The following is a 47,402-nucleotide window of genomic DNA, read 5'->3' on the forward strand; positions in this document are numbered from 1 at the left end:
CCTGGGCACCGCGCAGCTGCGCCTGGGCTACCCGGAGCGCGCCCAGCCGCTGCTGGAAAGTGCCGCCCGGCAATTGCCCAACGATGCCCAGGCCTTTGCTCGCCTGGGCGCCGCCGAGGCGCAGCTGGGCAATGTCACGGCCATGCAGAACGCCTTCGCCACGGCACGCCGGCTGGCCCCCGATGACCTCGATGCGCGCAGCAACCTGGCCCTGGCCTATGCGCTCAACGGCGACACGGGCAATGCCCTGCGCGAGATCGCCGGCATCGACCGTGCGCCCACCGCGCAGTTGCGCCATCAACGCAACGCGCTGTTGGTTCAGGTATTGGCGGGCGCGCAGGGCAAACCGGCCAGCGTGCAGCTCGACGACACCAGCGCCACCCAGCGCCAGGCGCTGATCGCCGAGGCGCAGCGTATCGCCGCCATCCGCGACCCCGCCGAACGCGCCAGGGCCCTGGGGCTCAGCGCGGGGCAGTAGAACCTGCTGCCGGGTGATGGCGAGGCTCATTGCCCGCCTCCGGTATCGCTCTGCGCGGCCTGCTCCTGACGACGGCGGCGCTTCTCGTCGGCCTCGAAACCTTCCAGGTACGACTGCGCCGCGCGGCCCACCGGCGCGGCCAGGGTCGGCCCGGTCTGCCGGCCACGCAGCAGATCACCACGGCGCTCGACCATCTGCAGCAGATTGGCGTTGTTGGCGCAGCCAGGCGGCAGAGGTAGCAGCTCACGCTCGTCGACTGGCTGGCCCTCATCCGTGACGCGACGGCAGGCATCCGGCACCAGCAACGTCTGGCCATTACCGTCGACGATGGTCTGGTAACCAGGGGAATAGTCTGGCGCCCGCAACTCGGTCTGGCAGGCGCCCAGCAGCAGGCAGGTGGACAGCAGGCCCAGACGAGTCATCACGGCACTCCCGTTCATTGCAGGTGGAACCCGAAGGAGCTGCTACGCGCCGGGCCATCGGCACGGGCGCCCAGGCTTTTGTCGAGCGGCGTGAGCATGGCCTGGGTCTGCACCGGCTCGACCAGATAGGGGGTGATGAGGATCACCAGCTCGGTCTCGTTCTGCTGAAAGCGCTTGGAGCGGAACAGGTTGCCGAGCACCGGCATGTCGCCCAGCAGCGGGACCTTTTCCAGATCCCGTGAATTCTCTCGCTGGAACAGGCCGGCAATTGCAAAGGTCTGCCCACTACCAACCTCGACGCGGGTGTCGGCGCGGCGCACGCGGAACGACGGCACGCGGAACCCGGAGACTTCCAGGGTGCTGCCGCCCATCAGGCTGCTGACTTCCGGGCGCACCTGCAGGCCGATGCGGTCGCCCGGCAACACGGTCGGGCTGAACAGCAGCGACACCCCGTAGGATTTGTATTCGACGCCCACCAGGTCGCTGTTCACCGGTACCGGTACCGGCACTTCGCCGCCCGCCAGGAAGCTCGCCGTCTCACCGGTCATGGCAGTGATGTTCGGCTCAGCGAGGATCTCCAGCACGCCATTGCTCTGCAGCGCCTCGAGCACGCTGTCGATATTGAAGTTGCCACTGTCCAGGCCCACGCCGATCAGGTTGGAGCCGCCGGCAGCGGCCTCCGCCGCCAGGTTGCCGCCGGTGAGCAGGCCGAACGAGAAGGTGCCGTTGTTGAACAGCGCATTCCAGCTGACGCCGTAGCGCAGCAGCTCCTCGCGAGACACCTCGGCGAAGCGCACGCGGATGTTCACCTGGGCAGAGCCGGCGTACGTCGCGGTGTTCACCGCCCCCTGCCAGTCCTGCCCGGTGGGATCGAGCAGGGCATTGAGGTCCAGCGCCTCGGCGACGTTACTGACCTGGCCACGGGCCGCCAGGCGGTTGCCGACGCCCTGAACCTCGGTGCCGCTCTGCGGGTGGCGGCTGCGCAGCGCACTGGTGATCGGCCGGCCGTTGCTGCCGACGCTGATCTGCAGAGAGGCGATTTCTCGCTCGTCACTGCCCAGGGCCACCAGGGTGGTGTGCCCCGGGCGCTTGCCAAACAGGTAGATGACCCCGGGCGACACCACCTGCAGGTCGGCCACACCGGGCTCGGCGATCATCACCGCATCCACCGGGTCGCTGAAGCGCATGATCCGCCCCTCGCCGGTGCCCAGGCTGATATCGCCCCCCAGCGGGGACTGGGCCATGGCCAGCAACGGCAGGCAGCACAGCGTCAATGCGAGCAGGCGGATCATGTCGCACCTGCCAGTGCGGGAGCAGGTTGGCTCTTTTCCGCCCGCGCAGTGCTCGGCGCGCCGATCACCTTGATCGCCTGCAGGCTGTATTCCGGGGCCAGTTCGGTAAAGGACAGCACGGCCATCTCCAGTTCGTCACGAATGCACAGGCGCAGGATCCGGCGGCGTAGCTCCGGGTGCACCACCAGGGTCGGTTTGACCTGTTCGGGTAATTGCGCGCATTCCTGGCGCAGCGCCTTGAGCAGGCCACGGGTGGCTTCCCGGGCGCGGATCTCACCGCGCCCGGTATCCTGCTGACGCGCCGCTTCCAGCAGCTGCGCCTCCAGGGCCGAGCCCAGCACGAAGGCCGCGATCACCCGCTGCGCATCGGCATGCTGGTGGCTGATCTGCCGCGCCAGGGCGCTACGCAGGTGGTCGCTGAAGCGCCCGACATCACCCTCGCGGCCGCCCCACTCGACCATCGCCTCGAGCAGCGCCCGCCGGTTGCGGATCGACACGCCCTCGGCGACCAGACGCCGCAGGGCGTCGGCGATGCGCTGCAGGGGCACGGCCCGCAGCGCTTCCTTTACCAGTTCGCCATGGCTTTCCTCCAGGTGCGCCAGCAACTGGCGGGTTTCCTGGATACCGAGAAAGTCGCCGGCATAACGACGCAGCACCCGCGCCAGCACATCGCGCAGGATTTCATCGGGGCGCAGGTAGACGATCCCCGCATCGCTCAGCTCGGCCTGGTGTTCGCTGGCGATCCACAGGCCGGGGCGGCTGCCCAGGGGTGATGCGCGTTCCTCGCCGGTGATGTCGAGCAGTTGCAGGTGCACGGGGTCGTCCTTGAGCAGCACCTGAGCAGGGTTCAGTTCGCCCTGATCGACCGGCACGCCTTCCAGCTCGACACGGTAGCCAGCGGTCGAGCCGGCCATGTCGACGACCACCGAAGGCATCGGAAACTCGATACCCAGCTCGTTGTGGAGGTCGTGGCAGAGCACCTCGAGGCGTTGCTTGAAGGGTTGCAGCGGCACCGCTTCGGCCAGCCCCGGGCCGATCGACAGCAGTACCCGGGTGTCCGCGGCAGCGGCCGGGGCGTCCTCCTGCTGCTGGGGCTCGGCGTCGACGGCCGCCTCCTCGACCACCTCGGCAGTCGCGACCTCGGCTTGCGCCTCGCGCTGCTGGCGGCGGCGCAGCATCCAGGCGCACAACCCCAGCACAGCCGACAGGCCGAGAAACACCGGCGCCGGGAAACCGGGAATTAACGCCACGGCGGCGAGAATCAGCGCGGTCAGCGTCAGGGCACGCTGGCTGTTGCCCATCTGGCGAATGATCTCGGTGCCCAGGTCGACCTGCTCGGCCTCGTTGTTGACCCGGGTCACCACGGTGCCGGCGGCCACCGCGATCAGCAGCGCCGGGATCTGCGCGATCAGCCCGTCACCCACGGTGAGCAGCGAGTAGGTGTGGCCGGCATCGGCGAACGACATGCCGCGCGACAGCATGCCGATCAGCAGGCCGCCGATCAGGTTGACGAAAAGGATCACCAGGCCGGCGATGGCATCGCCCTTGACGAACTTCATCGAGCCGTCCATCGCGCCGAACAGTTGGCTCTCCCGCTGCAGATCGGAGCGCCTGCGGCGCGCTTCGTTGGCATCGATGTCGCCGTTGCGCAGGTCGTTGTCGATGCTCATCTGCTTGCCGGGCATGGCGTCCAGGCTGAAGCGCGCCGCCACCTCGGCGACCCGCTCGGCGCCCTTGGTGATGACCACGAACTGCGCCACGGTGATGATCAGGAAGATCACCAGGCCGACCACCACTTCGCCGGCGATGACGAATTTGCCGAAGGCCTCGATGATATGCCCCGCATCGCCGTGCAGCAGGATCAGCCGCGTGGTGCTGATCGACAGGGCCAGGCGGAACAGCGTGCTGAGCAGAATCAGCGCCGGCAGCGCGGACAGCTCCAGCGGCTTGCGAATGTAGAAGGCGACGATCAGTACCAGGATGCTCAGGGCGATGCTGATGCCGATCAGGGTGTCGACCAGATAGGTCGGCAGCGGGATGATCATCATCACGATGGCCATCATCATGAAGGCGACCACCACCACCTCGGTGCGTTGCGCCGCCATGCCCGCCAGGGCGCTCAGGCGCCCCATCATGCTTCACGCTCCTGGCGCAGAACCCGGTAGCGGGCAAAGCAGGCACGCGCCTCGCCGTGCTGGCCGGCGCTCCACAGCGCCCGGCTGCGCAGCAGCAGCCAGGCCGCCGATTCGCCCTGCAACCCGTGCAGACAATCCAAGGTCTGCAAGGCCCGTTGTCCATCGCCATTGGCGGTAAAGGCGGCCGCCAGGCGCGCCAGCAACCGCGGATCATCGGGATTGAGCTGCACGGCCAGCAACAGCAGCACCAGTGCGCGCGGCCCCTGGCCAACCCGCAGATAGAGATCGCCCAGGCCCTGGAGCAGCTTGGCGGCATCGTGGTCGTCGCGCAGCATCATGGCTCCACCTCGGTTTCGACACGCTGGCGATCCAGTGCCTGGCGGGTGTCGAGTTCTTCGCGCACCAAGCTCATGGCCAGGGCCCGGGTTTCACCGTCGAGCGGCAGCGACGGCAGGATGCGCTCGAGGATGTCTTCGAGAATTTCCGCCGGGCGCGAGCCTGCGAACACCCCGGGTTCGACGCCTGCGGTCAGCTCCAGGGCGTGCAGATCGTCCTGCACCGTTGGCAATGGCAGTGTGCGCGGCAGGCTGGGCTGGCGAACGGCGGGTGGCGCGGTGGGCGAAGCAGGGAACCGCTCACTCGGGCGAGCGCGAACGTCGGCGGCAGCATCCGACGGCGCCAGCGGAGCGCGTGAATCGATCTTCATGCTGAGGGTGTGCTCCTATTCCAGCACGCGACGCGTTGCCGCGAGAAATCTCGCCAGGCTAGGCGGAGGACGCCGGTAATGGTTATTCCCTTGCCAAGTCCTCCAACAACGCATGGCGAGGTTTCCCGCGCAACCCGAAGGGCCGGGCCCGTTTTGGCGCGACGGTGCTGGAAGAGGAGCACACCCTAACCCTCAGGCACTGGCGAAGGCCCCAGCGTCAGTGCGAAGCGCTCGTCGCCCAGTGCCAGCACCACCTGGCCGTCCTCGATACGCTCGAGCTTCCAGCCGCCTTCCAGCGGAGCGCCGGGATACAAGCGGGCACCCGACGCATTGATCACGTAAGGGTTGTCGCCGAACCACACGGCCTGGAAATTGACCCGCGGCCGAGGGGCGCTTTCACGCACGCTGACATCGCCACGCAGTACGTACTGGCGTCCGTAACGACCGTCGAAATACTGTTGCAGGGCAAGCCAGTCCTGCTGCTGACCCGGCTGCAAGGTGCCACTGACGTGGACCTGGCCGGCGCTGGCGTCGAGCTTGAGATCGTTCAACCCGGCGGCCCCGGCCTGGCTGGCCAGATCGGCGCGGGCCATTTGCAGCGACGCCGCCGGGGGCGCCTCTGCAGGCTGCTCCTCGGCGAGAGTCAGGCGCTGCAGCGACTCCGGCTCGGTGCTGTGCATCGGCCCGTCGCGCAGCACCGCCAGGGCGCCGGCGCAGATGAACATGAACAATGCGGCAATCGCCCATTGCGTTTTGCCGTACCACACCGGGTTGGCCGCCTGGCCAGCCTGGGGCATGGCCAGACGCATGGTCGCCGTGCCGATGCGGATATCCACAGGCAGTCGGCCACGATAGCCGTGCCCGCGTGCGATGGCGGTTTCACGCCCGTTGCGGATTACCCGCACGTCACCGCCGGTGGCCTCGACGCTAACGTGGCGGGCACTCAGACGTAGGGTCAGGTGACGCTCCGCCACCCCCGCATCACGCAGCATCAGGTTGGCTGCAGCGCCACTGCCGATGCAGTACACCGCTTCATCCAGCGGCAGCGATACACCGCGATGGATGCCGGCGGTGACCTCCAGCCGAGGTAGATCGCCGCTGTTAAGCGAGGCGGAACTCGAGGCTATCGCAGTCATAGGACTCACCGGGGCTCAGGGATCACGCTATCGAGCGACGTATGCGACCAGAACGGCCAGACCACGCACTCGATGGAAAAGGTGCCGATAACGGCGCAGACACAGGTTGCAGGCGGCGCCAGGCACCGCCTGCAACCTGGGTCAGTTCTGCGGACGCTGTTTGGTCGCGTCAAGCTCGGCTTTCTTGGCCGTGGTGATCTCGGTGATCTTGGCGGATTTCTCGATCGCCATATCGAACACCGCGGACATCTTGTCGATGGCAGCGTCTGCGCCGCCGCTGCTTACTGGAGGAGTCTCAGCCATGGGATATCTCCGAAAATATCTAAAGGGTAATGAGCGGCATCACCACCGGTGATCACCGGTTTCAGGAAAGCCACCTCGTCGAGCGGGCTTTCCTGCAACGACTCGAAGACTAGAGAGCGATTGTCGGACGATGTTGTTAAAGGTTGTTAAAGCTTGTTGAGGATCGCTTAACGACCTGCCTACGACGCTGGCCGATGCGCCCCGGCGCCTGGTCGCACCTGGCAGCAGGTTGCGCCAGGCATGGCCACGCAGGCCCGGGCCTGCGTGGCCACAGGCACATGCGGCCTTATCCGATCACGACCTCGCCTTGACGCTTTCGGCAATCCCCTCGTCGTTTTTGCATCGGGTCGCCAGGGCGGTGAGGCATATGCTGCCCACAAAGCGCCAGCAGCGAATCTGGTGCAACCAATCAAGGGGAGTCGCCTGATGAGCCCAGCCGAATTACACGCCGACAGTATCGTCATCGACGGTCTGATCATCGCCAAATGGAACCGTGAACTCTTCGAAGACATGCGCAAGGGCGGCCTGACCGCCGCCAACTGCACCGTGTCGGTATGGGAAGGTTTCCAGGCCACCGTCAACAGTATCGCCGCCAGCCAGAAGCTGATTCGCGAGAACAGCGACCTGGTGATGCCGGTACGTACCACCGCCGACATCCGCAAGGCCAAGGAGCTGGGCAAGACCGGCATCCTTTTCGGCTTCCAGAACGCCCATGCGTTCGAGGACCAGATCGGCTATGTGGAGATCTTCAAGCAGCTTGGCGTGGGCATCGTGCAGATGTGCTACAACACCCAGAACCTGGTCGGCACCGGCTGCTACGAACGTGACGGCGGCCTGTCCGGCTTCGGTCGCGAGATCGTCGCCGAGATGAACCGCGTGGGCATCATGTGCGACCTGTCCCACGTCGGCAGCAAGACCAGCGAGGAAGTCATCCTCGAATCCAAGAAGCCGGTCACCTATTCGCACTGCCTGCCTTCCGGCCTGAAAGAGCACCCGCGCAACAAGTCCGATGAAGAGCTGAAATTCATCGCCGACCACGGCGGCTTCGTCGGCGTGACCATGTTCGCCCCGTTCCTGGCCAAGGGCATCGATTCGACCATCGACGACTACGCCGAAGCCATCGAGTACGTGATGAACATCGTCGGTGAAGACGCCATCGGCATCGGCACCGACTTCACCCAGGGCCATGGCCAGGACTTCTTCGAGTACCTGACCCACGACAAGGGTTACGCCCGGCGCCTGACCAGCTTCGGCAAGATCATCAACCCGCTGGGTATCCGTACCGTCGGCGAGTTCCCCAACCTCACCGAAACCCTGCTCAAACGCGGCCATTCCGAGAGCGTGGTGCGCAAGATCATGGGCGAGAACTGGGTAAGGGTACTGAAAGACGTCTGGGGCGAATAAGCCTCTCCCAATCCAATTCTTGTAGGAGCGGCTTCAGCCGCGATCCGTCCCCAAGGGACGACGTGCCTTGAAGCTCGCGGCTAAAGCCGCTCCTACGGTTCAAACTCAGGAGTTTTCATACATGGCCACCCACGCCCCCGAAATGCCCATCCAGGTCGACGACGAAACCGGCGTATGGACCACCGACGCCCTGCCGATGCTGTACGTGCCGCGGCACTTCTTCGTCAACAACCACCGTGGCATCGAGGAAGTGCTCGGCGCCGACAAGTACGCCGAAATTCTCTACAAGGCCGGCTACAAGTCCGCCTGGCACTGGTGCGAGAAGGAAGCCGAATGCCATGGCCTTGAAGGCGCCGCGGTGTTCGAGCACTACATGAAGCGCCTGTCGCAACGCGGCTGGGGCCTGTTCGAGATCCAGAAGCTGGACATCGACGCCGGCTACGCGGAAGTGAAGCTCAAGCACTCGGCCTTCGTGTACGTGTACGGCAAGGTCGGCCGCAAGGTGGATTACATGTTCACCGGCTGGTTCTCCGGTGCCATCGACCAGATCCTGTCGGCCAAGGGCAGCAGCCTGCGTACCGTCACCGTGCAGGAATACGGCGGTTCCGAAGAAGGCCACGACGATGGCCTGTTCGTGACTCGCCCGCTCTGAATAACAACAGGAGCGCCACTCGCTAGGCGCTCCACCCCGCGTTGACCGTGAACGCAGTGCAGACGCCGATTCGAGGAGAAGGTCATGGCCTTCGAAGCAATGTTTCAGCCGATCCAGATCGGCAAACTGACCATCCGTAACCGTGTGCTCTCCACCGCGCATGCAGAGGTCTATGCCACCGACGGCGGCATGACCACCGAGCGCTACGTGAAGTACTACGAAGAGAAGGCCAAGGGCGGCATCGGCCTGGCCATCTGCGGCGGCTCCTCGGTGGTGGCCATCGACAGCCCGCAGCAATGGTGGAGCTCGGTGAACCTGTCCGCCGACCGCATAATCCCGCACTTCCAGAATCTCGCTGACGCCATGCACAAGCACGGCGCCAAGATCATGATCCAGATTACCCACATGGGCCGCCGCTCGCGCTGGGACGGTTTCCACTGGCCGACCCTGATGTCGCCGTCCGGCATCCGCGAGCCAGTGCACCGCGCCACCTGCAAGACCATCGAAATCGAGGAAATCTGGCGCATCATCGGCAACTACGCCCAGGCTGCGCGCCGTGCGAAAGAAGGCGGCCTGGACGGCGTCGAACTGTCCGCTGTGCACCAGCACTTGATCGACCAGTTCTGGTCGCCGCGCGTCAACAAGCGTACCGATGAGTGGGGCGGCACCTTCGAAGGCCGCATGAAATTCGGCATGGAAGTGCTCAAGGCGGTGCGCAAGGAAGTCGGCGACGACTTCTGTGTGGGCATGCGCATCACCGGTGACGAGTTCCACCCGGACGGTCTGTCCCACGAGGACATGAAGCAGATCGCCGCCTACTACGACGCCACCGGCATGCTCGACTTCATTGGCGTGGTGGGCTCGGGCTGCGACACCCACAACACCCTGGCCAACGTCATCCCGAACATGAGCTTCCCCCCGGAGCCGTTCCTGCACCTGGCGGCCGGCATCAAGGAAGTGGTCAAGGTGCCGGTGCTGCACGCGCAGAACATCAAGGACCCGAACCAGGCCACGCGGATTCTCGAAGGCGGCTATGTCGACATGGTCGGCATGACACGCGCGCACATGGCCGACCCGCACCTGATCGCCAAGATCAAGATGGGCCAGATCGACCAGATCAAGCAGTGCGTCGGTGCCAACTACTGCATCGACCGTCAGTACCAGGGCCTGGACGTGCTGTGCATTCAGAACGCCGCGACCAGCCGTGAATACATGGGCGTACCGCACATCATCGAGAAGACCACCGGCGTCAAACGCAAGGTGGTGATCGTCGGCGGCGGCCCGGCCGGGATGGAAGCAGCTCGCGTCGCAGCCGAACGTGGCCACGACGTGACCCTGTTCGAGAAACAGGACAGCCTCGGCGGGCAGATCAGCATCGCCGCACGGGCCCCGCAGCGCGACCAGATCGCCGGTATCACCCGCTGGTTCCAGCTGGAAATCGCTCGCCTGGGCGTCGACCTGCGCCTGGGCACCGCGGCCGATGCGGCAACGCTGCTCGACCTGCGCCCGGACATCATCGTCCTGGCCAACGGCGGCCACCCCTTCCTCGAACAGAACGAGCACTGGGGCGCTGACGAAGGCCTGATCGTAAGCAGCTGGGACGTGCTCTCGGGCAAGGTCGAGCCGGGCAAGAACGTCCTGGTGTACGACACCATCTGCGAATTCACCGGCATGTCGGTCGCCGACTACCTGGCGGACAAAGGCTCGCAGGTGGAAATCGTCACCGACGACATCAAGCCGGGCGTGGCCATCGGCGGCACCAGCTTCCCCACCTACTACCGCAGCATGTATCCGAAAGAAGTGGTGATGACCGGCGACCTGATGCTGGAGAAGGTCTACCGCGAAGGCGACAAGCTGGTAGCGGTGCTGGAGAACGAATACACCGGCGCCAAGGAAGAACGCGTGGTCGACCAGGTAGTGGTGGAGAACGGCGTGCGGCCGGACGAATCGCTGTACTACGCACTCAAGGAAGGCTCGCGCAACAAGGGCCAGATCGACGTCGACGCGCTGTTCGCGATCAAGCCGCAGCCATGCCTCTCCGAGACGGGCGACGGCTACCTGCTGTTCCGCATCGGCGACTGCGTGGCCCAGCGCAACACCCACGCGGCGATCTACGACGCGCTGCGGCTGTGCAAGGACTTCTGATCGAAACGACGCCCTTGTGGGAGCGGGCGGGGACGCCTAGTTCATGCCCGCGACTCAACGTAGCCAAGGCTGCGCCCAAATGCGGGTCTGGCCCGCTCCCACGACATCTCGTCCGGTGAGGACAGACCGATGCTGAACACCATTCTTCCCATCCTGCTTTTCGCCGCCCTGGCCCTTGCGCTCATTGGCGCGGCCAAGCGCTTCTTCATGTGGCGCCGCGGCCGACCGGCCCAGGTCGATTGGCTCGGCGGCCTGCTGAAAATGCCGCGCCGCTATCTGGTGGACCTGCACCACGTGGTCGAGCGCGACAAGTACATGTCCAAGACCCACGTGGCCACCGCCGGTGGCTTCGTGCTGGCGGCCGTGCTGGCCATCGCCGTGCACGGTTTTGGCCTGCACAACCGCATCCTCGGCTTCGCGCTGCTGGCGGCCACGGTGCTGATGTTCACCGGCGCCCTGTTCGTCGTCAAGCGCCGCCTGAACCCGCCGTCGCGGCTGTCGAAAGGCCCGTGGATGCGCCTACCGAAAAGCCTGCTGATGTTCGCCGCCAGCTTCTTCATCGCCACCCTGCCGGTCGCAGGCATTCTGCCGGCCGACTTCGGCGGCTGGGTGCTGGCGGCCATCCTTGGCGTGGGCGTGGCCTGGGGCGTGTCCGAGCTGTTCTTCGGCATGACCTGGGGCGGGCCGATGAAGCACGCCTTCGCTGGCGCCCTGCACCTCGCCTGGCACCGCCGTGCCGAACGCTTCGGCGGCGGCCGCTCGACCGGCCTGAAAGCCCTCGACCTCGACAACCCGAAAGCCCCGCTGGGCGTGGAAAAACCCACCGACTTCACCTGGAACCAGCTGCTCGGCTTCGACGCCTGCGTGCAGTGCGGCAAGTGCGAGGCCATGTGCCCGGCCTTTGCCGCCGGCCAGCCGCTGAACCCCAAGAAGCTGATCCAGGACATGGTCATCGGCCTGGCCGGTGGCAATGACGCCAAGTTCGCCGGTTCACCCTACCCAGGCAAACCGCTCGGTGAACACAGCGGTGGCCCGCACCAGCCGATCGTCTCGCTGCAAGGCAAGGCCCTGGTCGACGCCGACACCCTGTGGTCGTGCACCACCTGTCGCGCCTGCGTCGAGGAGTGCCCGATGATGATCGAGCACGTCGATGCCATCGTCGACATGCGCCGCCACCTGACGCTGGAAAAGGGCTCGACGCCAAACAAGGGCGCCGAGGTGCTGGAAAACCTCATTGCCACCGACAACCCGGGCGGCTTCGCACCGGGCGGTCGCCTTAACTGGGCAGCGGACCTGAACCTGCCGTTGATGGCCGACAAGGGCAGCGCCGAGGTGTTGTTCTGGGTCGGTGACGGCGCCTTCGACATGCGCAATCAGAGAACGCTGAGGGCCTTTGTGAAGATCCTCAAGGCATCCGGCATCGACTTCGCCGTGCTCGGCCTGGAAGAACGCGACAGCGGTGACGTGGCTCGTCGCCTGGGCGATGAGGCAACCTTCCAGCAGTTGGCCAAGCGCAATATCGCCACGCTGAACAAGTACCAGTTCAAGACCATCGTCTCTTGCGACCCGCACAGTTTCCACGTGCTGAAAAACGAGTACGGCGCGCTGGGCGGCCATTACCAGGTCATGCACCACAGCACTTTTATCGAAAACCTGATGCAGCGCGGCACCTTGAACCTCGGGCAACACAAGGGCGGCTCCGTCACTTACCACGACCCGTGCTACCTGGGCCGCTACAACGGCGAGTACGAAGCGCCCCGTGCAGTGCTCAGGGCCATCGGCATCGAGGTCAAGGAGATGGAACGTTCCGGCTTCCGCTCGCGCTGCTGCGGCGGTGGCGGTGGCGCGCCGATCACCGACATCCCCGGCAAGCAGCGAATTCCCGACATGCGCATGGAAGACATCAAGGAGACCGGCGCCGAACTGGTCGCCGTCGGCTGCCCGCAGTGCACCGTGATGCTCGAAGGCGTGGTCGAACCTCGCCCGCAGATCAAGGACATCGCCGAGCTGGTCGCCGAGGTGCTGATCGAAGCCGAAGCAGCGCCAAAGCGCCAGGCACCGCAGTCCGCCGCCGTGGAGGTCGCGTAATGGCTCATATGAGCAGGATGGGTGCTAACCCATCAATGGACGATGGGTTAGCACCCATCCTACGGTGTCGTGCCGACGGGAGCCCGCCATGAGTGACATCATCCGCCGTGATCCGCGCGCCGAGCGCATCGCCCGCAACCGCCTGCACCCGCTGCACGCGGCCCTGCAGCCCCAACAGATTCAATGGATGGGCCCCAACGGCATCGTCCGCAAGAACCCGCACGCTGCGGCCGCCGGCTTTATCGGTCCGGCCGGCCTCAAACGCATCGATCGCAGCGGCGCGCAGCAGGGTGGCGGCAGCAAGCGCCAAAGCAGCAGCGCACAGGTGCAACTACCGCTGCATGTGATCGAGCAACCGGCGTTCATCATCGCCGTGGTGCCGGACATGGTTGGTGGCCGCCTGAGCAGCCACGACAAGGACCTGCTCGGTCTAGCCCATCAGCTGGCCGGCAAGGACGGCGCCGTACTGGCCGTGGTGTTCGGTGAGCACAAGGAATCCGCGTTCGACACTGCTGGCATCGACCGCCTGCTGCAGCTGGAAGGCGATGAATACGGCGGCTACTCACCCGAACAACGGGTGCTGGCCCTGCGCGCCGTCGACAACCAGTTCTCCCCGCGCCACTGGTTGCTGCCGGATAGCCGCACTGGTGGCGGTGAACTGGGTCGCCGGCTGGCCTCCAGCCTCGGCGAGCGCCCGGCAACCCGCGTGTGGCAAGTCAAAGACGGGCAAAGCACCGGCCGTGCCGGTGCCGGCCGCGAGGACATCGCCCGGGCAGCGCCACGCCTCATTCTGGCCGCCGCCGAGTGCGCCGAGCCGGTCAGCGAAACCCGCCACGAGGCACGCTCGGTCGAGCTGTCAGCCCAGGTGCCGCGCAACCTGCCGCGCATCGAAGACCTGGGTTCGGTGGCCGTCGACCCGGCGCAGATTCCCATGGCCGAATCCGAATTTATCCTTTCCGGCGGCAACGGCGTAAAGGACTGGGCGCTGTTCCACCGCGCCGCCGTCACCCTGGGTGCCACCGAAGGCGCGTCACGCGTGGCCGTGGACGACGGCCACATGCCCCGCGCCCGCCAGGTCGGCGCCACCGGCACCTGGGTCACTGCCCGCGTGTACATGGCGGTCGGTATTTCCGGCGCTATCCAGCACCTGCAGGGCATCGGCGCCTGCGACAAGGTGGTAGCGATCAACCTCGACCCAGGTTGCGACATGATCAAACGGGCCGACATGGCAGTGATCGGCGACTCCGCCGCGATCCTCCAGGCGCTGATCGAGCGTGTGGAAGCCTACCGTAACGGAGCCAAACGTGATGCGGCCTGAAGTCCTTGTCGCGGGCATGCCCCGCTCCCACACCCGCGAACTCGTGGGAGCGGGCCATGCCCGCGAAGTCGCACATATAGCTGGAGTCCCGGCATGGCTGATCTGAACGTCGTCACCCTGATTTCCATCGGCTCGCACCCGGCTTCGGGAAGGCCGCGCCGTGCCGAGCAGGACGCCCGCGCCGTGGAGCTGGGCCTCAAGCTGGCCGGTGAAAAGCTGAACGTGGTGCATGCCGGCGACCCGCAGGAAGAAACCCTGCGCACCTATCTGGGCATGGGCCTGCCCGGCCTGACCGTACTTGAGCAAAGCCGCGAGGCTGACGCCCTGCCGGCTATCGCTGAACACCTGCAACTGGCGCAGGCACAGCTGGTACTCACCGGCACCCAGTCGGAAACCGGTGAAGGCTCGGGCATGCTGCCCTACCTGCTGGCCGAACGCCTGGGCTGGCCGCTGATCGTCGGCCTGGCCGAAGTGGAAAGCATCGACGGCAATACCGCCCAGGTTCTGCAGGCTCTGCCGCGCGGCCAGCGCCGCCGGCTGCGGGTACGCCTGCCATTCGTGGCCAGCGTCGATAGCGCCGCACCGGCCGCACGGCAAAGCGCCTTTGGCCCGGCACGTCGCGGTACGCTGGAGCGTGAAGCGGTTGAGCTGGTCGACGACCCACTCTACGCCGACGCGCAATGGCAGCCCGCCCGGCCGCGCCCTAAACGCCTGAAAGTGATCAAGGCCAAGACCGGTGCCGAACGCATGAAGGCCGCCACGGCGAAAGCCACGGGCGGCGGTGGCCAAGTGCTCACTGGCGTCTCGCCACAGGAAGGCGCAGAGGCTATCTTCAAGCTCCTGCTGGATGAGGGCGTGCTGCGCTGACGGTGCGTCGAATTCGAATTTGTCACGAGGACAATCACGATGATGCATGCCGACTTGATCGACCAGGAAGATCTGCGCGAACGCCTGATTGCCCTGGGTTTCAGCATCCCCAGCGGCGCCAGCGCCGAGCAGGCCTGCGAGTACGCGGTTACCGGCCTGTGCCCGGAACGCGCACTGGTGTTGCGTCATATGGTCGAGGACATCCTCGCCGGCAGCGCCACAGTGCTGCCAACCGTACGCGAAGCCATCTCCCGTACCCTGCTGCCAGCGCTGGTACCACGCGCCTGAGCCTGACTAAACTCTGGTTGCCAGGCTTGCCGCTCACATCAGCCCACAAATACTGTGGGCAGGCCTGTGGATAAACTGTTGGATAACATCGCGACGCCGCGTTTCACGGGGCGCACCGCCAATTGCGCTGTTTTTGTACACACGCGCCGTGATGAATTGGCTGAGAGGCCCGGCACAGGGCGCTCTCACCGTCCGACAGACCCTAAGCACCACAGCATTCTGCCCGCAGTTATTTTGCGCACAAATACTCTGTGTAGAGCTGTGGATAATCTGTGAAAGGCTGCCCGGACGCCGCGTTTTCCGGGCGTCTCAGGCAATTGGCTAGTTTTTACGCGACAAGGCGGCGGCAAACGCCACCACCCTGAATCAGATCACCCGCACGCTGGCGAAGGTCGACTCGCCCTGGGCACGGCTCAGGGCCGCCATGGCAGACGACGAGTCGTGCAGCAGCTCGTCATTCACAGGCACCAGGGCGACCACGTTGGCACCGCTGCCGGCGCGTTCGTCGCGCGGCGGAATGCCGAAGTATTCGCGGTAGCACTTGGAGAAGTGTGGGGTGGACACGAAGCCGCAGACCGACGCCACTTCGATGATCGACATCGATGTTTGCTTGAGCAGTTGGCGAGCACGAATCAGCCGCAGCTTCAGGTAGTAGCGCGACGGCGAGCAATGCAGGTATTTCTGGAACAGGCGCTCGAGCTGACGGCGCGATACGTCCACATACAGCGCCAGCTGGTCGAGGTCGATCGGCTCTTCCAGGTTGGCTTCCATCAGCGCGACGATTTCCTGCAGCTTCGGCTGATTAGTACCGAGCATGTGCTTGAGCGGCACACGCTGGTGGTCCTGCTCGTTGCGGATGCGCTCGTAGATGAACATCTCGGAGATCGCCGCCGCCAGTTCGCGGCCATGCTCGCGACCGATCAGGTGCAGCATCATGTCCATCGGCGCGGTGCCACCGGACGAGGTGTTGCGGTTGCGGTCGATAGAGAACAGGCGCGTGGTGATGGCCGCGCGCGGGAAAGCCTCCTGCATGGCGGCGAGAAACTCCCAGTGCACGCTGCAATCGTAGCCGTCGAGCAGCCCGGCCTTGGCCAGCGCCCAGCTACCGGTGCATACCGCGCCCATCTGCCGGCCCTGGCGAGCCTGGCCCTGTAGCCACTGCACGTGGTCGCGGGTCACGCTGCGCTGAATATCCACGCCACCACAAACGATCACCGCACTCAGCGCCGGGGCGTTGGCGGTGCTGGCATCCGGAGTGATTTTCAAACCGTCGCTGGCGCATACCGGCTGACCGTCGAGGGTCAGGGTGTGCCAGCGATACAGCTCCTTGCCGGAGAGCTGATTGGCCATGCGCAGGGGTTCCACCGCCGATGCCAGGGATATCAGAGTGAAGTTGTCCAGCAGGAGAAAACCGATGGACTGAGGAACACGACTCTGGAGCTGCGCTCCCTGATTCAATTGCGACATCAACAAACCCTCACGCTAACCACGGTATGAGCCTTCATCACGAGGCCCTGTTTTCTTGTATTTACGGCTTTCTGGCAGTCAAGCAGATGGCATATATAACGCAAAGGCCATGCCGACATTGAACGAGCGTTCAATAAAGAATTCGTCGCGAGCTGGATTCACGGCTGGCGCGCTCTGCAGCGCCTATCCTGAACAAAGGCCAGATTGCTGCAATGTGCCATGTCCCAAGGGCTTGAGCATTTCGGTAGCAGTGCCAGGCGTAACGATGTTTCCGCGCTTGGCTGATCGGTAACCCGTCGGGATGAACAATGAGTGACTGAGCGGTCACGCATACGACAAATCGGCCATCACCCACGACGCACCAAAAGCAGGCGCCCACATCCCTAGTTGAGCGAAAAGCGCTCACCAGATTGGTCGGGGTAAATTTGTTCCTCGGCGGCGTAAGAGGGTTCGCAGGGAAGACATGAAATCAGCCGTGTTGTCGTTACTCGCTATGGGTGGCCAGGCAGCGGCAATGCCCCTCATAAGCATGCCGCTGGCACAGCTGTATCGTCGCAACTGGCACCGTCAAAGAAGTGAGCGCGCAGGTCGCTGATACGCTTTTTGCCTTCAACCAACAGATTTACATACGTTTTTTTAAATTTGCTGCAGCCCCCGTGGCACTTAGGCTGCGCCCGTTCATCCGGCTGAGAACCGCGCCATACGCGGCTTGCAGCTTTGGCCAAGAGCAGAAAAAATCTGTTATGGTTTTTTTAGGCGGCGCCCTCTTGTCGTCGCCCAACACGTCAGGGTCGCAATTCGATAATTGCCGCGACCGCAAGACTATATCGTTGAGTCAGCCGATTTCGTCGCTGCCGCTCTTGACCAGAGGGGCAGACTGGGGCCCACCGCTCCAGACCGAAGAACAGATAAGTGCTGGCTCCAGCAAACGGGCGCCAGTCCAACAAGAAATTTCGGATGTACGCGCACCTCGGATGAGGTGTGAACACCCAAAGGATTGGGCTTCGTAACACTGCCAGAGGGTTTGGAAAGCAGTTTGCAGCACGGCAATGCATTACTTCATCTGTCACGTTCACCAGCGCTGCCTGGGCATTCCGCCTTGGCTACGGTTCTGGAGTGCACGCCGGTACCTGAAGAACGCCATGGCGCAGAACGCTGTCCAAACCCTGGAACCGTGTATATACCCACAAGCAAGAACAGTCTGCCTCGCATGACGGGTGTCCAGTGGGCGCACGGCAAGCTGCGTGTGACTGTTCTGATGTCTACTGAAGGGGAACCATCCCATGCAGTCTGGAAAAATCGTCGTCGAAAACCTCTACAAGGTGTTCGGCGACAAGCCGCAAGAAGCCATCGACCTACTCAAGCAGGGATGGAGCAAGGACAAGATTCTCGCTGAAAAGGGCGCCGTGATTGGCGTCAGTGATGTGTCATTCAGTGTCGAGGAAGGTGAAATCTTCGTGCTGATGGGCCTATCCGGCTCGGGCAAATCCACCCTGATCCGGCTGATCAATCGCCTGGTCGAACCCACCGCTGGCAACGTCTACATCGACGGCCAGAACGTCGCCAAGCTGCCCAAGGATCAACTCATTGATCTACGCCGGCGCGACATGAGCATGGTCTTCCAGTCCTTCGCTCTGATGCCCTCTCGTACTGTTCTGGATAACGCCGCCTTCGGTCTCGAAGTCGCCGGCAAGGGCCGCAAGGAGCGTGAAGAACGCGCCATGCAGGTACTCAAGCAGGTAGGCCTGGATACCTTCGCCAACAAATTCCCCCACGAACTGTCAGGCGGTATGCAGCAGCGTGTCGGCCTGGCCCGCGCACTCGCCGTTGACCCTTCGATGATCATCATGGACGAGGCCTTTTCGGCACTCGACCCGCTCAAGCGCCGCGAAATGCAAGACGTGCTGCTGGAGCTGCAAAAGACTCATCGCCGCACCATCATCTTCGTCTCCCACGATATCGAAGAGGCCATGCGCATCGGTAATCGCATCGGCATCATGGAAGGCGGCAAGCTGATTCAGGTCGGCACCCCGCAGGAGCTGATCGACAATCCTGCCAACGAATATGTGCGCAACTTCTTCGATACCGTTGATACCAGCCGCTATCTCACCGCTGGTCAGCTCAAGTCCAACAGCGTGCCGATCTATGTGCACAACGGCAAAGCGCCGGATGCGCAAACGGTGTGCCGTGAGCTGCAGGAGCAGGACAAGCACTACGCATTCGTGGTCGACGAACAGAACAATTTCTGTGGCTCCATCAGCCTGGAGAAAATCGCCCTGCTGGTCGAAGGTGGTGGTTCGCCGGCGCTGGACAGCGCTGTGCTGAAAGCCATCAACCCGGTTCCCGAAGACCTGCCACTGGATCAGGTGATCAACCGCCTGGTGGATAACGAAGGTCCGATTCCGGTGGTCGACAGCGATGGCCATTACAGCGGCGCCATCAGCAAGGGCCGCCTCCTGACCCGTCTGCAGGGAGAATGACATGAGCGAGAAACTGGATCTGGGTAGCTGGGTCAACGACGCGGTTCAGCACATGCTGGACAACTACAGCGGCGTCTTCGACAGCATGGGCAGCGTGGTCAGTGGCTTCTCCGAAGCGATCGAGAATGTGCTGATGCTGCCGCCAGCGTGGCTGCTGATCGCCATTTTTGTGGCCCTGGGCCTGTGGCGTATCGGCTTTCGCTTCGCACTGTTCACCACCGTAGCATTCGTGCTGATCGTGATGACCGGCTTCTGGGAGCAGACGGTGGTAACCCTCGGCCTGACCTTTTCGGCGACTCTGATCAGCCTGCTGATCGGCATCCCGCTGGGTATCTGGGCCGCCAAGAGCGAGCGCGTGTCGACCATCATCCGGCCGATTCTCGACTTCATGCAGACAATGCCGGCGTTCGTCTACCTGATTCCCGCCGCCATGCTGTTCGGTTTGGGCCGCGTGCCCGGCATCATCGCCACGGTGATCTTCGCCATGCCGCCGGCGGTGCGCCTGACCAGCCTGGGCATTCGCCAGGTCAACAAGGAAATCGTTGAAGCCGGCCAATCGTTCGGCTGCAACAGCCGCCAATTGCTGTTCAAGGTGCAACTGCCGAACGCAATGCCGTCGATCATGGCAGGCGTCAACCAGACCATCATGATGGCCTTGTCGATGGTGATCATCGCCTCGATGGTCGGCGCCGGCGGCCTGGGTAACGACGTACTGGCGAGTATCCAGCGTCTGGACATCGGGCTGGGCTTCGAAAGCGGCATGGCCGTGGTACTGCTGGCGATCATTCTCGACCGCATTACCGAAAGCTTTGGCACACCGCAAACCGCCGCGAACCGCGCTGGTTGGTTCACCTGGCTGAGCGCGCGACTGCAGCGCCAGTAAAAGGCCATACTGAACTTCCTTTCAATCACACAAGGATTCGCGGATGAACATATTCCACAAGGCAGCGGGTGTCGGTCTGCTCTCCTGCGCGCTAGTACAGGGCGCCTGGGCTCAGGAGCCCGCGAGCTGCAAGCAAGTACGTTTCGCCGAAATCGGCTGGGCTGACATCGCCGCCACCACTGGCGTTGCCATGACCCTGACTGAAGGCCTCGGCTACACGCCGCGCAAGACCATGGCCTCGGTGCCCATCGCCTTCACTGGCGTGAAGAACAAGCAGATCGACGTGTTCCTTGGCTACTGGGCGCCTTCGATGGACTCGGTGATCGAGCCGTTCACCAAGGACAACAGCGTCAAGGTGCTGGCCAAGCCGAATCTGGAAGGCGCCAAGTACACCCTGGCGGTGCCGACCTACGCAGCTGAAGCGGGCCTGAAAAGCTTTCAGGACATCGCCAAGTTCAAGGATCAGCTAGGCGGCAAGATCTACGGCATCGAGCCGGGCAACGACGGCAACCTGCTGATCGACGGCATGATCAAGGGCAACACCTTCAACCTAGGCGACTTCAAGATGGTCGAGTCCAGCGAAGCCGGCATGCTCGTTCAGGTGCAGCGCGCGATTCGCAAGAAGGAGCCGGTGGTGTTCCTCGGCTGGGCGCCGCACCCGATGAATACCCAATACGACATCACCTACCTGTCCGGTGGCGATGATGTGTTCGGCCCGGACTACGGCGCGGCCAAGGTCTACACCGTAGTGCCGACCGACTACGAAGAGCGTTGCGCCAACGTCGGCAAACTGCTTAACAATTTGCAGTTCAACGTCGATATCGAAAGCCAGCTGATGGAGAAGGTGCTCGAGAAGCAAGACCCAGCTGAAGTCGCCAAAGCGTGGATCAAAGCCAACCCGCAGGCACTCGATGCCTGGCTGCAAGGCGTGACCACCTTCGATGGCAAAGATGGCGCCGCCGCTGTGAAGAAATTCGTCGGGCTCTAACGAGTCCGCACCAACCGCGACCCGGCTGCCTTCAGCCGGTTCAGGTACAGGCCGGCGATTCAGCATGCGTCGCCAGCCAGCCGGGGGCTCGCTGCCCCCAGCGTCCGGTGCAACCAGGGCCATGCCCTGCACCGCCGGTGCCGCAAGGCCCGCGATCAGAACGAGCCAGTAAACCATCTGAACTGCCACTCACTGACGGAGCAACACCTATGCATAACTTCAAACGCTTGTGCCTGCAGAGCCTCGGTGTCGCTGCCTTGGCACTGGGGATGTCCAGCGCCATGGCGGCAGACAAACCCGCCTTGAAAATCGGCTACGTGAACGGTTGGGATGACAGCGTTGCGGTGACTCACGTCGCCGGCGAAATCCTTAAAACCAAGCTCGGTTATGACGTGACTCTGCAGCCTGTAGAGCCGGCGATCATGTGGCAGGGCGTCGCGCGCGGCGACCTGGACGCTACCCTCTCCGCCTGGCTGCCCGCCACCCATGGCGAATATTTCGAGAAACTCAAGGACAAGGTCACCGTCCTGGGTACCAACTACAACGGCGCCAAGATCGGCCTGATCGTGCCCGACTATGTAGAAGCCAAGACCATCGCTGACCTGGAAAAATACGCCAAGGACTTCGACGGCAAGATCACCGGTATCGATGCCGGCGCTGGCGTGATGCGCCGCACCGAAGAAGCGATCAAGGAATACGACCTCAAGAGCCTGAAGCTGATGCCGAGCTCCGGCCCAGCCATGACCACTGCCCTGACCCGTGCCGAGAAAGCCAAGAAGCCAATCGTGGTGACTGGCTGGATTCCGCACTGGATGTTCGCGCAATGGAAACTGCGCTTCCTGGAAGATCCGAAAAACGTCTTCGGTGAAGCTGAGCACGTAGACACCGTTGCCAACCCTGGCCTGGAAGCCAAGGCGCCGGAAGCCGCTGCGTTCCTCAAGAAGATCTCCTGGAGCGCCGAAGAAGTGGGCGCAGTGATGCTGCTGATCCGCGACGGCGTGAAGCCGGACGAAGCGGCCAAGCAGTGGATCGCGAAGAACCCGGATCGCGTTGCCGAGTGGCTTAAATAAGCTGACCGCACGCTAACGCAGCATCGCGGAAATGCCAGTCAGGTGCCCCGACTGGCATTTTTTATGGGCGTAGAAAAAACCGTTTCCGAGTGAACTTACTCGCCAGCCGACGCCAGCGGATATCTGTAACGACGGTTTCACTTCCCTACCGCCATATATTTTTGTATACAGCGTTACCTCAAGTGGCCGCCGTTCGCGGCCCACGCTTTCAGGAGCCATCCATGTGCGCCCGCATCATTCGTTCGCTTCTCGTGGTTTGCGCCAGTCTGGCCGTAGCTGCCAATGCCTCGGCCGGTCAGGTTCAGGTGGCCGTCGCCGCCAACTTCACCGCACCGATGCAGGCGATTGCCAGCGAGTTCGAGAAGGACACCGGACACAGTGTGCAGGCGTCCTACGGCGCCACCGGGCAGTTCTACGCGCAGATCAGCAACGGCGCGCCTTTCGAGGTGTTCCTCTCCGCTGATGACAGCACCCCGGCCAAGCTTGAGAAAGAAGGCCAGAGCGTAGAGGGATCGCGCTTCACCTATGCCATCGGCAAGCTGGTGCTGTGGTCGCCAAAAGAAGGCGTCGTCGATGACAAGGGCGCCGTGCTCGAGAAAGGCGACTTCAAGCACCTGTCCATCGCCAACCCGAAAGCTGCACCTTATGGCCTGGCGGCGACTCAGACACTCGACAAGCTGGGCCTGAGCGACACGCTCAAGGGCAAGATCGTCGAAGGCCAGAACATCACCCAGGCGCTGCAGTTCGTCTCCACAGGCAACGCTGAACTGGGCCTCGTCGCCCTTTCGCAAGTGTACAAGGATGGTCAGATCACGGCCGGTTCGGTCTGGGTAGTGCCCGAGGCGATGTACCAGCCGATCCGCCAGGATGCATTGATCCTCAAGAAAGGCGCAGACAACCCGGCGGCAGAGGCGCTGGTCGAGTACCTGAAAGGGCCGAAAGCTGCCGAGATCATCAAGGCTTATGGCTACACGCTTTAAGAGAGCATGTTAACGATCTCCTGCGGGTCGATGCAGAGCACAAGGGTCACTGCTATGTGGCGAAGGCAGCCGCTTGCGAACTCGTGGGAGGGGCTTTAGCCCCGAGCTCTTTACGCCTAGCTAGGCACAATCGAGGCTAAAGCCTCTCCCACAAAAGCTCCGCCCACCGGCTGCTTTTGCCTTTTTGCAGCCCTCCATTTGCAATGCTGGAACCTGCGTCGGAAGATCGGCAGCCGGCTCTGGCGCTAGTCTCACCCCAAACTCTTGAAAGGCCACTGCAATGCCTCTGGGCCCCAACGACTTCGCCGCCATTCTCCTCACCTTGGAGCTGGCGACCCTGACCACAGTGCTGTTGCTGCTGATCGGCACGCCTATCGCCTTGTGGCTGGCGCGTACCGAGTCCTGGCTGAAGCGGCCAATTGGCGCCATCGTAGCCCTGCCGCTGGTGCTACCGCCTACGGTGATCGGTTTCTACCTACTAATCAGCATGGGGCCCAACGGTTTCTTCGGCCAACTGACCCAGGCGCTCGGTCTGGGCACGCTGACTTTCACCTTTGCCGGCCTGCTGATCGGCTCGGTGTTCTACTCCCTACCCTTCGTGGTGCAGCCGCTGCAGAACGCCTTCGAAGCCATGGGCCGCGCGCCGCTGGAAGCCGCTGCGACATTGCGGGCCGGGCCATGGGACACCTTCTTCAGCGTGATGCTGCCGCTGGCCAGGCCGGGCTTTCTCACCGCAGCGATCCTTGGCTTCGCCCATACCGTCGGCGAGTTCGGCGTGGTGCTGATGATCGGCGGCAACATTCCCGGCAAGACTCAAGTGGCTTCGGTGCAGATCTACAACCATGTGGAAACCATGGAGTACGTCCAGGCCCACTGGCTGGCCGGCGGCATGGTGGCGTTCTCCTTCCTGGTGCTGCTGGCGCTCTACTCCAGCGGCCGTCGCGGCCAGAAGGCCTGGGTATGAGCGACAAGCAGATGAAGGCCCGCTTCACGCTTGCTCATCCTGGCTTTACCCTGGATGTCGACCTGCAATTGCCGGGTCGTGGCGTCAGCGCGCTGTTCGGCCACTCCGGCTCGGGCAAGACCACTCTGCTGCGCTGTGTAGCCGGCCTGGAACGACCGGCTAGCGGCTACCTGCAGATCAATGACGAAACCTGGCAGGACAGCGCCAATGGCATCTGGCTGCCGGCCCACAGGCGCCCGGTCGGTTACGTGTTTCAGGACGCCAACCTGTTTCCCCACCTGTCGGTGCGGCGCAACCTGGAGTTCGGCCTCAAGCGCATCGCCAAAACCGCGCGACGCGTGCCCTTCGAGCAGGCGGTCGAACTACTCGGCATCAGCCACTTGCTCGAACGCCTGCCCGATCGCCTGTCCGGTGGCGAGCGCCAGCGCGTCGGCATGGCCCGCGCGCTGCTCACCAGCCCGCGCCTGCTGCTTATGGACGAACCCCTGGCGGCGCTGGATCTCAAGCGCAAAGGTGAGGTGCTGCCGTATCTGGAGCGTCTGCATGACGAACTGGATATTCCGATCCTCTACGTCAGCCATGCACCGGACGAAGTCGCGCGCCTGGCCGATCATCTGGTGGTGCTCGACGAAGGCCGGGTGACGGCCAGTGGGCCGCTCAAGGAAACGCTAATCCGCAGCGATCTGCCATTCATCTTCGAGGATGACGCCGAGGCGGTGATCGAGGGGCAGGTCGAGCGGCACGACGCGCACTACGACCTGCTCGATATCAGACTGCCTGGTAGCACGGCCTGCCTGCGGCTAGCCCACGCGCCGTTGCCGGCAGGGCGGCGGGTACGCATCAAGATCAAGGCCCGTGACGTCAGCCTGAGCCTGGAGCAGGCCCGCGACAGCAGCGTGCTCAACCTGCTGCCGGCGACGGTCGAGCGCTGGTTCGATCTGCCCAATCCGGCGCACTGCCTGGTGGAACTGCAACTGGGCGATCAGCGGATCATCGCGCGCATCACCCGCTATTCGTTCGATGGACTGAATATTCGCTCCGGGCAACCGCTGTGGGTGCAGGTCAAATCGGTGTCGCTGCTGGCGTCATAGGCGTAACGGGCCCAGTCATGCAAATGGCTACAAGGGGGGAACAGCTATTCGCCGATCCACTGTGGGAGCGCGCCATGCGCGCGAAAAATCGCGGGCATGGACTGGGCGTCCCCGCCCCCTCCCACAGATACTGCGCCGGTGTACGCTTTTGGCTCTTAACCACCCACTCGCGCAGAGCCGGATCAGGAAGCCGCCAGCACCGGCGCCCTTGCCTCAGCACGCCGCAGCAACTCGCGAAGCGCGGCCAGTTGCCCGGTGTCACCCTCGTCAAGCAACTGTTCGAGGGCGTGCTCGAGCCGTTTCAACGGCGGCGCGGCCGGCAGGTTGAGGTGGTGGGCCTCGATCTCGTCACCGTCGCACACCAGCAGCGCGAAGTGCACCACGTTCTCCAGCTCGCGAGTATTGCCCGGCCAGTCATGCCGCTCCAGAACCCGCTGGGCTGCCAGGCTGATGCCTGGCAGCGGCAAGCGCAGGCGCTGGGTGTAGATACCGAGAAAGTACTCGGCCAACGGCAACACATCACCGACCCGCTCCCGCAGCGGCGGCAGCTCCAGACGCCCATCGCTCAAGTAATGCGCCAAGCGCTCGTCGAATTTGCCGGCCTTCACTGACTGCCAGAGATCCACACTGGAGGCGGCCACCAGGCGCACATCCACGGGAATCGGCTGGGTCGCGCCAACGCGCCAGGCTTCGCCGGTCTCCAGCACGCCGAGTAACTGCGCTTGCAGGGCCAGCGGCAAGTCGGCTATTTCGTCCAGGTACAAGGTGCCGCCATTGGCCGAGCCGAGCCAACCAGCGCGGCTGCTCGGTGCGCCCTGGTGTGCGCCAGCGGCGTAACCGAACAGCTCGGCCTCACCATGATTGGGGCTTAGGCTGCTGCAACTCAGGGCCACGAACAGGCCCGGGCGTTCGCTGGAGCGGTGGATATGCCGGGCCAGCAATTCCTTACCGGTGCCGGTTTCGCCCTGGATCAGAATCGGCACTGGCAAGCTGGCGAGACGCTCGACCTCTTTGCGCAGCTGCCGGGTACGCGGGTCGATGAACACCAGTGCTTTGGCACGAATGCTCAGCGGGCTTTTGTCGGCGTCAGGAAAGATCAGCAGTGATGGATCGCCCACCGGTGACACGCTCATAAATTCACGCTCCCATGGCAGTCAGGCTGCAACGACTGCCGCCTCAGGCACGCAGGCGCTGCTGTTGCTCGATGCGGCTCTGCAGGCGGAACAGGTAGGCGAAACCCTGATCCCAGCGCTGATGACCGGACTTCACATTGATATGCCCGGCGCCACTGAGAATCGCCACCTCGCTGCCCCAGTCGCGGGCCAGCTCGATAGCGCGCGCGGCGCTGGCGGCGGAGTCGTTGTCGGAGCCCACCAGTTGGCTAGGAAATGGCAGAGATTGGCGGGGAATCGGCGCGAAATTGCGCAACGCCTCGGGGCAGTTGGGACGCTGCACATCGGCAGGCGCCACCAGCAGCGCACCACGTACCCGACGCAGCGTGGCAGGTACGGCTTGGGCCGCCCAATGAGCGACGGTGATGCAGCCCAGGCTATGGGCGATCAGGATGGCCGGGCGCGGATCAGCGGCGATCTGCTGCTCCAGCGCTGCGACCCAATCCTCACGGCGTGGCGTCAGCCAGTCGCGTTGTTCGACCCGCGCGCTGTTGGGCAGGCTGCGTTGCCAATGGCTCTGCCAATGGTCATCGCCCGAGCCCTGCCAGCCCGGCATTATCAGGTAGCGAACCGCTTCACTGCGCATCATGGCGCCCTCCGTATCTGCTTGGTCTGCAGTGTACGAGCGTGCTAATCGATCTAAAAAGAATAAGAACTTATTTGCTTATTCCTTTTCTGCAACTCCCTGCCAGATGCAGAACGAAGCCCCTTTATATACCCGAAAGGCATATAAATGTTCTTAAACAGTATTTTTAAGAATATTTCAGCTCTCCTACTATCCGCTCCACGCCCCGCCGCCGACAGCCGTCGCATCACGATTCGAGGGCAAGGAGCCATGACCATGACCGCCACCCTTCGCAATCTGGAAGGCCAGGATGACGCCACCATCCTGCGTGAGATTCAAAGCGCCCTGAATGGCCTGAAGTTCGGCTCGGTGGAAATCACCGTGCACAACGGCCAGGTAGTGCAGATCGAGCGCAAGGAAAAATTCCGCCTCCAGCAGCCTGGCAGCAAGAACGCCTGAGCCCTTTCGCCAACCCGACCACGGGCAGCCACGCATGAACCGCTACCAGTACTGCCGATGTAACCCGCGAATGCCGGCCCAGAGAGCAGACATCGCACCGCCAGACACGTACAGCACAGTATTCAGTATCTAGGAGCATCACCATGTCCATTCGCCGTTTCGCACTCGCTGCACTCGCCAGCGCCCTGGTTGCCGGCCCGGTCGCCGCCCAGACGCTGCTCAACGTGTCGTACGACCCGACCCGCGAGCTGTACGTGGAATTCAACAAGGCCTTCAACAAGCACTGGCAGGAACAGGGCAACGAGCCGCTGACCATCCAGCAGTCCCATGGTGGTTCGGGCAAGCAGGCCCGTGCGGTGATAGATGGCCTGCAAGCCGACGTGGTGACCCTGGCACTGTCCGGCGATATCGACGCGATCAACCTCAACCAGCCGCTGATCGACAAGGACTGGCAGAAGCGCCTGGCAGACAACAGTACGCCGTACACCTCGACCATCGTGTTCCTGGTGCGCAAGGGCAACCCGAAAGGCATCAAGGACTGGGACGACCTGGTCAAGGATGGCGTGGAAATCATCACCCCGAACCCGAAAACCTCCGGTGGTGCACGCTGGAATTTCCTCGCTGCCTGGGCTTACGCCAAGAAGAAATACGGCAGCGACGAAAAAGCCCTGGAATACGTGACCGAGCTGTACCGTCACGCGCCAGTGCTCGACACAGGTGCACGCGGCGCGACCATCAGTTTCGTGCAGCGCGGCCTGGGCGACGTGCTGCTGGCCTGGGAAAACGAAGCCTACCTGTCGCTGGCTGAAGAAGGTGGCGACCAGCTGGAAATCGTCACCCCGTCGCTGTCGATCCTCGCCGAGCCGCCGGTGGCCGTGGTCGACAAGAACGTCGACCGCAAAGGCACCCGCAAGGCCGCCGAAGCCTACTTGCAGTACCTGTACAGCGAAGAAGGCCAGCGCATCGCCGCGAAGAACTTCTACCGCCCGCGTGACGCCAAGGTGGCGGCCGAATTCAAGGATCAGTTCAAGAACCTGGAGCTGGTCACCATCGACAAGGATTTCGGCGGCTGGGCCAAGGCTCAACCGAAGTACTTCGATGATGGCGGCGTGTTCGACGACATCTTCAAGAAGATTAACCAGTAAGTTCAGCTGATCGACCTGGCCCGCCATTGCGCAACTCAATGGCGGGCTTTGTTGTGGACCTGATCAAAAGGACTCTCCATGTCTCGTCGAACTTCCTCGGTCATACCCGGCTTCGGGTTGACTCTGGGCTTCACGCTCACCTACCTGGCGTTGATCGTGCTGATCCCGCTGGGTGCGATGTTTCTGTTTTCCCTGCAGCTATCCGCTGACCAATGGTGGGCACTGCTCAACAACCGTCAGCTGCAGTTTTCCCTGAAGCTGTCGTTCGGCACCGCGCTGGCGGCTGCCCTGCTCAATGGCATTCTCGGCACCATCATCGCCTGGGTGCTGGTGCGCTACACCTTTCCGGGACGGCGCATCATCGATGCCATGGTCGATATGCCGTTCGCCCTGCCGACCGCCGTGGCAGGTATCGCGCTGACCGCGCTGTACGCGCCCAACGGCCTGATCGGCTCGCTGTTCCCGTTCAAGATCGCCTACACGCCGCTCGGTATCACTCTGGCGCTGGTGTTCGTGACGCTGCCTTTCGTGGTGCGTACCCTGCAGCCGGTACTCGCCGACATTCCCAAGGAAGTCGAAGAAGCCGCTGCCTGCCTCGGTGCCAAGCCGCTGCAGGTGTTCCGCCACATCCTGCTGCCGAGCCTGCTGCCCGCCTGGCTGACCGGCTTTGCTCTGGCCTTCGCCCGAGGCGTCGGCGAATACGGCTCAGTGGTGTTTATCGCCGGCAACATTCCGCTGAAGACCGAGATCCTGCCGCTGCTGATCGTCTCCAAGCTGGACCAGTACGACTACCCGAGCGCCACCGCCATTGGCGTGATCATGCTCGTGGTGTCGTTCATTCTGCTGCTGCTGATCAACATCCTGCAGCGCCGCATCCAGCCGAAAATCTGAGGAGCCCGTCATGAGCCTTGCAACCCTTGGCAAGAACGCGGCCCGCCCGGTGCGCCGCTCCCCCGGCGCCATCGCCCTGATCGCTGTCGCCTGGGCAGTGTTCGCGGTGATTCTCGTGCTGCCGCTGTACATCGTCGTCACCCAGGGCCTGAGCCGTGGCCTGGAGTTCTTCTGGGAAGCGATCAGCGAACCGGACGCCATTTCCGCGCTCAAGCTGACCCTGCTCGCTACCGCCATCTCGGTGCCGCTCAACCTGGTGTTCGGCGTGGCCGCCGCCTGGGCGGTGACCAAGTTCGAGTTCCGCGGCAAGAGCATTCTGATCACCCTGATCGACATGCCATTCTCGGTGTCGCCGGTGGTCGCTGGCCTGATCTACGTGCTGCTGTTCGGCGCGCAGAGCAAGCTGGCGCCGTACCTGCAGGATCACGATCTGCAGATCATCTATGCGGTGCCGGGCATCGTCCTGGCGACCATCTTCGTGACCTTCCCTTTCGTCGCGCGCGAGCTGATCCCGCTGATGGAAGAACAAGGCACCACCGAGGAAGAGGCCGCGCGCCTGCTCGGTGCCAACGGCTGGCAGATGTTCTGGCATGTCACGCTGCCTAACGTAAAATGGGCGCTGGTCTACGGCGTGGTGCTGTGTACCGCGCGGGCGATGGGCGAGTTTGGTGCGGTGTCGGTAGTTTCCGGCCATATCCGCGGTTACACCAACACGCTGCCGCTGCACATCGAGATTCTGTACAACGAATACAACATCGTCGCCGCGTTCAGCGTGGCCATCCTGTTGCTGGTCATGGCCCTGGTGGTTTTGCTGCTTCGCCAGTGGAGCGAAGCGCGCCTGAGCCGACAGCTCAAAGCCAACCAGGACGACTAAACCCTTTTTGCCGGCGCCGCGCCCTCTCGCGAACCGGCCAGACAGAAACAGGTAGACACCATGAGTATCGAAGTCAGCGGCATCAACAAGCACTTTGGCCAGTTCAAGGCGCTCAACGACATCAACCTGAACATCCAGAGTGGCGAGCTGGTCGCCCTGCTCGGCCCGTCCGGCTGCGGCAAGACCACCCTGCTGCGCATCATCGCTGGCCTGGAAACCCCGGACAGCGGCAACATCGTGTTCCACGGCGAAGACGTTTCCGAGCACGACGTGCGTGATCGCAAGGTCGGTTTCGTGTTCCAACACTACGCCCTGTTCCGCCACATGACGGTGTTCGACAACGTCGCCTTCGGTCTGCGCATGAAACCCAAGGGCGAGCGCCCCAACGAGAACGTGATCAAGAAGAAGGTCCACGACCTGCTCGATCTGGTGCAGCTCGACTGGCTGGCCGACCGTTATCCGGAGCAACTGTCCGGTGGCCAGCGCCAGCGCATCGCCCTGGCCCGCGCCCTGGCGGTAGAACCGAAAGTGCTGCTGCTCGACGAGCCCTTTGGCGCCCTCGACGCCAAGGTGCGCAAGGAGTTACGCCGCTGGCTGGCCCGGCTGCACGAGGAAGTGCACCTGACCAGCGTGTTCGTGACCCACGACCAGGAAGAGGCCATGGAAGTGGCCGACCGCATCGTGGTGATGAACAAGGGCGTGGTCGAGCAGATCGGCTCGCCGGCCGAAGTCTACGAGAAGCCGGCCAGCGATTTCGTCTACCACTTCCTCGGTGATGCCAACCGCCTGTACGTCGGCGACGATCACCACGTGCTGTTCCGCCCGCACGAAGTGAGCCTGTCGACCGAGGCGCTGGAGGGCCATCAGGCCGGTGAAGTGCGCGATATCCGCCTGCTTGGCGCCATCACCCGCATCACCCTGAAGGTCGACGGTCAGGACGAGCTGATCGAAGCCGAAGTGGCCAAGGATCACCTCAGCCTCGACAACCTCGCCCGCGGCGCCACGCTGTACTTCAAGCCCAAGGGCGGCAAGCCGGTGAGCACTGGCGTGCAACCGTAAGCGGCACGCGATAAGCCTCAAGTGAAAACGCCCCGGCCAAACAGCCGGGGCGTTTTTATTTGCGCCTTCGCCTACCATAAGCGCCCACCTGCAACGGACGCTCGCCCATGCTCACCTTCGACGGACTCGTCGCTTACCTGCCGCTGATTTTGCTGACCTTCCTGCTCGCCGGCATGGTCAAGGGCATCGTTGGCCTCGGGCTGCCGACCATCGCGGTCGGCCTGCTCGGTTTGGTGATGACGCCGATGCAGGCCGCAGCGCTGCTGATCATTCCGTCGATGGTCACCAATATCTGGCAACTCTGCGATGGCCGCAGCCCGCTGCCGATGCTGCGGCGCCTGTGGCCGCTGCTAGTGGGCATCGTGGTTGGCACGCTGGCGATCGGCTTCTACCTGCAGGGCGAACAGCTGCCGAATGCCACCCGCTGGCTGGGCCTGGCGCTGATTCTCTATGCGGTATTGGGGCTGGCATCGGTGCGCTTCGCGGTGATGCCGGCACATGAAGGATGGCTGGCGCCAATCATCGGTGCCGTTACCGGGGCGATCACCGCCGTGACCGGCGTGTTCGTGATTCCCGCCGTGCCTTACCTGCAGGCTATCGGCCTGGAAAAGGACGACTTGGTGCAAGCCCTGGGGATTTCCTTCAGCGTCTCGACAATCGCCCTGGCCCTCAGCCTGGGCCATAGCGGCGAGCTGCTGCAACCGGCGGTGCTTGGCATGTCCGCCCTGGCCTTGCTGCCAGCGCTGATAGGCATGGCCAGTGGCCAATGGCTGCGCCGCCGGATCAGCCCAGAGCGCTTCAAACGCTGGTTCTTTATCGGCCTGCTGCTGCTCGGCGCCGATTTGGCGCTACGTGGTGGTTTCTAGCGGCTGAGATGTGGCGGAGCAGCCGCTTGCGAACTCGTGGGAGGGGCTTTAGCCCCGAGCTCTTTACGCCTAGCTTGGCACAATCGAGGCTAAAGCCTCTCCCACAAAAGCTCCGCCCACCGGCTGCTTTTGCCTTACAAAAGCCCCAGTCAAACCACCCCGCGCTCGCGAATCAGCGTCGGGCCAGCACGCTGGACGACTTCATGCTCAATCTCCTGGCGCAGGCCGAGCAGAAAGGCCGCCTCGGCAACCACGAACAACGGCCCGATGATCAGCCCCATGACGTCATCGACGAACGCCGGTTTGCGGCCTTCGTAGTAATGGCCGACGAACTGGATGACCCAGCCGACCACGAACAGCCCCAGCCCACCGCTCAGCCACAGCAAGGTGCCCGCCATCGCCAGCCCGGCGCTGAACCACAGGCAGAGGCCAAATAGCGCGCCCATAATCACGCCGAAACGTACATCAAGGCGCAGATAGAACAGCGTGCTCAGCAGCGCAGCGAGGGACGCAGGAGACAGCCACAGGCCGCCCACGACGAAGCCCGGGCGTGACAGCAAAACGGTAACCGCCAGCACGATCATGGGAATACCGATGAAGTGGGTGGCGATGTTGCGCCGGTCACGGTGATAGGCGGCGTATTGGGCGAGGTGATCCACCAGGGTTTTCATTGTTATTGTCCTCTCGGGTGTAGGTAACCGCATAATGGCGCGGCCACTTCGCCAGCACTGTCAGCTAGCCGACAAACCGGAAACTCCATGACCGATCTGCATGCCACCTTGCTCCAGGGCCAATGGTTCGCGGCGTTGCCTCAGGCCTTGCAGCAGGCGCTGCTTACCCAGGGCCGGCAGCTGAAGCTGGAGGCCGGGCAACGCCTATTCAGCCGCGGCGACACGCCCAGCGGGCTGTATGCGGTGCTGTCAGGCGCCATGCGCGTTGGCAGTGTGGATGCCGACGGCAAGGAAGCGCTGCTGGTGCTCGTGGAAGCACCGCACTGGTTCGGCGAAATTGCCCTGTTCGATGGCCAGCCACGTACCCACGATGCGTTAGCCGAAGGCGCCAGCAGTCTCTTGCACGTACCCCAGGCGGGCCTGCTGAGCCTGCTAGAAACGCACCCCGCCTACTGGCGCGACATCGCACTGCTGATGGCCCACAAGGTACGCCTGGCATTTATCGCCTTGGAAGAGATGAGCCTGCTGCCAGCCGCGCAGCGCCTGGCCCGGCGCCTGCTGCTGATCGCCGAAGACTATGGCGAAACCCAGGGCCCGCGGCGCGTCATTCATCTGGCCCAGGAGCAGTTGGCAGCGATGCTGGCGATCTCCCGGCAAACCGCCAACGGCGTGCTCAAGGACCTGCAGGCCCGCGGCATCGTGCGGCTGACCTACGGCGAAATCGAAATTCTCGACCTCGACGGCCTGCGCCAAGCCGCTCGCTAGAAAATGAAGCTTTTGTGACAACAGAACCAATGGCAGAGCGCCATGTCCCTATTCATTCTCTGCAATCCCGGCTGATGGGGTAACCCTGCGGCCAAAAGCGACCCGAGATCACGTTGCCAGAATCCGCGCCTACTTCCGACCTACCCGCCGTACTCGCCGGCCCGCTTCTGCGGCGCCTGGAGCCCGGCCGCCTGGTGTTGTGGCTGGTCGGCAGCCGCGAGTTGCAGCTGGCCCTGCGCCTGGCTCCAGCCGGCCAGGCGAGCCGTGATTACCCGCTGAGCGATGCCTGCCAACGTCTGAGGATCGGCGAGCACGCGGTCATTCACCTGATCGACCTGCACCTCAATACTCCGCTGCCGGAGGACGAGCTGATCGCCTACGATCTGCTCGTCGACGGCCATCACGGCATCGCTGACTGGGCCGCGCACCTGCTGTACGACGGCGCGACCCAACCCAATTTCGTGCTGCGCTCGCGTATCGACAATCTGCTGCACGGCTCCTGCCGCAAACCGCATCACCCATCCAAGGATGGCCTGCTGTGTGCTGACCGCCTGCTGGCCGCGCCCCACGCGGCGAATGAGCGGCCGGCCGTGTTACTGCACAGTGGCGATCAGGTTTACGTCGACGACGTTGCCGGGCCGATGCTGCGCGCCATCCACCAGCTGATCGAACGCCTGGGTCTGTACCACGAGAAACTCGAAGGTGCGGTGGTCGATGACAGCGCCGACCTCTACGGGCACCCGGCCAGCTATTTTCATCGCGCCGACCTGCTGCCGGCGCTGAAGAGCAACGAGACGCTACGTGAACGCTTTTTCGGCGGCACCGAAAAACCCATCTTTACCAGCAGCAACGCCGATAACCACTTGGTCACCCTGGCCGAAGTGCTGGCCATGTACCTGTTGGCATGGTCGCCAACGCCCTGGACGCTGCTCGACAGCGACGCGCCGCAGCTGAGTGCCGAGGATGCCGAGCGCTATGACCGCGAGCGCACCAACATCGCCGCGTTTGTCGACAGCCTCGGCGGAGTGGCTCGGGTACTTGCGCATCTGCCGAACCTGATGATCTTCGACGATCACGACATCACCGATGACTGGAACCTCTCCGCGCAATGGGAAGAAACTGCCTACGGCCATCCCTTTTCCAAGCGCATCATCGGCAACGCGCTGATCGGCTACCTGCTGTGCCAGGGCTGGGGCAACAACCCGGACGCCTTTGCCGAGCCCCTGGCCGGTACACGCACCTTGTGCGAACAGGCCAAAGAGCGCGGCTTCGGCAGCCCGGCCCAGGATCGCCTGATCGACGAACTGATGAAATTCCAGCAGTGGCACTACGTGCTGCCCAGCAAACCGGCGCTACTGGTGCTCGACACGCGCACCCGGCGCTGGCGCAGCGAGCGCAATATCAAGCGGCCTTCCGGGCTGCTCGACTGGGAAGCGCTGAGCGAATTCCAGCAGGACCTGCTCGACCATCCCTCGGCGATCATCGTCTCGCCGGCGCCGATGTTCGGCGTCAAGCTGATCGAAGCGGTGCAGCGGGTGTTCAGCTGGGCCGGCCACCCGTTGATGGTCGATGCGGAAAACTGGATGGCCCATCGCGGCGCCGCCAGCGTGATGATGAACATCTTCCGCCACTCGCGTACGCCACGGGACTACGTGGTGCTGTCCGGCGACGTGCACTACTCGTTCTTCTACGAGGTCAAGGTACGCCAACGACGCAATGGGCCGACGGTCTGGCAGATCACCAGCAGCGGCGTGAAGAACGAGTTTCCGCGCCGCTTGCTGGACACCTTCGACCGCCTCAACCGCTGGCTCTACGCGCCCTGGTCGCCGCTCAATTGGCTGACCAAACGCCGCCGCATGCAGGTCTTCCCGCACATCCCCAAACACAGCAAATCAGGCGAACGCCTGTGGAACTCCGCCGGCCTCGGCCAGGTGCTGTTCAACGCCGAAGGCCAGCCCAGCCGTGTGTTCCAGCTCAACGCCGACGGTTCACCACGCACCGAATTCATCGATGACCGTGATGAAGTGGCAGAGCCCAATGAAGAGCCCAAGCGCGTTTAGGGATCAAGCACCAGAGTGCCTAGCGCAATTTCTCCAGCATCTGGTAGTACCACATGCCCGCCGCCAGCATCGGGTTGCCGAGCTGATCGCCCAGCGGCACCTTGATGTGCTTGCAGGCGGCGAAGGTGTCGAACTGCTCCAGGTCGCCGGTAATCGCCTTGGCCATGATCTCGCCCATGATGTGGCTGGTGGCCACGCCGTGGCCGGAGTAGCCCTGGCAGTACCAGACGTTGCCGGACAGCTTGCCCAGCTGGGGGATGCGGTTCATCACGATGCCCATGGCGCAACTCCACTGGAAGTCGATCGGCACGCCCTTGAGCTGCGGGAAGGTGCGCTCGATGCACGGGCGCAGCTCGCCGGCGATATCCCGTGAATCACGCCCCGAGTAATTGGCGCCCCCGCCGAACAACAGCCGGCCATCGCCGGTGAGGCGGTAGTAGTCGAGCACGAAGCGGCAGTCGTACACCGCCAGATCCTGCGGGTTGATCTCGCGGGCCAGCTCGCCCAGCGGCGCGGTGGTGACAATGCCGCCCATGGCCGGGAAGATCAGGCCCTTGAGCTGGCGTCGCTCCAGTTTGTGGTAGACGTCACCAGCCAGCAGCACCTGCTTGGCCTCGATCCGCCCGCCGGTGGTGACCACGGCCGGGCGTGGGCCGTGGACGATCTCCAGCACCTCGGAATGTTCGAAGAGCAGCGCGCCCAGGCTTTCGGCCGCCCGGGCCTCGCCGAGGCACAGGTTGAGCGGGTGCAGGTGCATGTTGCGGGTATTCTTCAGCGCCCCGCAGTACAGCTCGCTGCCCAGTTGGGAACGCACCCCGGCGCCGTCGAGCAGGGTCACCTCGGACTCCATGCCGCGGCGCAGCGCTTCATCGTAGGTCGCCTTTAGCTCGTCCATATGGCTGGCTTTCATCGCCGTATGCAGGTGGCCGTGCTTGAGGTCGCAGGCGATGCCGTACCTGGCGACGCGGCTCTTGATGATTTCATGGCCGCGCCAGCGCAGGTGCCAGATGAAGTCGTCCACCTCCTCGCCCAGGGTGTTGCGCATTTGCTTGCGCATGGCTGCATCGCCGGAGAGGCTGCCGGTGACCTGGCCGCCGTTGCGCCCGCTGGCGCCCCAGCCGACCTTGTGGGTTTCCACCACGGCCACCTTGAGACCGCGCTCGGCCAGCTCCACCGCCGTGGCGATGCCGGTGAAGCCGCCGCCGATGATGGCCACGTCCACGCTCACGCTGCCCTGCAGCGTCGGGTAGTCGCTCTCGAAGTTGAGCGAGGCCGCGTAGTAGGACGGCGCTCGCTCGGCGGCGGGTTTGACGGGTTGATTGCTTGCGTTCATTGCATGTCCTTAGCGTGCGTTCGCACCGATGAAATCGGTTATCGCGGCTGAAGCCGCTCCCACATGGAATGCAGAACCCGTGGGAGCGGCTTCAGCCGCGATCCTTTCAAATGGCGGCCATCAGGCGTTGCTCAGGTACCAGCGCCAGTCCTGCTCGCCGACCTCGCCCATGAACTGGCGGTGTTCAGCGTGCTTGATCGCCAGATACACCTTGAGAAACGCCTCGCCAAAGGCCTCGCGGGCCCACTCGGAATGCTCAAGTGCATGGATCGCCGCCGACCACTGGGTGGGCAGGTGCTCAGTGGCCTGGGCATAGCCGTTGCCCTCCACCGGTGCGCCGGGGTCTAGGCCCTCACGGATGCCCCGGTGAATCCCGGCGAGCATCGCCGCCGCGGCGAGATAGGGGTTGGCATCGGCGCCGCAGATGCGGTGTTCGATGTGCCGGGTAGCCGACGGGCCGCCGGGCACGCGCAGGCTGACGGTGCGATTGTCCACGCCCCAGGTGGGCGCCAGCGGCGCATAGCTGTTGGCCTGGAAGCGTCGGTAGGAATTGGCGTTGGGGCAGAACAGCAACAGCGAATCGAGCAGGCTGGCGAGCATGCCGCCGACTGCCTGGCGCAGCAGCGGCGTGCCGGCAGGCTCCGGGCTGGCGAACAGGTTGTCACCTTGCCCGTCGGCCAGGCTGACGTGCATGTGCATGCCGGTGCCGGCCAGGTGATCGAAGGGCTTGGCCATGAAGCAGGCCTGCATGCCGTGGGCATGGGCCACGCCCTTGACCAGGCGCTTGTAGCGCACCGCCTGGTCCATCGCCGCCAGCGCCGGGCCGTGCTCCAGGGTGATTTCCACCTGGCCGGGGGCGTACTCGGAAATCGCCGTGCGCGCGGGAATGCCCTGGGCCTTGCAGGCGGCATAGAGGTCCTTGAGAAACGGCTCGATCTGCTCCAGCTCGCGCAGGCCATAGACCTGAGTCTGCCGGGGGCGGCCGCCGTCGGCGTCCAGCGCTGGTTGCGGGCGCCCGTGGGCATCGCGTTTCTGGTCGAGCAGGTAGAACTCCAGCTCGCAGGCCATCACCGGGTGATAGCCGTCCGCCTCGAGCTGCTCGATCACCCGCACCAGCAACTGCCGCGGATCGGCGGGCGTAGCTGGCATTCCCTCAGTCGGGTGCATCGACACCTGCACGGCCGCGGTGGGAATCTGCCGCCAGGGCAGACGCACCAGGCTGCCGGCCAGCGGGTAGGCACGGCAGTCGATATCGCCCACCTCCCAGACCAGGCCGGTGTCCTCGACGTCTTCGCCCTGGATGGACAAACCGAGCATGGTGCTCGGCAGCGGTCGGCCGCTCTGGTACAGCGCCAGCAGTTCCTCGCGGTGCAGCAGCTTGCCGCGCGGCACGCCATTGACGTCGAGGATGAACAGCTCGATCAGTTCGATATCGGGGTGGCGCGCGAGGAAATCCTCGGCGTCCTGCAGGGGGGCGAATGGCATGATGTCGGCTTCTCACAAGGCCACGGGCGGCCGTTACGGCGACCCGGATTGGCTAGACGGCTGCAGGGCAGCCACGTGCATCAACGGGTGAGAAGTGCATCCGGCGGGCGGGCATGGCGGCAATGCCAGAGCGCCCAAAAGGCGAGGATCTGCGGCAGCGCCGTGGCTTCAGGCACCCGCCCCCGCGAGCGCAGGGCCGGCAGGGTGACAGGGCGGGCAGAACGGCAAACCGGAATAGACATGCCCGCGAGGCTCGCACGGGGCGACAGTCAGGTTAAATCGTTAATGGCGCATCTTCAGATAACCAGCGGCTAAACAATAGCGGTCACGGCTCCGGCTTGTAACCCAGGCGCAAACCGCCCCAATGCTTGCCCTGCACATGGATCGGTACCGACAGGTCGTGCATCAGTTCGCCGGTATCACGCATGTAGGTCTGCAGCAACACCCGTTGCTTGTGGCTGCCGCAGCGAATGCCGGTGCGGTCGTTGAACATCCGCTTGCTGCGGCTCTTCACGGTGTCCACGGCACGGTCGCCGGTGGGCGGATGGTTGAACGCCTGGTTATGGGTCGGCACGTAGCCTTCCGGCGTGGTGGCGATGGCGAACACCAGGCCTTCATGGCGCTTGAGCAGCGGCTCCTGGATGGCCGGCAGCACGCCGTCGGCGTAGCTGTCGAAGCGCGTGCGGAACTTGGCCGGGAAGCTGTTCGGGATTGGCTGGTACTGGCGGTCGAACAGGTCCGCCAGGCTGATGCGCCCGGCCTGGATGTCGGCCTCGAATTGCGCGGCAATCGCCGCTGCGCCTTCCAGCGCGAGGTCGTAGATGCGTTGGTGATAGTCGTCGAAGCCGACGCTGGCCAGCTGCTCGCTGACGCTTTCCGCCTGACCAACCAGTTGCTCGGCGGCCTTGCCCAGCTGGCGGGTCTGGTCTTCGCTGCTGCGCACGTCACCACGTAGTTGCTCGACGGCCACCAGCAACTCGGCCAGGTGTTCGTGGTTGCTCGCCGTGCCGGCGCTTATCTGCGCCACCTGGGTATCCACATCGGCGGCCAGGTCGGCGATGCCACGCAGTTGCTCGCCGGTGAACTCGATCTGCCGGGCGGCCGCTTCCAGCTCCTCGGCCTGGCGTTGGATATGGCTGACCACCGCGGCGCTCTGCTGGCGAATATCGGCGACCATCTGCCCCACCTCGCCGGTGGCGCTGGCGGTTCGTCCGGCCAGGCTGCGCACCTCGTCGGCGACCACCGCGAAGCCACGCCCCTGCTCGCCGGCGCGCGCGGCCTCGATGGCCGCGTTGAGCGCCAGCAGGTTGGTCTGGCTGGCGATGGACTGGATCACCTGGGTGACCTGTTCGATCTGCTCGGTTCGCGCGCCAAGGCCGTCGATCAACTCGCGGCTGGCAGCGGCCTGGGCACTGAGCTGCTGCATGCGGCCGATAGCCTGCTGCAACTCAATCTGGCCGCTGGCGCTGCTGGCGCGCACGGTCTGTGCGGCACCGAGGGTCTGGCCGGCGCGCTCGGCGTTGCTCTGCTCGGTGCACGTGACGGCCTGGGCGCCTTCGCTGATCTGCTCGACCGCCGCCAGCTGCGACTGCAACCTGCCCGCCAGCTGCTGCACGGTGAAGGCCACCTGGGCGGCGGACAGTGCGTTATGGCAGGTGTGCTGCGACAGGCTCTGGCTCAGCTGATCCAGCGAGGCTGTTGGCGAGGAATCGGCAACCGCCGGTGCCTGATGTCGCCAAGGCCCAAGCCAAGGCCACAGTGCCAAAGACAGCAACGCGATGACGCCGAGATAGATGGGCAGATGCACCTGCTGCCACACCACCAGCAATGCGAGCAGACCGAGCACATGCAGGGCCAGCGCGAGCCAATGACGGGTAATTCCAGCGTCCATGGCGGACCTCATTGTTCTTATTGTGTGGTGATACGACCGACAGGCGCTGCCGGCACAACGCGGTACCTATCGTCAGCACATCGACCGGGCGGAGAAAATCTGTAGTCGAGAAGCCAATCAGGTCAGTTGATCACCCCAGCACACCGAGAGCTATGGAACTTTGGTAGCAGAGCGGCGGATGCGCTCAGCGTTCGAGACGATGGCGTTTGACGAACGAGCGGTCGAAATAATCCTTGCAGCGCCCGTACAGCTGCCCGCCGGCGCTCCACTGGCGCCAGCCAAGCAGGGCACCACCATCACCACTGGCCAGCAGCAGCGGGCGCTGACCATGCGCCTTGTAGTCGCGCAGCGTGCCGCCACGCAAGGCGGCTGCCAGGTTGGCGGCGAGCACCGGTACCTGGCGCATCGAATACAACCCGCTCTTGCGCACGCCAGGCAGATTGGCGCAATCGCCAACGGCGAAAACCTGCGGGTGGGAATGGCTTTGCAGCGTTGGCGCGGTGTGAACGAAACCATCGCCATCGCAGCTCAGGCCGCTGGACTCGATCCACGGCAGCGCCTGGGCACCGCTGGCCAGCAGCAGGCGGCTGCCATGCCACACGGATGCCTCACCGCTGATCAGGCAGTTGCCGTCGATGCGGCTGATTGGGCAGTGCTCGCGCACCTGCACGCGGCGCATGCGCAGGTGGCCCCAGGCGCGCATGCGCAACCCGGCACAGTGCCCCGCCAGCAGCGGCTCCCCGCAGAACAGCGCAAGTTGTGGCACCTGATCGGCAAGCGCCAGGGCCATCTCCACGCCCGCCACGCCGCCGCCGAGAATCGCCAGCGGTTGCGGGTCGCGCTGCCAGGCCTGCCAGCCGGTGATGAAGTGATCCATGGGCTTCACCGCCAGCACGTCCATTCCCTCACCCTCGCGTGGTGGGCAGGCGACCCGGTCACCGACATTGAGCGACAGCCAGTTGCCCTGCAATACGCGGCCGTCTTCCAACGTCAGCTGACGTGTCGCGGCGTCCAGCCCGGCCACGGGTGCGACGATCAGCTCGACCTTCGCCGCCAGGCATAGGTCGTTCAGGCCGATCTGACAATCGTCAGGTGAATAACGACCGCCAACCAGCCCCGGCAGCATGCCGGCGTGCCAGGTGTGCTCGGCACTTGCCACCAGAGCGATACGACCCGCCGGCCGCTCGATCAGCGCCCAGCGCCGCAGAACCCCGAGATGGGCCGGGCCTGCGCCTACCAGCAACAGATCGTAGTCAGTCATCTACACCTATATCCTTGAAAATCCGGGAGCAACGTGCAGCCGCTTTGGCCGTGCACCGCGAGCTTTGACCGAAACCTGCGCGCAATGATCCCGTCAACGCCAGGGTTTCCTGAGCACGGCGGCGGCAAGCCGTTTCGAGCAAGAGAAGAGACGCTTGAGGCAGGCTTTCGGCACATTTTTTCTGCGGTTATTGCTCATCGCGCTACTCGCCTCAGCCGCTCGGGCGCGGCGACACAGAGGCCGAACGGCAGGCAAAAAAAGACCCGCCGAAGCGGGTCCTTTTCAACGGCGTGGCTTACGCCAGTTCGTCGAAGCACTCGGCCACGATGGCGATGCCTTTTTCCAGCTGAGCGTCCGGAATGGTGACCGGCATCAGGAAGCGCACCACGTTGTAGTAGGTGCCGCACGACAGCAGGATCAGGCCCTTCTCGCGCGCCTTGGCGACGATCTTGCCAGTCAGCTCGGCAGCCGGTTTGCTGTGGTCGCCGCCCTCGAACAGCTCGATGGCGATCATCGAACCCAGGCCGCGCACGTCACCGATCACCTTGTGCTTCTCGGCGATCTTGTTCAGGCCAGCTTTGAGCTTCTCGCCGACGGCGTTGGAGCGATCCAGCAGCTTCTCTTCGTCGAACACCTTGAGCACGGCCAGGGCCGCGGCGCAGGCGATCGGGCTACCGGCATAGGTGCCGCCCAGGCCGCCGGGCGCGATCTTGTCCATGATCTCAGCCTTGCCGCTGACGCCGGAGATCGGGAAGCCGCCGCCGACGGATTTGGCGAAGGTGGTCAGGTCTGGCACGACGCCCAATTGCTCGGTGGCGAAGAAGGTGCCGGTACGGCCAGCGCCGGTCTGCACTTCGTCAGCGATCAGCAGAATGCCGTGCTGGTCGCACAGGGCGCGCAGGCGTTGCATGAAAGCTGGCGAGTTGACGTAGAAGCCGCCTTCGCCCTGCACCGGCTCGATGATGATCGCGGCGATGTCCTGAGGCTGAGCATCGTTCTTGAAGATACGCTCGATGCTGGCGATGGATTCGTCTTCGCTGACACCATGCAGCTCGCACGGCGCGATGGCGCGGTACACACCGGCAGGCATCAGGCCCATGCCGGCGGAGTACGGCGCGACCTTGCCGGTCAGCGACAGGGTCATCATGGTGCGGCCGTGGTAGGCGCCGGTAAAGGCGATCACGCCAGCACGGCCGGTAGCGGCACGGGCGATCTTCACGGCGTTCTCGACGGCTTCGGAGCCCGAGGTGACCAGCAGTGTCTTCTTGGCGAAGTCGCCCGGTACGCGCTTGGCGATTTCTTCGCACAGCTCGATGTAGGGCTCGTAGGCCAGCACCTGGAAGCAGGTGTGGGTCAGCTTGGTCAGTTGCTCCTGAACGGCGGCAACCACTTTCGGGTGCAGGTGGCCGGTGTTCAGTACGGCGATGCCGCCGGCGAAGTCGATGTACTCACGGCCTTCGACGTCCCACACGGTGGCGTTCTCGGCGCGCTCGGCTACGATCGGGTGGATCTGACCGACGCCACGCGGTACGGCGGCTTGGCGGCGTTGCAGCAGGGATTCGTTGGTCTTGCTCATGGCTTCCTCATTCACCGCTCATCGTCGGTGTGGTTCAAGGATGAAATGACCGGGTCAGCGCCGTCGCAGCATACGATGATCGACTGCAACACTCGCCCCGATCACAGGGACTATTTTTACTTTCACGTACTATCGGAGCGTAGCGAGCGAAGGTCAGGCAAGGCGGCGGGGCCGGGAAAAAGCGGAGTTGGCTGTTGCCAATGAGCATTTTTCCCGGCCCCGCCAACGCAGCATCACCGAAGCGCAGTAGCGACTACCTAGATGCTCAGGCAGAGGTACTTGATTTCCAGATAATCCTCGATGCCGTACTTGGAGCCTTCACGGCCCAGGCCGGAGGCCTTGATGCCGCCGAACGGCGCCACTTCGTTGGAGATCAGTCCGGTGTTGATGCCGACCATACCGTATTCCAGGGCCTCGGCCACGCGGAACACGCGGGAGAGGTCACGGGCGTAGAAGTAGGAAGCCAGACCGAACTCTGTGTCGTTGGCCATGGCGATCACTTCGGCTTCGTCCTTGAAACGGAACAGCGGCGCCAGCGGGCCGAAGGTTTCGTCCTTGGAGACCAGCGCATCCTTCGGCACGTCGGCCAGGATGGTCGGCTCGAAGAAGGTACCGCCGAGGGCATGGGCCTTGCCACCGGTGAGGATCTTGGCGCCTTTGGAAACAGCGTCCTGGATGTGCTCCTTGACCTTGGCCACGGCCTTCTCGTCGATCAGCGGGCCGGTCGTGGTGCCCTCTTCCAGACCGTTGCCGATCTTCAGTTTCTCGACCGCAACCTTGAGCTTCTCGGCGAAGGCATCGTAGACGCCATCCTGCACGTAGATGCGGTTGGCGCACACGCAGGTCTGCCCGTTGTTGCGGTACTTGGAGATGATCGCGCCTTCGATGGCCTTGTCCAAGTCAGCGTCGTCGAACACGATGAAGGGCGCGTTGCCGCCCAGTTCCAGGGACACCTTCTTGATGTCCTGGGCGCATTCGGCCATCAGCTGGCGACCGATCTCGGTGGAGCCGGTGAACGACAGCTTGCGCACGATCGGGTTGCCAGTCAGCTCGCTGCCGATGTCGCCAGCGCTACCGGTCACCACGCTGAACACGCCAGCCGGGATACCGGCACGGGTGGCCAGCTCGGCCAGGGCCAGGGCGGAGTACGGGGTTTGCGAGGCCGGCTTGAGCACCATGGTGCAACCGGCAGCCAGGGCCGGACCGGCCTTGCGGGTGATCATCGCCGCCGGGAAGTTCCACGGGGTGATGGCCGCGGTAACGCCGATCGGCTGCTTGATGACGATCAGGCGCTTGTCGGCCTGGTGGCCCGGAATGGTGTCGCCATAGATGCGCTTGGCTTCTTCGGCGAACCACTCGATAAAGGAGGCCGCGTAGGCGATCTCGCCCTTGGCTTCGGCCAATGGCTTACCCTGCTCGATGGTCATCAGGCGAGCCAGGTCGTCCTGGTTCTCCAGCATCAGCTCGTACCAGCGGCGCAACTTGGCGGAACGCTCTTTGGCGGTCAGTGCACGCCAGGCCGGCAGCGCCTTGTCAGCAGCTTCGATTGCGCGGCGAGTCTCGGCAGCACCCATCTTCGGCACGCTGCCGATCACGTCGCCCGTGGCCGGGTTGGTCACCTTGATGGTCTGGCCGCTGTCGGCATCAGCCCAGGCGCCGTTGACGAAAGCTTGCTGGCGGAACAGTTGCGCGTCTTTCAGTTGCATGGCGATCTCCTCTATCCCGGCACCACGGCGCCAGGAGATGACGAAAGAAGCTGGGAGCGAACCCAGGTATGGGTAGAGCGACAGGCTAGCAGCTACCTGCCAGTTCGAACGGAGTGTGCAACCGGGAGTTCAGCTTGGCAAACACTGACGTTTGAAATATCAAACAGATCCTAAGATCAGCCCGTGTAAAGGGCAATAGGGCGTTCGAGAAAATTAACAATCCGCCCGATCACTGGTGGCAAAGCAGCCTTACTTTATAGCCGAAGTCGGCCCCTCGTAATCTCCAAAACGGCCTTGTCAGTAGCATGGACGCACGCCAGCGACATGCGTATGATTGCGCTCCGCAACGCACCAGTAGCTCAGCTGGATAGAGTACTGCCCTCCGAAGGCAGGGGTCGTGGGTTCGAATCCCGCCTGGTGCGCCAGATTGCTGGTTACATTCATCCATTACGGATGCACATGGAATACCCAACAAAGCCCGCCATGCGCGGGCTTTGTTGTTTCTGACGCTTACTCCCCTGTGAGTTGAAGCGTTAATGAGGCGCTGCCTTAGCTTGTTAGTAGCCCTGCACCACCGCGTCCATGCGGCGCTTCTGCAAGAACATAAAGCCTTACCAGCCTAACTCGCCACTCTTTGGCCGAGACGAATAAGCACGCCTGCTTTGTCAGAAGACGTACTTGCATGGCAGTCGCGTAACGACAGAGCTCAAGCGCATCTGATGACGAAAGTTCGAGGAAATCCTGCCGCCGCTTCGAGCTCGCCCTTCCTGAAAGCCTGCGATCAATCAATCGAAACCGCGATCCATCAGTGGGTGTCAACTGCATCGATATCTCCTTCACCCACTCAGGATGCTTACCATGTACAACCCAGCCATTCACGCCAAAGGCGAACTCTCGCAAGGTATCGTCTGGCTCGCTCGGACTGGCTATGCGGCACGCGGAGTGGTGTATCTAATTATCGGTACTTTCGCGCTGCTCGCCGCTAGAGGGAGCGGTGAAGCTGTCGGCACCAAAGGCGCCATCTCGCAGCTGCTAGGGCAACCATTCGGCGAAACGCTGCTGTGGGTGATGGTGGTGGGGCTTGTCGCCTACGCAGCCTGGCGGATGACTCAGGCCATCACCGACCCGGAAGATCACGGGACCGATGCCAAGGGGCTAGCCGCCCGCGCTGGCCTTGTCGGAGGTGCCATCAGTTACAGTCTACTTACCCTGTTCACGCTCGGTCTGCTGGGAAGCTCGCTCGGCGAGTCGTCGGGGGGAGGCGATGGCGGCGATGACTTTCTCTCCGGCATCCTGGGCTGGAAGTATTCGAACTATCTGGTTTACCTGGTGGCGCTGGTGCCTCTGGGCGTCGGTATCGCCCATATCATCAAGGGCTGGAAAGCCAAGTTCGAAAAGTACTTCTCGGCCTCGGACGAGGTCATGCGCTGGGTAACCCCCATCTCGAAGGTGGGCCTGATAGCGCGAGGCGTCTCGTTTCTGGTGGTGTCCGGCATGCTCTTCAGTGGGGGTAATCGCTACCAACCCACTTCGCCACCAGGCCTCGAGGACGCCCTGAATGCACTGCAGTCACTACCCTTCGGCGCCTTCTGGCTGGGACTGATTGCTGTAGGACTGATCGCCTTTGCGCTGTATAGTTTTTCCGAAGCGATCTGGCGGCGTATCGACACGGCGGCGGTCTTTGACTGATATCCCGCCAGCATAAAAGCCCCGTCGAGAGGGAGGCTTTCATTCAACAGTGTCGTGCCCTGAATAAGACCTACACCTTCTGACGTTTGTTGAAGGCTGAAGGTGGTGGAAACACGCCTGCCGGTTCGCAGTGACCCTTTGGTGCCGGAGCTTAGTCAAGAAGGATCATCAGCCACGACGTTCATAAGGACTTGCAGACCTTTACCGGGCGCCCCGCCTTTGCGCAGCGGCCGAGAACACAGAGGAGCAAACGAGCGCTCGCCTACCACTCTGATCGCGGAACCCAGTATTGCTCTGCGCTCCATCAGCCACTGCGTAAGTACAAAAACGTGCAATGCTCGATCACCAACGACCGCTGCTGGCAGAAGTACTGCGCAGAGCCGACAAAGCCACTGAGTCTCTGCCGTGGTTTTCCGCGGCCCCTAAAAGACGAAACCCCAGATCTCTATTGAGATCTGGGGTTTCTAGTAGAAGCTTGACGATGACCTACTCTCACATGGAGAAACTCCACACTACCATCGGCGATGCATCGTTTCACTACTGAGTTCGGGATGGGATCAGGTGGTTCCAACGCTCTATGGTCGTCAAGCAAACTGGTTGCTGCTTCGGGGTTTAGCCGCTGCAGCGAATTGGGTATGTGATGTCAGTTGGTATTACGTGTTCTCGCAAATTTTCGGCATTACTGTCGACTTCTACCGTCTAACAGCCAAATTGTTTGGGTGTTATATGGTCAAGCCTCACGGGCAATTAGTACTGGTTAGCTCAACGCCTCACAAC

General features: G+C 63.5%; 41 protein-coding genes, 1 tRNA gene and 1 rRNA gene (1 of these 43 cut by a window edge). 25 read left to right on the forward strand and 18 right to left on the reverse strand.

Annotated elements, in window-relative coordinates; all coding sequences use genetic code 11:
• Positions 1–478, forward strand: the 3' portion of a protein-coding gene (locus BUC40_RS13795; RefSeq protein WP_244160649.1) for a tetratricopeptide repeat protein. It extends 326 nt beyond the left edge of the window; the window shows 478 of its 804 coding nt (coding positions 327–804); its start codon lies beyond the left edge, outside the window; the stop codon is at positions 476–478.
• Positions 479–504: 26 nt separating this feature from the next.
• Here BUC40_RS13795 and BUC40_RS13800 read toward each other — a convergent pair whose 3' ends face one another.
• The 7 genes from BUC40_RS13800 to BUC40_RS22900 all read right to left on the reverse strand — a co-directional run bounded on the left by BUC40_RS13800 (position 505) and on the right by BUC40_RS22900 (position 6,472).
• Complete coding sequence (locus BUC40_RS13800; protein ID WP_244160650.1) at positions 505–900, reverse strand: hypothetical protein; 396 nt, start codon at positions 898–900, stop codon at positions 505–507.
• A gap of 14 nt (positions 901–914) precedes the next feature.
• Positions 915–2,192: a type II and III secretion system protein family protein gene (locus tag BUC40_RS13805; RefSeq protein ID WP_083593543.1), complete on the reverse strand. Its 1,278-nt coding sequence runs from the start codon at positions 2,190–2,192 to the stop codon at positions 915–917.
• The gene (gene sctV / locus BUC40_RS13810; protein WP_073266634.1) at positions 2,189–4,327 is read right to left on the reverse strand and encodes a type III secretion system export apparatus subunit SctV; all 2,139 of its coding nucleotides are present in this window, start codon (positions 4,325–4,327) and stop codon (positions 2,189–2,191) included. The genes BUC40_RS13805 and sctV overlap by 4 nt, the downstream gene beginning before the upstream one ends.
• Positions 4,324–4,665 carry a type III secretion apparatus assembly chaperone SctY gene (gene sctY / locus BUC40_RS13815; RefSeq protein ID WP_073266636.1) on the reverse strand — a complete coding sequence of 114 codons (342 nt, stop codon included), beginning with the start codon at positions 4,663–4,665 and terminating at the stop codon, positions 4,324–4,326. The genes sctV and sctY overlap by 4 nt, the downstream gene beginning before the upstream one ends.
• Positions 4,662–5,033 (reverse strand): hypothetical protein, encoded by a 372-nt coding sequence (locus BUC40_RS13820; RefSeq protein WP_073266638.1) that lies wholly within the window; start codon positions 5,031–5,033, stop codon positions 4,662–4,664. The genes sctY and BUC40_RS13820 overlap by 4 nt, the downstream gene beginning before the upstream one ends.
• A gap of 185 nt (positions 5,034–5,218) precedes the next feature.
• Positions 5,219–6,169 carry a SctD/MshK family protein gene (locus BUC40_RS13825; RefSeq protein WP_073266640.1) on the reverse strand — a complete coding sequence of 317 codons (951 nt, stop codon included), beginning with the start codon at positions 6,167–6,169 and terminating at the stop codon, positions 5,219–5,221.
• Positions 6,170–6,310: 141 nt separating this feature from the next.
• The gene (locus BUC40_RS22900; protein WP_167369160.1) at positions 6,311–6,472 is read right to left on the reverse strand and encodes a hypothetical protein; all 162 of its coding nucleotides are present in this window, start codon (positions 6,470–6,472) and stop codon (positions 6,311–6,313) included.
• 426 nt (positions 6,473–6,898) lie between these two features.
• On the opposite strand from BUC40_RS22900, the gene BUC40_RS13830 reads away from it, so the two are divergent.
• The 7 genes from BUC40_RS13830 to BUC40_RS13860 all read left to right on the forward strand — a co-directional run bounded on the left by BUC40_RS13830 (position 6,899) and on the right by BUC40_RS13860 (position 15,234).
• The gene (locus BUC40_RS13830; protein WP_073266642.1) at positions 6,899–7,876 is read left to right on the forward strand and encodes a dipeptidase; all 978 of its coding nucleotides are present in this window, start codon (positions 6,899–6,901) and stop codon (positions 7,874–7,876) included.
• 121 nt (positions 7,877–7,997) lie between these two features.
• On the forward strand, positions 7,998–8,528 hold the full coding sequence (locus BUC40_RS13835; protein ID WP_073266644.1) for a DUF5943 domain-containing protein: 531 nt from the start codon (positions 7,998–8,000) through the stop codon (positions 8,526–8,528).
• Between the two features lie 84 nt (positions 8,529–8,612).
• A complete protein-coding gene (gene dgcA / locus BUC40_RS13840; protein WP_073266646.1) occupies positions 8,613–10,673 on the forward strand; it encodes a dimethylglycine demethylation protein DgcA in 2,061 nt (686 codons plus the stop codon).
• A 129-nt stretch (positions 10,674–10,802) separates the two neighbouring features.
• On the forward strand, positions 10,803–12,761 hold the full coding sequence (dgcB, locus tag BUC40_RS13845) for a dimethylglycine demethylation protein DgcB (protein WP_073266648.1): 1,959 nt from the start codon (positions 10,803–10,805) through the stop codon (positions 12,759–12,761).
• A gap of 88 nt (positions 12,762–12,849) precedes the next feature.
• On the forward strand, positions 12,850–14,079 hold the full coding sequence (gene etfA / locus BUC40_RS13850) for an electron transfer flavoprotein subunit alpha (protein ID WP_073266650.1): 1,230 nt from the start codon (positions 12,850–12,852) through the stop codon (positions 14,077–14,079).
• Positions 14,080–14,172: 93 nt separating this feature from the next.
• A complete protein-coding gene (gene etfB, locus BUC40_RS13855; protein ID WP_073266652.1) occupies positions 14,173–14,946 on the forward strand; it encodes an electron transfer flavoprotein subunit beta in 774 nt (257 codons plus the stop codon).
• A gap of 39 nt (positions 14,947–14,985) precedes the next feature.
• Positions 14,986–15,234: a hypothetical protein gene (locus tag BUC40_RS13860; RefSeq protein ID WP_073266654.1), complete on the forward strand. Its 249-nt coding sequence runs from the start codon at positions 14,986–14,988 to the stop codon at positions 15,232–15,234.
• 366 nt (positions 15,235–15,600) lie between these two features.
• Here the strand turns inward: BUC40_RS13860 and gbdR are convergent, their stop codons facing one another.
• Positions 15,601–16,701 carry a choline metabolism transcriptional regulator GbdR gene (gene gbdR / locus BUC40_RS13865; RefSeq protein WP_073266656.1) on the reverse strand — a complete coding sequence of 367 codons (1,101 nt, stop codon included), beginning with the start codon at positions 16,699–16,701 and terminating at the stop codon, positions 15,601–15,603.
• A 1,283-nt stretch (positions 16,702–17,984) separates the two neighbouring features.
• Here gbdR and BUC40_RS13870 point away from each other — a divergent pair.
• The 7 genes from BUC40_RS13870 to modC all read left to right on the forward strand — a co-directional run bounded on the left by BUC40_RS13870 (position 17,985) and on the right by modC (position 25,157).
• Positions 17,985–19,181, forward strand: coding sequence for a quaternary amine ABC transporter ATP-binding protein (locus tag BUC40_RS13870; protein WP_073266658.1), 1,197 nt, complete (start codon positions 17,985–17,987; stop codon positions 19,179–19,181).
• A 1-nt stretch (position 19,182) separates the two neighbouring features.
• Positions 19,183–20,064, forward strand: a complete 882-nt coding sequence (locus BUC40_RS13875) for an ABC transporter permease (RefSeq protein WP_073266660.1) — start codon at positions 19,183–19,185, stop codon at positions 20,062–20,064.
• Between the two features lie 43 nt (positions 20,065–20,107).
• Positions 20,108–21,052, forward strand: a complete 945-nt coding sequence (locus BUC40_RS13880; protein WP_073266662.1) for a choline ABC transporter substrate-binding protein — start codon at positions 20,108–20,110, stop codon at positions 21,050–21,052.
• A 209-nt stretch (positions 21,053–21,261) separates the two neighbouring features.
• The gene (locus BUC40_RS13885; protein ID WP_073266664.1) at positions 21,262–22,122 is read left to right on the forward strand and encodes a glycine betaine ABC transporter substrate-binding protein; all 861 of its coding nucleotides are present in this window, start codon (positions 21,262–21,264) and stop codon (positions 22,120–22,122) included.
• Positions 22,123–22,343: 221 nt separating this feature from the next.
• Positions 22,344–23,102: a molybdate ABC transporter substrate-binding protein gene (modA, locus tag BUC40_RS13890; RefSeq protein WP_073266666.1), complete on the forward strand. Its 759-nt coding sequence runs from the start codon at positions 22,344–22,346 to the stop codon at positions 23,100–23,102.
• Positions 23,103–23,382: 280 nt separating this feature from the next.
• Complete coding sequence (gene modB, locus BUC40_RS13895; RefSeq protein WP_073266668.1) at positions 23,383–24,066, forward strand: molybdate ABC transporter permease subunit; 684 nt, start codon at positions 23,383–23,385, stop codon at positions 24,064–24,066.
• The gene (gene modC, locus BUC40_RS13900; RefSeq protein WP_073266670.1) at positions 24,063–25,157 is read left to right on the forward strand and encodes a molybdenum ABC transporter ATP-binding protein; all 1,095 of its coding nucleotides are present in this window, start codon (positions 24,063–24,065) and stop codon (positions 25,155–25,157) included. The genes modB and modC overlap by 4 nt, the downstream gene beginning before the upstream one ends.
• Before the next feature lie 182 nt (positions 25,158–25,339).
• Here modC and BUC40_RS13905 read toward each other — a convergent pair whose 3' ends face one another.
• Together BUC40_RS13905 and BUC40_RS13910 are read right to left on the reverse strand one after the other, a co-directional pair.
• The gene (locus BUC40_RS13905; protein WP_073266672.1) at positions 25,340–26,290 is read right to left on the reverse strand and encodes a sigma 54-interacting transcriptional regulator; all 951 of its coding nucleotides are present in this window, start codon (positions 26,288–26,290) and stop codon (positions 25,340–25,342) included.
• A gap of 43 nt (positions 26,291–26,333) precedes the next feature.
• The gene (locus BUC40_RS13910; RefSeq protein ID WP_073266732.1) at positions 26,334–26,915 is read right to left on the reverse strand and encodes an alpha/beta hydrolase; all 582 of its coding nucleotides are present in this window, start codon (positions 26,913–26,915) and stop codon (positions 26,334–26,336) included.
• Positions 26,916–27,170: 255 nt separating this feature from the next.
• Between BUC40_RS13910 and oscA the strand changes: the two genes are divergently transcribed.
• The 6 genes from oscA to BUC40_RS13940 all read left to right on the forward strand — a co-directional run bounded on the left by oscA (position 27,171) and on the right by BUC40_RS13940 (position 32,188).
• Entirely contained in the window at positions 27,171–27,353 is a 183-nt protein-coding gene (oscA, locus tag BUC40_RS13915) for a sulfur starvation response protein OscA (RefSeq protein WP_013793331.1), read from the forward strand.
• 143 nt (positions 27,354–27,496) lie between these two features.
• The gene (locus tag BUC40_RS13920; protein ID WP_073266674.1) at positions 27,497–28,498 is read left to right on the forward strand and encodes a sulfate ABC transporter substrate-binding protein; all 1,002 of its coding nucleotides are present in this window, start codon (positions 27,497–27,499) and stop codon (positions 28,496–28,498) included.
• Between the two features lie 78 nt (positions 28,499–28,576).
• Positions 28,577–29,389, forward strand: a complete 813-nt coding sequence (gene cysT / locus BUC40_RS13925; RefSeq protein WP_073266675.1) for a sulfate ABC transporter permease subunit CysT — start codon at positions 28,577–28,579, stop codon at positions 29,387–29,389.
• A 10-nt stretch (positions 29,390–29,399) separates the two neighbouring features.
• Positions 29,400–30,263 (forward strand): sulfate ABC transporter permease subunit CysW, encoded by an 864-nt coding sequence (cysW, locus tag BUC40_RS13930; RefSeq protein WP_073266677.1) that lies wholly within the window; start codon positions 29,400–29,402, stop codon positions 30,261–30,263.
• 60 nt (positions 30,264–30,323) lie between these two features.
• On the forward strand, positions 30,324–31,322 hold the full coding sequence (locus BUC40_RS13935; RefSeq protein WP_073266679.1) for a sulfate/molybdate ABC transporter ATP-binding protein: 999 nt from the start codon (positions 30,324–30,326) through the stop codon (positions 31,320–31,322).
• 107 nt (positions 31,323–31,429) lie between these two features.
• Positions 31,430–32,188, forward strand: a complete 759-nt coding sequence (locus tag BUC40_RS13940) for a sulfite exporter TauE/SafE family protein (protein ID WP_073266681.1) — start codon at positions 31,430–31,432, stop codon at positions 32,186–32,188.
• A 149-nt stretch (positions 32,189–32,337) separates the two neighbouring features.
• Here BUC40_RS13940 and BUC40_RS13945 read toward each other — a convergent pair whose 3' ends face one another.
• A complete protein-coding gene (locus BUC40_RS13945) occupies positions 32,338–32,859 on the reverse strand; it encodes an Mpo1 family 2-hydroxy fatty acid dioxygenase (protein ID WP_073266683.1) in 522 nt (173 codons plus the stop codon).
• An 87-nt stretch (positions 32,860–32,946) separates the two neighbouring features.
• Here BUC40_RS13945 and BUC40_RS13950 point away from each other — a divergent pair, with 87 nt between their 5' ends.
• Together BUC40_RS13950 and BUC40_RS13955 are read left to right on the forward strand one after the other, a co-directional pair.
• Positions 32,947–33,624, forward strand: coding sequence for a Crp/Fnr family transcriptional regulator (locus BUC40_RS13950; RefSeq protein ID WP_073266685.1), 678 nt, complete (start codon positions 32,947–32,949; stop codon positions 33,622–33,624).
• A 113-nt stretch (positions 33,625–33,737) separates the two neighbouring features.
• Positions 33,738–35,684 (forward strand): metallophosphoesterase family protein, encoded by a 1,947-nt coding sequence (locus BUC40_RS13955; RefSeq protein WP_073266687.1) that lies wholly within the window; start codon positions 33,738–33,740, stop codon positions 35,682–35,684.
• Between the two features lie 19 nt (positions 35,685–35,703).
• Here BUC40_RS13955 and BUC40_RS13960 read toward each other — a convergent pair whose 3' ends face one another.
• The 6 genes from BUC40_RS13960 to gabD all read right to left on the reverse strand — a co-directional run bounded on the left by BUC40_RS13960 (position 35,704) and on the right by gabD (position 44,936).
• Complete coding sequence (locus BUC40_RS13960; RefSeq protein WP_073266689.1) at positions 35,704–37,017, reverse strand: NAD(P)/FAD-dependent oxidoreductase; 1,314 nt, start codon at positions 37,015–37,017, stop codon at positions 35,704–35,706.
• 120 nt (positions 37,018–37,137) lie between these two features.
• A complete protein-coding gene (locus BUC40_RS13965) occupies positions 37,138–38,502 on the reverse strand; it encodes a glutamine synthetase family protein (RefSeq protein WP_073266691.1) in 1,365 nt (454 codons plus the stop codon).
• A 325-nt stretch (positions 38,503–38,827) separates the two neighbouring features.
• Positions 38,828–40,393 (reverse strand): methyl-accepting chemotaxis protein, encoded by a 1,566-nt coding sequence (locus BUC40_RS13970; protein ID WP_073266693.1) that lies wholly within the window; start codon positions 40,391–40,393, stop codon positions 38,828–38,830.
• A 184-nt stretch (positions 40,394–40,577) separates the two neighbouring features.
• Positions 40,578–41,654 (reverse strand): FAD-dependent oxidoreductase, encoded by a 1,077-nt coding sequence (locus tag BUC40_RS13975; protein WP_073266695.1) that lies wholly within the window; start codon positions 41,652–41,654, stop codon positions 40,578–40,580.
• Positions 41,655–41,949: 295 nt separating this feature from the next.
• Positions 41,950–43,230: a 4-aminobutyrate--2-oxoglutarate transaminase gene (gabT, locus tag BUC40_RS13980; RefSeq protein ID WP_073266697.1), complete on the reverse strand. Its 1,281-nt coding sequence runs from the start codon at positions 43,228–43,230 to the stop codon at positions 41,950–41,952.
• 257 nt (positions 43,231–43,487) lie between these two features.
• A complete protein-coding gene (gabD, locus tag BUC40_RS13985) occupies positions 43,488–44,936 on the reverse strand; it encodes an NADP-dependent succinate-semialdehyde dehydrogenase (protein ID WP_073266700.1) in 1,449 nt (482 codons plus the stop codon).
• 348 nt (positions 44,937–45,284) lie between these two features.
• Here gabD and BUC40_RS13990 point away from each other — a divergent pair.
• Together BUC40_RS13990 and BUC40_RS13995 are read left to right on the forward strand one after the other, a co-directional pair.
• Positions 45,285–45,361: transfer RNA gene (locus BUC40_RS13990), tRNA-Arg, on the forward strand.
• Between the two features lie 433 nt (positions 45,362–45,794).
• Positions 45,795–46,625, forward strand: a complete 831-nt coding sequence (locus BUC40_RS13995; protein ID WP_073266703.1) for a DUF1206 domain-containing protein — start codon at positions 45,795–45,797, stop codon at positions 46,623–46,625.
• Between the two features lie 473 nt (positions 46,626–47,098).
• Here the strand turns inward: BUC40_RS13995 and rrf are convergent.
• Positions 47,099–47,214 (reverse strand): 5S ribosomal RNA (gene rrf, locus BUC40_RS14000).
• Between the last annotated feature and the right edge of the window lie 188 nt (positions 47,215–47,402).

Source organism: Phytopseudomonas punonensis, assembly GCF_900142655.1.
Taxonomy (GTDB): Bacteria; Pseudomonadota; Gammaproteobacteria; order Pseudomonadales; family Pseudomonadaceae; genus Aquipseudomonas; species Aquipseudomonas punonensis.

Bases quoted from the DNA above. Each gene is read 5' to 3' on its own strand.
- BUC40_RS13800 (WP_244160650.1), bottom strand. From the start codon at position 900: ATGACTCGTCTGGGCCTGCTGTCCACCTGCCTGCTGCTGGGCGCCTGC.
- BUC40_RS13805 (WP_083593543.1), bottom strand. From the start codon at position 2,192: ATGATCCGCCTGCTCGCATTGACGCTGTGCTGCCTGCCGTTGCTGGCC.
- sctV (WP_073266634.1), bottom strand. From the start codon at position 4,327: ATGATGGGGCGCCTGAGCGCCCTGGCGGGCATGGCGGCGCAACGCACC.
- sctY (WP_073266636.1), bottom strand. From the start codon at position 4,665: ATGATGCTGCGCGACGACCACGATGCCGCCAAGCTGCTCCAGGGCCTG.
- BUC40_RS13820 (WP_073266638.1), bottom strand. From the start codon at position 5,033: ATGAAGATCGATTCACGCGCTCCGCTGGCGCCGTCGGATGCTGCCGCC.
- BUC40_RS13825 (WP_073266640.1), bottom strand. From the start codon at position 6,169: ATGACTGCGATAGCCTCGAGTTCCGCCTCGCTTAACAGCGGCGATCTA.
- BUC40_RS22900 (WP_167369160.1), bottom strand. From the start codon at position 6,472: ATGGCTGAGACTCCTCCAGTAAGCAGCGGCGGCGCAGACGCTGCCATC.
- BUC40_RS13830 (WP_073266642.1), top strand. From the start codon at position 6,899: ATGAGCCCAGCCGAATTACACGCCGACAGTATCGTCATCGACGGTCTG.
- BUC40_RS13835 (WP_073266644.1), top strand. From the start codon at position 7,998: ATGGCCACCCACGCCCCCGAAATGCCCATCCAGGTCGACGACGAAACC.
- dgcA (WP_073266646.1), top strand. From the start codon at position 8,613: ATGGCCTTCGAAGCAATGTTTCAGCCGATCCAGATCGGCAAACTGACC.
- dgcB (WP_073266648.1), top strand. From the start codon at position 10,803: ATGCTGAACACCATTCTTCCCATCCTGCTTTTCGCCGCCCTGGCCCTT.
- etfA (WP_073266650.1), top strand. From the start codon at position 12,850: ATGAGTGACATCATCCGCCGTGATCCGCGCGCCGAGCGCATCGCCCGC.
- etfB (WP_073266652.1), top strand. From the start codon at position 14,173: ATGGCTGATCTGAACGTCGTCACCCTGATTTCCATCGGCTCGCACCCG.
- BUC40_RS13860 (WP_073266654.1), top strand. From the start codon at position 14,986: ATGATGCATGCCGACTTGATCGACCAGGAAGATCTGCGCGAACGCCTG.
- gbdR (WP_073266656.1), bottom strand. From the start codon at position 16,701: ATGTCGCAATTGAATCAGGGAGCGCAGCTCCAGAGTCGTGTTCCTCAG.
- BUC40_RS13870 (WP_073266658.1), top strand. From the start codon at position 17,985: ATGCAGTCTGGAAAAATCGTCGTCGAAAACCTCTACAAGGTGTTCGGC.
- BUC40_RS13875 (WP_073266660.1), top strand. From the start codon at position 19,183: ATGAGCGAGAAACTGGATCTGGGTAGCTGGGTCAACGACGCGGTTCAG.
- BUC40_RS13880 (WP_073266662.1), top strand. From the start codon at position 20,108: ATGAACATATTCCACAAGGCAGCGGGTGTCGGTCTGCTCTCCTGCGCG.
- BUC40_RS13885 (WP_073266664.1), top strand. From the start codon at position 21,262: ATGCATAACTTCAAACGCTTGTGCCTGCAGAGCCTCGGTGTCGCTGCC.
- modA (WP_073266666.1), top strand. From the start codon at position 22,344: ATGTGCGCCCGCATCATTCGTTCGCTTCTCGTGGTTTGCGCCAGTCTG.
- modB (WP_073266668.1), top strand. From the start codon at position 23,383: ATGCCTCTGGGCCCCAACGACTTCGCCGCCATTCTCCTCACCTTGGAG.
- modC (WP_073266670.1), top strand. From the start codon at position 24,063: ATGAGCGACAAGCAGATGAAGGCCCGCTTCACGCTTGCTCATCCTGGC.
- BUC40_RS13905 (WP_073266672.1), bottom strand. From the start codon at position 26,290: ATGAGCGTGTCACCGGTGGGCGATCCATCACTGCTGATCTTTCCTGAC.
- BUC40_RS13910 (WP_073266732.1), bottom strand. From the start codon at position 26,915: ATGCGCAGTGAAGCGGTTCGCTACCTGATAATGCCGGGCTGGCAGGGC.
- oscA (WP_013793331.1), top strand. From the start codon at position 27,171: ATGACCGCCACCCTTCGCAATCTGGAAGGCCAGGATGACGCCACCATC.
- BUC40_RS13920 (WP_073266674.1), top strand. From the start codon at position 27,497: ATGTCCATTCGCCGTTTCGCACTCGCTGCACTCGCCAGCGCCCTGGTT.
- cysT (WP_073266675.1), top strand. From the start codon at position 28,577: ATGTCTCGTCGAACTTCCTCGGTCATACCCGGCTTCGGGTTGACTCTG.
- cysW (WP_073266677.1), top strand. From the start codon at position 29,400: ATGAGCCTTGCAACCCTTGGCAAGAACGCGGCCCGCCCGGTGCGCCGC.
- BUC40_RS13935 (WP_073266679.1), top strand. From the start codon at position 30,324: ATGAGTATCGAAGTCAGCGGCATCAACAAGCACTTTGGCCAGTTCAAG.
- BUC40_RS13940 (WP_073266681.1), top strand. From the start codon at position 31,430: ATGCTCACCTTCGACGGACTCGTCGCTTACCTGCCGCTGATTTTGCTG.
- BUC40_RS13945 (WP_073266683.1), bottom strand. From the start codon at position 32,859: ATGAAAACCCTGGTGGATCACCTCGCCCAATACGCCGCCTATCACCGT.
- BUC40_RS13950 (WP_073266685.1), top strand. From the start codon at position 32,947: ATGACCGATCTGCATGCCACCTTGCTCCAGGGCCAATGGTTCGCGGCG.
- BUC40_RS13960 (WP_073266689.1), bottom strand. From the start codon at position 37,017: ATGAACGCAAGCAATCAACCCGTCAAACCCGCCGCCGAGCGAGCGCCG.
- BUC40_RS13965 (WP_073266691.1), bottom strand. From the start codon at position 38,502: ATGCCATTCGCCCCCCTGCAGGACGCCGAGGATTTCCTCGCGCGCCAC.
- BUC40_RS13970 (WP_073266693.1), bottom strand. From the start codon at position 40,393: ATGGACGCTGGAATTACCCGTCATTGGCTCGCGCTGGCCCTGCATGTG.
- BUC40_RS13975 (WP_073266695.1), bottom strand. From the start codon at position 41,654: ATGACTGACTACGATCTGTTGCTGGTAGGCGCAGGCCCGGCCCATCTC.
- gabT (WP_073266697.1), bottom strand. From the start codon at position 43,230: ATGAGCAAGACCAACGAATCCCTGCTGCAACGCCGCCAAGCCGCCGTA.
- gabD (WP_073266700.1), bottom strand. From the start codon at position 44,936: ATGCAACTGAAAGACGCGCAACTGTTCCGCCAGCAAGCTTTCGTCAAC.
- BUC40_RS13995 (WP_073266703.1), top strand. From the start codon at position 45,795: ATGTACAACCCAGCCATTCACGCCAAAGGCGAACTCTCGCAAGGTATC.